This is a genomic window from Psychrobacter alimentarius, assembly GCF_001606025.1.
In the GTDB taxonomy this organism is placed as follows: domain Bacteria; phylum Pseudomonadota; class Gammaproteobacteria; order Pseudomonadales; family Moraxellaceae; genus Psychrobacter; species Psychrobacter alimentarius.
Genome location: NZ_CP014945.1, coordinates 57672 through 115342, shown reverse-complemented (window position 1 = coordinate 115342; position 57671 = coordinate 57672). Strand labels below are relative to the sequence as shown.

General features: G+C 43.2%; 52 protein-coding genes and 2 tRNA genes (2 of these 54 cut by a window edge). 29 read left to right on the top strand and 25 right to left on the bottom strand.

Features of this window, described 5'->3' with window-relative positions; all coding sequences use genetic code 11:
• Together A3K91_RS00505 and A3K91_RS00500 are read left to right on the top strand one after the other, a co-directional pair.
• Positions 1 to 434: the 3' end of an ABC transporter ATP-binding protein gene (locus tag A3K91_RS00505; protein ID WP_062843535.1), read on the top strand. 1471 nt of this gene lie to the left of the window's left edge; 434 of the gene's 1905 nt are visible here — the last part of the coding sequence; its start codon lies beyond the left edge, outside the window; it ends in the stop codon at positions 432 to 434.
• Positions 435 to 659: 225 nt separating this feature from the next.
• Entirely contained in the window at positions 660 to 1277 is a 618-nt protein-coding gene (locus tag A3K91_RS00500) for an alpha-ketoglutarate-dependent dioxygenase AlkB family protein (protein WP_062843534.1), read from the top strand.
• Here the strand turns inward: A3K91_RS00500 and A3K91_RS00495 are convergent.
• From A3K91_RS00495 to A3K91_RS00485, 3 genes are all read right to left on the bottom strand, one after another.
• Positions 1274 to 2269, bottom strand: coding sequence for an NADP-dependent oxidoreductase (locus A3K91_RS00495; RefSeq protein ID WP_062843533.1), 996 nt, complete (start codon positions 2267 to 2269; stop codon positions 1274 to 1276). The genes A3K91_RS00500 and A3K91_RS00495 overlap by 4 nt on opposite strands.
• Positions 2270 to 2343: 74 nt before the next feature.
• Positions 2344 to 3099, bottom strand: a complete 756-nt coding sequence (locus A3K91_RS00490; RefSeq protein ID WP_062845779.1) for an endonuclease/exonuclease/phosphatase family protein — start codon at positions 3097 to 3099, stop codon at positions 2344 to 2346.
• A gap of 619 nt (positions 3100 to 3718) precedes the next feature.
• Positions 3719 to 4831, bottom strand: a complete 1113-nt coding sequence (locus A3K91_RS00485) for an AOC03_06830 family ribosome hibernation factor (protein ID WP_062843532.1) — start codon at positions 4829 to 4831, stop codon at positions 3719 to 3721.
• A gap of 477 nt (positions 4832 to 5308) precedes the next feature.
• Between A3K91_RS00485 and A3K91_RS00480 the strand changes: the two genes are divergently transcribed.
• From A3K91_RS00480 to A3K91_RS00465, 4 genes are all read left to right on the top strand, one after another.
• A complete protein-coding gene (locus tag A3K91_RS00480) occupies positions 5309 to 7519 on the top strand; it encodes a M3 family metallopeptidase (protein WP_062843531.1) in 2211 nt (736 codons plus the stop codon).
• Entirely contained in the window at positions 7520 to 7777 is a 258-nt protein-coding gene (locus A3K91_RS00475; protein ID WP_062843530.1) for a YheV family putative metal-binding protein, read from the top strand.
• A 143-nt stretch (positions 7778 to 7920) separates the two neighbouring features.
• Positions 7921 to 8433 carry a DUF3450 domain-containing protein gene (locus A3K91_RS00470; RefSeq protein WP_062843529.1) on the top strand — a complete coding sequence of 171 codons (513 nt, stop codon included), beginning with the start codon at positions 7921 to 7923 and terminating at the stop codon, positions 8431 to 8433.
• Positions 8434 to 8468: 35 nt separating this feature from the next.
• Positions 8469 to 9032, top strand: a complete 564-nt coding sequence (locus tag A3K91_RS00465; protein ID WP_062843528.1) for a hypothetical protein — start codon at positions 8469 to 8471, stop codon at positions 9030 to 9032.
• Positions 9033 to 9289: 257 nt separating this feature from the next.
• Here the strand turns inward: A3K91_RS00465 and pnp are convergent, their stop codons facing one another.
• The 14 genes from pnp to tpiA form a co-directional block, all read right to left on the bottom strand.
• Complete coding sequence (gene pnp / locus A3K91_RS00460; RefSeq protein ID WP_062843527.1) at positions 9290 to 11392, bottom strand: polyribonucleotide nucleotidyltransferase; 2103 nt, start codon at positions 11390 to 11392, stop codon at positions 9290 to 9292.
• 730 nt (positions 11393 to 12122) lie between these two features.
• Positions 12123 to 12389 (bottom strand): 30S ribosomal protein S15, encoded by a 267-nt coding sequence (rpsO, locus tag A3K91_RS00455; RefSeq protein WP_045443035.1) that lies wholly within the window; start codon positions 12387 to 12389, stop codon positions 12123 to 12125.
• Between the two features lie 362 nt (positions 12390 to 12751).
• Positions 12752 to 12925, bottom strand: coding sequence for a hypothetical protein (locus A3K91_RS14100; protein WP_167541791.1), 174 nt, complete (start codon positions 12923 to 12925; stop codon positions 12752 to 12754).
• 201 nt (positions 12926 to 13126) lie between these two features.
• Positions 13127 to 13288: a hypothetical protein gene (locus A3K91_RS14050; protein WP_157769645.1), complete on the bottom strand. Its 162-nt coding sequence runs from the start codon at positions 13286 to 13288 to the stop codon at positions 13127 to 13129.
• 66 nt (positions 13289 to 13354) lie between these two features.
• Positions 13355 to 13879, bottom strand: a complete 525-nt coding sequence (locus A3K91_RS00450; RefSeq protein WP_062843526.1) for a type 1 glutamine amidotransferase domain-containing protein — start codon at positions 13877 to 13879, stop codon at positions 13355 to 13357.
• Between the two features lie 434 nt (positions 13880 to 14313).
• Positions 14314 to 15336: a tRNA pseudouridine(55) synthase TruB gene (gene truB, locus A3K91_RS00445; protein ID WP_062843525.1), complete on the bottom strand. Its 1023-nt coding sequence runs from the start codon at positions 15334 to 15336 to the stop codon at positions 14314 to 14316.
• A 9-nt stretch (positions 15337 to 15345) separates the two neighbouring features.
• A complete protein-coding gene (locus tag A3K91_RS00440; RefSeq protein WP_062843524.1) occupies positions 15346 to 15735 on the bottom strand; it encodes a ribosome-binding factor A in 390 nt (129 codons plus the stop codon).
• A 202-nt stretch (positions 15736 to 15937) separates the two neighbouring features.
• The gene (gene infB / locus A3K91_RS00435; protein ID WP_062843523.1) at positions 15938 to 18664 is read right to left on the bottom strand and encodes a translation initiation factor IF-2; all 2727 of its coding nucleotides are present in this window, start codon (positions 18662 to 18664) and stop codon (positions 15938 to 15940) included.
• A 146-nt stretch (positions 18665 to 18810) separates the two neighbouring features.
• On the bottom strand, positions 18811 to 20295 hold the full coding sequence (gene nusA, locus A3K91_RS00430) for a transcription termination factor NusA (protein ID WP_062843522.1): 1485 nt from the start codon (positions 20293 to 20295) through the stop codon (positions 18811 to 18813).
• A 187-nt stretch (positions 20296 to 20482) separates the two neighbouring features.
• Complete coding sequence (gene rimP, locus A3K91_RS00425; protein WP_062843521.1) at positions 20483 to 20983, bottom strand: ribosome maturation factor RimP; 501 nt, start codon at positions 20981 to 20983, stop codon at positions 20483 to 20485.
• A gap of 423 nt (positions 20984 to 21406) precedes the next feature.
• A tRNA-Met gene (locus tag A3K91_RS00420) sits at positions 21407 to 21483 on the bottom strand.
• 125 nt (positions 21484 to 21608) lie between these two features.
• Positions 21609 to 21693, bottom strand: a tRNA-Leu gene (locus tag A3K91_RS00415).
• A gap of 146 nt (positions 21694 to 21839) precedes the next feature.
• Positions 21840 to 22148, bottom strand: coding sequence for a preprotein translocase subunit SecG (gene secG, locus A3K91_RS00410; RefSeq protein WP_025652589.1), 309 nt, complete (start codon positions 22146 to 22148; stop codon positions 21840 to 21842).
• Between the two features lie 215 nt (positions 22149 to 22363).
• Entirely contained in the window at positions 22364 to 23170 is an 807-nt protein-coding gene (gene tpiA, locus A3K91_RS00405; RefSeq protein ID WP_062843520.1) for a triose-phosphate isomerase, read from the bottom strand.
• A 457-nt stretch (positions 23171 to 23627) separates the two neighbouring features.
• Between tpiA and pilB the strand changes: the two genes are divergently transcribed.
• The 4 genes from pilB (at position 23628) to coaE (ending at position 28497) form a co-directional block, all read left to right on the top strand.
• Positions 23628 to 25334 (top strand): type IV-A pilus assembly ATPase PilB, encoded by a 1707-nt coding sequence (gene pilB, locus A3K91_RS00400; protein WP_062843519.1) that lies wholly within the window; start codon positions 23628 to 23630, stop codon positions 25332 to 25334.
• Between the two features lie 218 nt (positions 25335 to 25552).
• Positions 25553 to 26776 carry a type II secretion system F family protein gene (locus A3K91_RS00395; protein ID WP_062843518.1) on the top strand — a complete coding sequence of 408 codons (1224 nt, stop codon included), beginning with the start codon at positions 25553 to 25555 and terminating at the stop codon, positions 26774 to 26776.
• 7 nt (positions 26777 to 26783) lie between these two features.
• Positions 26784 to 27683: a prepilin peptidase gene (locus A3K91_RS00390; RefSeq protein WP_062843517.1), complete on the top strand. Its 900-nt coding sequence runs from the start codon at positions 26784 to 26786 to the stop codon at positions 27681 to 27683.
• A 130-nt stretch (positions 27684 to 27813) separates the two neighbouring features.
• The gene (gene coaE, locus A3K91_RS00385) at positions 27814 to 28497 is read left to right on the top strand and encodes a dephospho-CoA kinase (RefSeq protein WP_062843516.1); all 684 of its coding nucleotides are present in this window, start codon (positions 27814 to 27816) and stop codon (positions 28495 to 28497) included.
• Here coaE and rlmB read toward each other — a convergent pair.
• Both rlmB and ppnP read right to left on the bottom strand, forming a co-directional pair.
• Positions 28460 to 29230 carry a 23S rRNA (guanosine(2251)-2'-O)-methyltransferase RlmB gene (rlmB, locus tag A3K91_RS00380; protein ID WP_062843515.1) on the bottom strand — a complete coding sequence of 257 codons (771 nt, stop codon included), beginning with the start codon at positions 29228 to 29230 and terminating at the stop codon, positions 28460 to 28462. The genes coaE and rlmB overlap by 38 nt on opposite strands.
• Before the next feature lie 212 nt (positions 29231 to 29442).
• Entirely contained in the window at positions 29443 to 29778 is a 336-nt protein-coding gene (gene ppnP, locus A3K91_RS00375) for a pyrimidine/purine nucleoside phosphorylase (RefSeq protein WP_062843514.1), read from the bottom strand.
• 718 nt (positions 29779 to 30496) lie between these two features.
• Here ppnP and recN point away from each other — a divergent pair.
• From recN to A3K91_RS00340, 7 genes are all read left to right on the top strand, one after another.
• A complete protein-coding gene (recN, locus tag A3K91_RS00370) occupies positions 30497 to 32176 on the top strand; it encodes a DNA repair protein RecN (RefSeq protein ID WP_062843513.1) in 1680 nt (559 codons plus the stop codon).
• 116 nt (positions 32177 to 32292) lie between these two features.
• Positions 32293 to 32856, top strand: coding sequence for a YqgE/AlgH family protein (locus tag A3K91_RS00365; protein ID WP_062843512.1), 564 nt, complete (start codon positions 32293 to 32295; stop codon positions 32854 to 32856).
• A 47-nt stretch (positions 32857 to 32903) separates the two neighbouring features.
• Positions 32904 to 33434, top strand: coding sequence for a Holliday junction resolvase RuvX (gene ruvX, locus A3K91_RS00360; RefSeq protein WP_062843511.1), 531 nt, complete (start codon positions 32904 to 32906; stop codon positions 33432 to 33434).
• Between the two features lie 101 nt (positions 33435 to 33535).
• Positions 33536 to 34015, top strand: a complete 480-nt coding sequence (locus tag A3K91_RS00355) for a hypothetical protein (RefSeq protein WP_062845778.1) — start codon at positions 33536 to 33538, stop codon at positions 34013 to 34015.
• 186 nt (positions 34016 to 34201) lie between these two features.
• Positions 34202 to 34528: a sulfurtransferase TusA gene (gene tusA, locus A3K91_RS00350; RefSeq protein WP_062843510.1), complete on the top strand. Its 327-nt coding sequence runs from the start codon at positions 34202 to 34204 to the stop codon at positions 34526 to 34528.
• Positions 34529 to 34576: 48 nt separating this feature from the next.
• Positions 34577 to 35515 (top strand): site-specific tyrosine recombinase XerD, encoded by a 939-nt coding sequence (gene xerD, locus A3K91_RS00345; RefSeq protein ID WP_062843509.1) that lies wholly within the window; start codon positions 34577 to 34579, stop codon positions 35513 to 35515.
• Between the two features lie 20 nt (positions 35516 to 35535).
• Complete coding sequence (locus A3K91_RS00340; protein WP_062843508.1) at positions 35536 to 35997, top strand: tetratricopeptide repeat protein; 462 nt, start codon at positions 35536 to 35538, stop codon at positions 35995 to 35997.
• A 55-nt stretch (positions 35998 to 36052) separates the two neighbouring features.
• On the opposite strand, the gene A3K91_RS00335 is transcribed toward A3K91_RS00340, so the two are convergent.
• Positions 36053 to 36754, bottom strand: a complete 702-nt coding sequence (locus tag A3K91_RS00335) for a hypothetical protein (protein WP_228139876.1) — start codon at positions 36752 to 36754, stop codon at positions 36053 to 36055.
• Positions 36755 to 36986: 232 nt separating this feature from the next.
• Between A3K91_RS00335 and A3K91_RS00330 the strand changes: the two genes are divergently transcribed.
• Positions 36987 to 37595, top strand: coding sequence for a class I SAM-dependent methyltransferase (locus A3K91_RS00330; RefSeq protein WP_062843507.1), 609 nt, complete (start codon positions 36987 to 36989; stop codon positions 37593 to 37595).
• A gap of 294 nt (positions 37596 to 37889) precedes the next feature.
• Here A3K91_RS00330 and lptG read toward each other — a convergent pair whose 3' ends face one another.
• Both lptG and A3K91_RS00320 read right to left on the bottom strand, forming a co-directional pair.
• Positions 37890 to 39098, bottom strand: coding sequence for an LPS export ABC transporter permease LptG (gene lptG, locus A3K91_RS00325; protein ID WP_062843506.1), 1209 nt, complete (start codon positions 39096 to 39098; stop codon positions 37890 to 37892).
• Positions 39098 to 40402, bottom strand: a complete 1305-nt coding sequence (locus A3K91_RS00320) for an LPS export ABC transporter permease LptF (protein WP_416231967.1) — start codon at positions 40400 to 40402, stop codon at positions 39098 to 39100. The genes lptG and A3K91_RS00320 overlap by 1 nt, the downstream gene beginning before the upstream one ends.
• 574 nt (positions 40403 to 40976) lie before the next feature.
• Here A3K91_RS00320 and A3K91_RS00315 point away from each other — a divergent pair.
• From A3K91_RS00315 to A3K91_RS00295, 5 genes are all read left to right on the top strand, one after another.
• On the top strand, positions 40977 to 41582 hold the full coding sequence (locus A3K91_RS00315) for a cysteine hydrolase family protein (RefSeq protein ID WP_062843504.1): 606 nt from the start codon (positions 40977 to 40979) through the stop codon (positions 41580 to 41582).
• 269 nt (positions 41583 to 41851) lie between these two features.
• A complete protein-coding gene (locus tag A3K91_RS00310) occupies positions 41852 to 43516 on the top strand; it encodes a leucyl aminopeptidase (RefSeq protein ID WP_062843503.1) in 1665 nt (554 codons plus the stop codon).
• A 21-nt stretch (positions 43517 to 43537) separates the two neighbouring features.
• On the top strand, positions 43538 to 44020 hold the full coding sequence (locus A3K91_RS00305; protein ID WP_062843502.1) for a DNA polymerase III subunit chi: 483 nt from the start codon (positions 43538 to 43540) through the stop codon (positions 44018 to 44020).
• A gap of 203 nt (positions 44021 to 44223) precedes the next feature.
• The gene (sstT, locus tag A3K91_RS00300) at positions 44224 to 45426 is read left to right on the top strand and encodes a serine/threonine transporter SstT (RefSeq protein WP_062843501.1); all 1203 of its coding nucleotides are present in this window, start codon (positions 44224 to 44226) and stop codon (positions 45424 to 45426) included.
• Positions 45427 to 45980: 554 nt separating this feature from the next.
• The gene (locus A3K91_RS00295) at positions 45981 to 47168 is read left to right on the top strand and encodes an MFS transporter (protein WP_062843500.1); all 1188 of its coding nucleotides are present in this window, start codon (positions 45981 to 45983) and stop codon (positions 47166 to 47168) included.
• A 135-nt stretch (positions 47169 to 47303) separates the two neighbouring features.
• Here A3K91_RS00295 and A3K91_RS00290 read toward each other — a convergent pair whose 3' ends face one another.
• Together A3K91_RS00290 and A3K91_RS00285 are read right to left on the bottom strand one after the other, a co-directional pair.
• The gene (locus A3K91_RS00290; RefSeq protein WP_062843499.1) at positions 47304 to 47627 is read right to left on the bottom strand and encodes a chaperone modulator CbpM; all 324 of its coding nucleotides are present in this window, start codon (positions 47625 to 47627) and stop codon (positions 47304 to 47306) included.
• 90 nt (positions 47628 to 47717) lie between these two features.
• Positions 47718 to 48731: a DnaJ C-terminal domain-containing protein gene (locus A3K91_RS00285; RefSeq protein WP_062843498.1), complete on the bottom strand. Its 1014-nt coding sequence runs from the start codon at positions 48729 to 48731 to the stop codon at positions 47718 to 47720.
• Between the two features lie 620 nt (positions 48732 to 49351).
• On the opposite strand from A3K91_RS00285, the gene A3K91_RS00280 reads away from it, so the two are divergent.
• Positions 49352 to 49714 (top strand): septal ring lytic transglycosylase RlpA family protein, encoded by a 363-nt coding sequence (locus A3K91_RS00280; protein ID WP_062843497.1) that lies wholly within the window; start codon positions 49352 to 49354, stop codon positions 49712 to 49714.
• 107 nt (positions 49715 to 49821) lie between these two features.
• Here the strand turns inward: A3K91_RS00280 and A3K91_RS00275 are convergent, their stop codons facing one another.
• Positions 49822 to 51882 carry an ATP-binding cassette domain-containing protein gene (locus A3K91_RS00275; RefSeq protein ID WP_062843496.1) on the bottom strand — a complete coding sequence of 687 codons (2061 nt, stop codon included), beginning with the start codon at positions 51880 to 51882 and terminating at the stop codon, positions 49822 to 49824.
• A 460-nt stretch (positions 51883 to 52342) separates the two neighbouring features.
• Between A3K91_RS00275 and erpA the strand changes: the two genes are divergently transcribed.
• The 5 genes from erpA to mpl all read left to right on the top strand — a co-directional run.
• Complete coding sequence (gene erpA / locus A3K91_RS00270) at positions 52343 to 52723, top strand: iron-sulfur cluster insertion protein ErpA (RefSeq protein ID WP_062843495.1); 381 nt, start codon at positions 52343 to 52345, stop codon at positions 52721 to 52723.
• A gap of 332 nt (positions 52724 to 53055) precedes the next feature.
• Entirely contained in the window at positions 53056 to 54630 is a 1575-nt protein-coding gene (gshA, locus tag A3K91_RS00260; protein WP_062843493.1) for a glutamate--cysteine ligase, read from the top strand.
• Positions 54631 to 54686: 56 nt separating this feature from the next.
• Positions 54687 to 55214: a disulfide bond formation protein B gene (locus tag A3K91_RS00255; RefSeq protein WP_062843492.1), complete on the top strand. Its 528-nt coding sequence runs from the start codon at positions 54687 to 54689 to the stop codon at positions 55212 to 55214.
• A gap of 481 nt (positions 55215 to 55695) precedes the next feature.
• Positions 55696 to 56337 (top strand): copper resistance protein NlpE N-terminal domain-containing protein, encoded by a 642-nt coding sequence (locus tag A3K91_RS00250; RefSeq protein WP_062843491.1) that lies wholly within the window; start codon positions 55696 to 55698, stop codon positions 56335 to 56337.
• Between the two features lie 397 nt (positions 56338 to 56734).
• On the top strand, positions 56735 to 57671 hold the 5' portion of the coding sequence (gene mpl, locus A3K91_RS00245; RefSeq protein WP_062843490.1) for a UDP-N-acetylmuramate:L-alanyl-gamma-D-glutamyl-meso-diaminopimelate ligase. 542 nt of this gene lie beyond the right edge of the window; only the first 937 of its 1479 coding nucleotides appear in the window; the start codon lies at positions 56735 to 56737; its stop codon lies off the right edge, out of view.

Below are 57671 nucleotides of genomic sequence, written 5' to 3'. Positions count from 1 at the left end.
TCATAACAGCTGCCAAGCAAGCGCAAGCATGGGACTTTATCAAAGACTTATATGACGATAAAGGCAACACGGGGCTGAATACGCAAGTGGGCGAGCGCGGTGTCAAACTCTCTGGCGGTCAGCGTCAGCGTATCGCTATCTCACGGGTCATGCTCAAAAATGCGCCCATTTTATTGTTGGATGAGGCGACAAGTGCGCTTGATTCTGAGATTGAGTTTGCCATTACTGAGAGTCTAAACGACATCATGACTGGCAAGACAGTGATTGCGATCGCGCATCGTCTCTCAACCATTGCAGCACTAGATCGACTGGTGGTGATGGACAAAGGTCAGATTATCGAGCAAGGTAGTCACGATGAGCTATTGGCGTTGCAAGGTGTGTATGCGCGCTTGTGGCATCGTCAAAGCGGCGGTTTCTTAGGCGAAGACAGCTAATCGCTATAATTTAAAAACTGTCACTAAAAATCTGACACAAGGACGTGTCGACTCTTATTTTAGACTCGCTATTTAATATGCACTCAACTTAGTAGTCACTTAGTTTAGTCATTGCTCAAAAACGTAGCATTTATTTAAAAACCAAGCACCTCTTACTGCCTGTCATTACTTTCCAGCTTCTCAATTTCTCATTAATCATTATCCCTACGATGAATAGGCATAACCATGACCGACCTCTTCGCGCCAGCGCCCACAGACAATCTATTGCCCTATGACGGCCAAGTCAATGACTTGGGTATTGTCATTGACGATTCTCGTACGCTGTATGACACCTTATTAGCAGGGCTGCCTTGGCAGTCTGATATCGTGACGCTGTTTGGCAAAACCCATGTGACGACTCGTCAGATTGTTTGGATGGGTGCAGAAGATGTGATGTATCATTATTCAGGACACGAACGACAAGCCATTCCATGGTCAGATTCAGTGTTCCACGTGAAACAACGTATTGAACAACTATTAAGTAACATAGGAATTACGGCAGATTTTAACTCATGCCTACTCAATTATTATCCGTCAGGTACTGACGGTATGGGCTATCATGCTGACGACGAAAAAGAATTGGGTGATCAGCCAATCATTGCCTCACTGTCGTTAGGAGCCACGCGCAAATTTGTCTTTAAGCATAAAAAAACTCAAGACAAAGTAACGCTTGGTCTTGAGTCCGGTCAGCTCATCGTCATGCATGGTGATACCCAAACATTTTGGAAGCACACCATTACTAAAACGAAAACCGTCGCAACGGGGCGTATTAGTTTAACGTTTCGACGAATGCATAATGTCTAATCAACTTTTAAAACTATTTTACCAAATGCATCACCTTTTTGAAGCGCATGATGGGCCGTAACGACTTCTGACAATGGATACACTTGCTGAATGATTAAGGTCAACTTGTCATCCGCGACCAGCTGTAAAACGCGCGCCATGTCTTCTCCACTACGCTGTGCTTTATAACCCGCCACATCTAAGTTTTTCTGCTGACCCGCTTCTTTGAGCTTATCAACCCAAATGGTGGGTAATACGTTCACTCGTGCGCCAGATCTGAGCACACTCAGTGCGCGAACCCCTGCTTCACCGCCAACCAAGTCCAATAGCATATCGGCTTGTAGATCAGGAAGCTCTTCATCCTTGGTATAATCGATCCAGCCTGTCAGCTTGCTGGTATCTATTAATTGCTCAAGTTTGGCATATTTTTCTGGTGAGCAAATGACAGTGACTTTGATATTCTCTTTGGTAATTTTTTCTGCTAATAGTTGAATCAACAAGTGACCAACGCCGCCTGCGGGTGCATTAATGACCACATGCTCGCCTGCTTTTATATCGGCAAACTCTACAAATTGTAGTGCCGTTTGCCCGATACAAGGCAACGCGCCTGCTTGCTCTAGCGTGACAGAGGTTGGTACTTTGGCCAACAGCTTGGCATCGATGGCCACATACTCAGCATAACATCCGCCATTGAATGACAGTGCAGCGACTTGCTCACCTTCACTAAACTGATCGCTATTGCTTTTGACCACTTCCCCTGCCATGTCAAAGCCTAAAATAGCGGGCTGATCATTATCAAATTTTTCTTTACGAATATTATCGGCGCCCCAGCCTTTTCCTTGACGGGTTTTGTAATCAACTGGATTGATACCAGCATAAGCAATTTTGACCAGTACTTGATTGTCTTGTAGCTCAGGAATGGCAACGCTGTCCTGATATTTCATGACTTCTGGTTCGCCAAATTCACGTATGAGTACGGCGTGTTGGGTGGTTGGTAATTGATTGTTAGACATCGTTTTATATCCTTATAAGTTGCTATTATTTTATTTTTGCACTACATCTCAGTTTTGCCTGCTTTAGCACCCTATCACAATAATACCAGCTCTGCACTGATTGGCAGATGGTCTGACAATGTCGACCACGGTTTGCCAGTATGTACCCACGCATCTTTGACGCCCAGATTACGGGTGTAGATTCGATCCAAGCTGAGCACGGGCAGTTTGGCTGGGAAGGTCGCTGACAGTTTGCCATGGCAATGCTTAAAAGCCTCAGTCATTCCTAAGCTGGTAGCAAGCTTATCACAAGACATTTTTTTCCAGTCATTGAAGTCGCCTGCCAAGATCAGCGGTTGGTCATGAGCGATCTCATTGCGCACATAATCGCTAATTGCCTGATACTGTTTGATACGATCACGCTCAAGCAGATTTAAATGAGCACACAGTACCACTACAGGCGTCTCCCACCCAACTGGTTGTACTTCGCAATGAAGTACACCGCGTTGTTCAAGCTTGTTGACCGTGATATTGACGTTGTGTTTTGGGTCTAAAGGGAAGCGGCTAAGCACCGCGTTACCATGATGACCATTGTCATATTCAGAATTTTTACCATAACTATTTTGCAGCTGCAAATACTCACCAAACCATTCGTGCTGCGATTGGTCGGGGTATTCGTTATATTGCATATTACGCTTTAGGTTTTGGCCTTGCACTTCTTGTAGGCACAGCACGTCAGAGCCGATGATCTCAAGCGCTTTGGCAATGCCTTGTAATTTTACTTGGCGATTTAGCGGTGACATGCCTTTGTGAATATTGTAGCTGGTCAAAACAAAAGAGGGAGTAGTCATAAATTCAGTCGTCATAAAAGGTCGATAAGCAGATGAATACGCTATTGAGTATAACAGCAGTCTGATTCATCAACAGTAGTTAATCAGAGATAACGCGTTGTAGTATTGCTAAGCGAGCCTGACCTATAACGCATATTTATTATGACTCACTTTTTATAAACCATCGCGGCGATACACAACCGTTGCCTTGTGTGATTTATAACAATGGTGCAATCCCTATGCCAGCCAAAAACTCCTATCGTCATGCCATTTGACCACAGTACAGATAATTTTTTAGGGCAATACTAATGAAATTGCCGAGCGCACTATCGTAGTATATCGTGCACCACAGTGATAAATAGCGCCATATTCTGCACCACCTCGTCAACGCATAAAACCCAAATATATGTGGCAAAATAAGCATTAACCACAAAAAAGCACTGACATTGTAAGCATCAGTGCTGCTGACACATATAATAAATGACGCCGCTTTTGGGATAGAACAGATATGAGACCGTCCATAAAAAAAGCATTGGCTTAATATAAGCCAATGCTTTTGAAAGATAGCAAAGTTGTATTACTGACTTATGCATTTGCCAGTAACATCAATCGACAGTTTTATAAAATCAGTTTTGCCAAACTAGTAACGGGTCACTAAAGCAATCGGTTGATCTTCGCCCATGATATCTTGTGGCATAAACACGGCTTTACCACCATTATGAATCACATGCTCAATCACTTCACCAATGGCATCATCGGTGACGCCTTCAGCAGCAGGATCATTTGTCACACTCAACGTCTGTGCTTTCTCGTCAATTTTAGCTGATTGTATATAACCACGACGCACATAAAGGGTCTCGCCTGCGCCTTGGAAAGCACTGCGATACACTTCTTGCAAGTCTGTTTGCAGCATATTGGCGCCACGTGCTTTATCAATTTCACCTAAGGCCGCTTGATGCAGCGAAGCACGATATTCTTCTACCGCTTCTTGTACACTATCGACAATATGCTGAGCACTACCGTCATCTAGGTGAGTCGCGTTCGAGACTGTGGCGATAATATTGTCCGGACGATCACAGACCTCTTTATAGTAAGCAATATTTTTTGCATCACCAACAACGACCAATGGCATCTTATGCTCGCCCCACAGCTCTTGTACACTTTTATCCACTTGGTTAAAGAACTCTTTTAAATAACTGCTTTCATTGTTTGCTGAGCGATCCGAACCAGCATCGCCTGTAGTATATAGGCCATTATTTTCAACAGGGAACGGGATGTTTTCCATATTGTTTTGCGCATTATCATCTTTATCGAATTCTTTAACGACGCGATCATTAGACGCTTCGATCAGACGTGCATGGTCACGCGTTAGTACGACCGTATAATAATGAACCGCACTTGCCATATCGCGTACCAAGTCACGAGTGGCAAAGCGATTGGAGATAACCACGCGCTCTTGGGTATCAATTGGCATACGGATGATTTGTACATCGTCTGTACTGGCAAATATCGCTAGGGTATCGAGATTATAGTTGTGGTTCAGCTCATCTGTCTTAGCATGGATATTTTCTAAAATAGTGGTAGCTGTGCGCTTGTCATACTCGTTGGTCAAGCGCTCTTCAACTACTTTTAATTGATTTTTTAAGGCAATCGGGTCTTGATCGTTGGCAGGATGCGCGCGATGCGTTTTTACAAAGATACTGACCGCAGGATTGGCTTTGGTCTGACGTAAGCTTTTAAGGGTAGCTTTCATGTATGACTCCTTGTTTTATTATCATTTATGTTCGACGGTTATTTTCATTTATTAAGCATTTTTTACTTATTATCTAACCCTAATACGATCACTTTTCTTAATATTAGGATTTAGACTGTTGAACGCTTCTGGTTTGTTTTAATAGTTATTTTTTATTCCATTACACTGATGCTAACAGTTGGATATCAACCACTATAGGATGAATTTGCAAGCAAATGATGATGCTTTGTAAGTAGAACAATCAGTATTGTTAAAAACACCTTCTATCTATTTTGAATGATTTTCTTTTGCCCGTTTCCAAAGTCAATCAACTATATAGGTGGCTAGGTTGCATTTTTGGTAAATGAACCCATCTTTTGTATAACCTATATAAAAAATTAAAAAGATTCTATACCGTCCATGATGACGGCAGCATACGACTATTAATAACATCCATTTGATCCTTTTATACTTCACTCATTGATATCGGATACCTTTATGAACGCTACTTTTACCGACTTGCATCTCATTGATTTTGCCAATGTCGCACCAAATACATTACACGACGAAGTCATTAGCGCTATTGATAAGGCCAATACCTTTTTGGACGATATGACAGCGGCGTCAGAGACTAACCATGATGCCGATATCAGCGCCGAACAAGCATTAATGGATGTCATGGCATTTGACCATCTTAATTTGGCACTGGATCGCAGTTGGGGTGTTTTGTCGCACCTAAATAGCGTGACAAGTACTGATGACATTCGTCATGTCCATCATGAGCTACTGCCCACCCTCTCCGCCTACGGTACGCGCGTGGGACAGCATCAGCCTTTATTCAGTCGCTATCAAACGATCGTGAACGATACGGCGTTTTTTGCGACACTTGAACCTGCCCGTGCGCGTGCTATTGAGCTTGCGCTACAGAGCTTCGAGCTATCGGGGGTCGCTTTGCCAACAGACAAACAAGAGCAGTTCGCCGCTATTCAAAGCAAACTCTCAACGCTATCAGCGACTTTTTCTGATCATGTTTTGGATGCAACTCAAGCGTATGCTTTGGTGCTCAATGATGAGCAATTAGCAGGATTGACAGAAAGCGGTCTGGCTCTACTGGCTGATGCAGGCGAGCAGCACAAAGCAAAGCTACTTGCCAGCGGTACACTGACTCAAGAAGAAGTGTCGGCTTTACCAACACCTTATTATGTTGCCAGCCTAAACATCCCTGTTTATCTGGCAGTGATGACTCATGCAGATGACCGTTGTCTACGTGAGACACTATACCGAGCCTATGTCACCCGCGCCTCTGAGTTTGACGAGCATACCAATGTAAAAGGTGACTCTCTAAATAATGCAGCTATCATGAGTGAAATTTTGCAATTGCGGGAACAAAAAGCCAAATTGCTGGGTTTTGAGCATTATGCAGACGTGTCGCTATCGACTAAAATGGCCGATAGTGTGGCAGAAGTTGAGACGTTTTTGAGAGATTTGGCAGCACAAGCAACGCCAGCCGCCAAGCAAGATTTGGCTCAGTTGCAACAGTATGCCCATGACTATGGTATTGACGAGCTGCAACCTTGGGACAGCGCGTACATTGCCGAAAAAGTAAAACAAACTGAGTTTAGCTTGTCACAAGAAGAAATCCGTCCTTACTTCCCATTACCAAAAGTTATTAGTGGCCTGTTTGCCATTGTGGAGCGTTTATACGGCATCACAGTCAAAGAACAGCCTATTGAAAGTATAGAAAATACGACTGACCAATCAGTCTCTCGCTGGCATGGTGACGTACGTTTTTATCAATTATTCGATGCAGATAATCAGCTGATCGGTGGCTTTTACTTTGATCTGTTTGCTCGTAGTGGCAAACGTGGCGGCGCATGGATGAATGGTTTCCAAGCGCGTTATAGTTACGAAGAACAAGGGCATCAACAGCTGCCTGTTTGCTTTATGGTTGGTAACTTTACGCCTGCACTGGATGGCAAACCAAGCTTATTGACGCATGATGAAGTACTGACCTTATTCCATGAATTCGGTCATGGTTTGCATCATTTACTGACGCAAGTGACTGTAGGCGATGTCGCTGGGGTCAATGGCGTGGAATGGGACGCAGTCGAGCTACCCAGCCAGTTTATGGAAAACTGGGCATGGGATGCTGAAGGCATTGCGCTGATTAGTAGCCATGTCGAGACAGGCGACGCCTTACCTAAAGATAAGTTAGACGCGTTACTGGCGGTCAAGAATTTTCAAAGTGGACTACAAACATTGCGTCAAATCGAATTTGCGCTGTTTGATTTATTGATTCATGCACATACGCCAGCACTCGACTATGAGGGTATTCTCGCCACTTTGAACGCTGTTCGAAGCGATATCGCTATCATGCAAACACCTGACTATAATCGTTTTGCCAATGGTTTTAGTCATATTTTTGCTGGAGGCTACGCCGCAGGTTATTATTCTTATAAATGGGCTGAGCTGCTCTCAGCAGATGCGTTCAGTAAGTTTGAAGAAGACGGTATTTTTAATCCAAACACTGGCAAAGCGTTCCGCGATACGATTTTGTCAGTTGGTGGCAGTTTCCCAGCCAAGACCAATTTTGAGAACTTCCGTGGTCGTAGTGCCAGTATCGACGCCTTGTTGCGTCATAGTGGGTTTGCCAACGCCAACGCTGCCGCTAATGCTGATAATACTCAAACGACGCGCGAGGTGATTTAAATGCGCTATCAGTCATCACGTCCAAAGCGTCAATTTTTGGCAGGGGTGCGCTGTCCCAAGTGCCAGACGATGGATGCTGTCGTACAAGTGAATATCGTCACGCCGACGCCCGATGAGTACATCGAATGCACCCAGTGTGGCCATACTGAGCATCGCCCTGACCCTGATGCCATTAGTGCCAAAAACAATCTTGAGGATCAGCTTGCTCGCGATGCAATGGTTACGGGAACCAGTGGTACAGTCAAGTTCAAACCCTAGTTATCCAGTATTGTTTCTAGACTACCGCCTAAACAACTCACTATTTAATACTGACTTAAGCCTATCTAGCAATAGATAGGCTTTTTATTTTGAGTTTGTTATATTATACCTACCTATATTTTTAACTTAAATTTGAACATCGTATGAACCGCAAAAAAACCTCTACTAAGTTCCCTCAAAAATGGTGGCTACTCATTGTATTAGTAGCACTATTGATTGGTTATTTGGTTTGGAGAAGTGTTTTATCTGATACTGCGCCTGTTGACGCGACTGCACCCTCAACAGTAGAACAAACTGATGCCAAACCAATCGCTTCTAGCTCAGTAACTGGGCAAATAAATGACGCAGAACTAAATGTAGATGCGCCATTTAGTGACGAAGTGGTAAATGCAGGCTCAGACTTTGATAATAACTCAACCAATCAACCCATTGATCCCAAACTTATATTAAATGCACCCCTACCAAAAACAAACAGTCTCGCCAAAGAAGAGATTGATCGCTTAGAAGATGAGCGTCAACGCATGGCTGAGCAGGAAAAGCTGGCAGCTGAGCAATTGGCCATGAACAAAAAACTGACTGAAATGAAAGCAGAACAAATCGCGTTACTAGAACAACAAATTGCTGAGCTTGAAGCGAATGAGACAGCTGTAGAATAGAATCACTGTATTTATCAAGGGGCTAAAGGCAAAAAATGGCGAACATACAATTAACGCATGCCCCTATTTTAAATAGCAGCGCACAGCTACTTATCTTGCCAGTGAACACAGCAGGCATTCTTTTAGATCCTGTGCTGGCACGAACCAAAACCTTATTTTCTGATAATTATCAGTCTTACTACCAAGCGTGTCGTGATGGTAATCTAAATGTTGGTAGCTGCTTGTTGATTAAGCGCGTACTTGAGCAAACAGGTCTAGGTGCCAGCAGTAGTGGTAATCAGCCCAGTTATATTGCCAACCTCGTCGTATCTGATCACCCTTATCATCCAGCACGCACAAGTTGGCTTGATGCGGCTCTACTAGATTTACAACAGCAGCTTTTACCGCTGATTCGTTACCAAGGCATCCGTAAAGTAGCTCTACTTGCCCGCCCACTGGTGTATGATAACCCGCGAGACCATAAGACTGATTCGTCCGGCTCAGTTAATATACTGCCTTTAGATTGGCACCACGATACGTTGCCGTTATTGACTCAGCAGCTACAACCCTTACCCAAACTTCGTATTGATATTCATCTTCCTAAAAGCATTATTATATAAATCCATCACAGCCTTTGACTATAGTCGACCCGTCTTAAAAAGAGTACGGTTCTACTGGGGTCAATTTTACGAAGTATCTGTCACGCTTGCGAACAGCCAGTGAGTCGAATTTATACCAGTAGAACATGATGACCGTATTTACCACTTTTACTTTGGATTGACCATACCTCTAACACATAAAAAAAACCGCCTTGAGGACTCATAAAAAGTCTCTCAAAGCGGTTTTTAAATATCTAGACCAAACTAATGGTTAAAAATTAGTTTTGCTCGATACCTTTCATCGTTAACTTGATACGACCACGATTATCAACGTCTTGTACAAAGACTTTAACAACCTGACCTTCTTTTAGGTAGTCTGATACATTCTCTACGCGCTCTTCTGCGATTTGTGAGATATGAACCAAACCATCTGTATTTGGTAGAACATTCACAAAAGCACCAAAGTCGACGATACGAGCAACCGTACCTTCATACGTTTTGCCAACTTCAACTTCAGCCGTCAATGCTTCGATTCTACCGATAGCCGCTTTGGTTGCTGCTTTGTTTTCACCAAAGATACGAATCGTGCCACCGTCATCGATGTCGATAACCGCACCGGTCTCTTCAGTTAGCTGACGAATCATTGCGCCGCCTTTACCGATGACGTCACGAATCTTATCTGGGTTGATTTCGATAACAGCATAGTTAGGCGCATGAGCATTGATTTCAGTACGGCTTTCTGGCAATACTTTGTTCATGGCGTCCAAGATATGAATACGACCAGCATGGGCTTGTTTAAGCGCCTGTTCCATGATATCAGGCGTGATGCCTTCAATCTTGATATCCATCTGTAGCGCAGTGATACCATTTTTAGACCCTGCCACTTTAAAATCCATATCGCCAAGATGATCTTCATCACCTAAGATATCTGATAAGACAGCAAAACGTTCGCCTTCTTTAACCAGACCCATTGCGATACCAGCAACAGGGGCTTTTAATGGTACACCCGCATCCATCAATGCCAAACTTGCGCCACAAACAGAAGCCATAGAAGATGAACCGTTTGATTCAGTAATCTCTGACACCACACGAATAACATATGGGAAGCGTTCGCTATCTGGTAGCATCGCTTCTACACCGCGGCGCGCTAGACGACCATGACCGATTTCACGACGTTTTGGAATACCTTCACGACCTGTCTCACCAACAGAGAAATGTGGGAAGTTATAATGCAACATGAAATGATCACGAATCGTACCACCTAGTGAATCAATCATGTTAACGTCACGGCTGTTACCAAGCGTGGTCGTAACCAATGCTTGCGTCTCACCGCGAGTAAATAGTGCTGAACCATGCGTATAAGGGAGTACACCAACTTGTACATCAAGCGCACGAACGGTTTCAAGATCACGGCCATCGATACGTGGCTTACCTGACAAGATATTGTCACGAACCGTACGATATTTAAGGTCGTTATAGATTTCTTTTAACTCAGATACGGTCTCAGCATAGTTTTCTGATTCAGCATCACCAGCAAGCGCATCAATAACTGACTGCTTAATGTCGTCAAGTTTGGTATAGCGCTCTTGCTTATCCGTGATGGTATAAGCGTCAGCTACTTGCTCGCCAAACTGCTCTTTCATGCTGGTTTCTAAGGCTTTATCACGCTCAGGCGCAGAATACTGCTGCTTAGCCGTACCCACTTCTTCTGCCATTGAGGCAATATTGTCAATGACGATTTGCTGCTGCTCATGACCGTACAATACAGCGCCTAACATCTGATCTTCAGACAGCTCTGCCGCTTCAGATTCAACCATCAATACCGCAGATTTGGTACCAGCGACAACCAAGTCAAGATCACTTTCTTTAAGCTCTTCAAGTGTTGGGTTAAGAACGTATTCACCATTGATGAAACCAACACGCGCAGCAGCAACAGGGCCGTTGAATGGCGCATCAGAGATAGCCAACGCCGCTGAAGCACCAATCAATGCAGCGATATCTGCAGACTGAGTTTTATCTGATGATACAACGGTAGCTGTAATCTGGATTTCGTTTACATAACCTTCTGGAAATAGTGGACGAATCGGACGATCAATCAAGCGTGAGGTTAGCGTTTCAAATTCGCTAGCACGGCCTTCACGTTTGCCATAAGCACCTGGGATTTTACCTGCCGCATACATTTTTTCTTGATAGTTTACGGTAAGTGGAAAGAAGTTTTGTCCTTCTTTGGCTTCTGATTTTACAACCGCTGCGACTAGTACCGTAACACCGCCCATGTGTACCAAAATAGAATTGGCCTGACGTGCAACTCGACCAGTTTCGATAACAACCTGCTGGTTGCCATACTGGAATTCACGCTTAATGGTATTAAACATTGTCATATAATATTCCTAATGTTGACTGACAAAAATAATATCAGCATATTAACAAGCTGATATCTGTCATTAAAATGCGTTGTATATAACCGCTAATCGATATGCTTTTCATAAAAAGCCATATAAACTAGGATTCATACTGTGATTTAATTATCTGTATATCTACGATAGTCATTGCACTATCATATGTCTCTCATCATTTGATATCGATATTATTATAAATACTGTCAAATGGTAAAAATGAAACCCACAAGATATTCTTTAGTTTCGATAATCCCTTGCAAGTATCATTTTCACTTTATCGTTTATTACTTTCTTTAATTGACCATCAACTATCACTACTTGCTGTATAAACAATGGTCATGGGTAAAACTCACAATACATTATTTTACAGTGATTTATGGGCATTGACCAATGAATTGCAAAACTGAGCATCTACTCATTTTTGATAGCTCTGATTACTGTAATCTTAGTCTGCTCATGCTACGGTGAATCTGGGGTTTTACTATCTTCGCAAACTGATATCAGACCGTTATAGTAGCGTAAATAGTCTATACATCAAAACCTATTCCAATACGCATAAAAAAACGGCGTGAAACTATTCCACACCGTTTTTAGAAAAATCTATTGTATCAATATTAGCAAGTAAGTTCTAAGCGGTTTAGCAAAAGTCTTAAAAAGATACCATCTAATGGTGCTTTTTATTTCAGCAACCACTTGCACTTTTGTCGCTAAATTAACGACGTAGACCTAACTGGCTAATAAGGGTGGTATAGCGACCAAGATCTTTACCTTTTAGGTAATCAAGCAGTTTACGACGGGTGTTAACCATACGGATAAGACCGCGACGGCTGTGATGGTCAGCTTTGTGTGCTTTGAAATGGTTCTGCAAATCGTTGATACGAGCACTCAATAGAGCTACTTGAACTTCTGGTGAACCAGTGTCGTTTTCGCCGCGCTGGTATTGTGCAATGATTTGTTCACGATCGGTATTAGTTAGCATAAATATCTCCGGCAATGCTAAAAGTTCTCAGACAGACTCAAATTGAGTCTTCATAAAAACAGTAAAATAATAAATAAAGTAACTCATACGCCATTCAGGACAACCCTGCATTACTAGAGTTGACCTAGTGTACGATAAGCTCAATTATTGTAACCATCATTTAAAATAGAAGTAAATCAACGCGAAATAGTACAGAACTCAGCTCACTATCTAAAGCAGCGAGATTAAGAACAACGCGCTATCTAAAACTCAATTCAAATGTGCGGGCAATTATAACAAAAAACTGCTGAACTAGCAGCAGTTTTTCATAATAGTTTTATTAACACGATAAGCATGAAATCACTTGTCTTAAGTCAATATACTTATTTTTTAGCCTTATCATTGGTCGCGTTATCGCCCAGCTCATTGTCTGCAAGAGGCGCAGTAGTCGCTTCTGCTAGACTATCAGGCGTGGTTTCTTCACTAGGGTTGATATCTGCTGCAAGTTCTTGAATCTCTTGCTCTTGTTCATCTAATTCGTTGGATGCGTTATTCATTTTGGCTCCTAAATTATTATTAGTAAAGTATCCCTTTTACATGTTTAGCTACGATTTGTATAAACGTAATTTATTCAGTTATTGTTTTTCAAATATTAGGCATTAAAAAAGGAAAAGCTTTCTTTCCCTTATGACTATTTGCCATTATCAACTCAGTAATCATTGCCCCATAACTGTTGGAGTTATAGGACAATTGATCAATTACTTATCTTCTTTTGCACTGTTTAAATTATCAGCAATACGATCTGCTGCACCTTCAGAGTCTTCTGTGTGATTGTTTTCAGTTTGGCTCTTAAGAGCAGCAGTTGCAGATTCAGAACGTTCTTGTTCAAGAGCGGTATCATTTGGATTAGGGTTTGACATGAGGATATCCTTAGTTTTAGTTATGATTGGTTTTTTACGTTATGTCGTGCATTATAAAATATCGAATTAAGAAAGCGCTTTGTCAATTGCTTCGACAAAATTGTCGATATCATCTGGATTACGTGAGGTAATGAGGTTACCATCTACCTGTACTGTTTTGTCTACAAAATTGGCACCCGCATTTTCTAAATCTGTTTGAAGCGATTGGTAAGCGGTAAGCGTCTTACCTTTAGCAATGCCTGTATTAATAAGTGCCCAAGGTGCATGGCAAATAGCAGCTAGTGTCTTACCTGCATCATTAATCGCATTGATAATTTTGTGAGCTTCTTCGTTACCACGGATGGTGTCAGCGTTTACTGTACCACCTGGTAGAACCAAGGCATCATAATCATCTACATTTGCTTCACTTGCAAAGATATCGGCAGTAAAAGTATCGCCTTTATCGACATCTTGGTTCATTGCTTGAACTTCTTTTTCTTTATTAGTAGTAATGAGAACTGTCTTATAACCTTTGTCTTTCAACTGGTTATTGACGTCTTCATACTCTGCTTGTTCAAAGTTACTATGGAGTAAAAAGGCAATCGTTTTCATAATATCTCTTCTTTTTCTATTAGTGAATGGTTAATCAATAAGTTGTCTGTCTGGCTATTTTATTATTTCTAGTTATTATACATAGGAAGCTTTGCTTCTTCTTTTTATAAAAAAACGTCCTGTCTGTAGGTATCCATACTTTTTATTTTATATTTTCGTTTTTTTCTACTTTGGTCATCTTCATAGTCGACAATCGTTTTAGTTATTTTTCATTTCTTAGTGACGTCTGATGTTTCTTATTATTCTATTTATCGTCGTTATAATTTTTCATTATTATTTTTTTGTCTTTATCCGCTCTCCCTAGCTGGTGTAACTAATGTACAAAAAAAACAGGTTTCGCTATAGGCGAAACCTGCAATGAAATGTGACGATATGTGATTAGTGTAAACTGTTAGTAAATCGGTTTAATCTCAAGGCGCTGTCAAAAGCTACCATCAACGTTGAATCAGCTTTTTGGGTTGTAACCGACCATTTAGACTGATTGCTCCCAATCCAAGAAACTCGCCTTCCTCATTGATCAACCGGACATCGATGGGTATTTCGTGCTCAATCTGCTGCTCTTTATGAGCCTCATCTTTATCTCTCAAAAGCTGCTTATTGACTGTCTCTGATATGTATCCTTTAAGATCATCTGTAAGCTGTTCAAACACGTTTAATCGTTGACCCATATGTATACGCGTACATTGCTCAGATGTTAGTAGCAAAGTGGCGTCGATATCAATGCAAGCATCAACTGGCATCAATCGCTTTTCTCGATTAGCCAGTGTCATGGCCTCTAACGCTGATAACGTAATCGCACCATCAATGGTAAACTTTCCAACCTGCGTACGTCGAAGCGTCGTCAGATGACCTAACGTCCCCATTGCTTTGGCAATATCTTCGCCCAATACACGTACATAAGTACCTTTGGTACAGGTTACCATCAGTTGAACCTGCTCATTATCAATCTTTTTTATCTCAATGGCCTTGATAACGATGTCTCTTGGCGGTCGCTTTACCTCAATGCCCGCGCGAGCATACTCGTATAGCTTTTTGCCATCTTTTTTCAAAGCAGAATACATCGGTGGTATCTGCTGCTGAACGCCCAAAAACTGCTGAGCAACTTTATTCAATGACACATCATCAAATGTTGGTACAGGTGATTGTTCAATGATTTTACCATCGGCGTCACCAGTGTCGGTCTGACGACCAAGTAATATGGTGGCTTGATAAGACTTGTCAGCATCCAATTGATAATGACTAAACTTAGTAGCCTCGCCCATACAAATAGGCAATAGACCGGTTGCCATTGGATCAAGCGTGCCCGTATGTCCCGCTTTTTTACTGTCATGACTTGGCGACTTAAACAGATACTTCACCTTTGACACGACTTGCTGAGAAGTCATCCCTTGAGGTTTATCTACTAAGACAACTCCAGAGACTCTTATTTTATCGGCTTGCTTGATCGGTATGGACATAAGGGTTATTTACTCGTCATTCTCATTTTGTTCTGTCTTAGTGACGGCTTTATTGATTAGATCCATCATGTAATTGCCACGGGCAGTGACTTCATCATAATGAAAACGCAGGCGCGGTGTGGTGCGTGTTTTTAGGCTATGGCTTAGCTCAGTACGCAAAAATCCTGCTGCTTTATTTAATACTTTGATACTCTCTTCATGATTGGTCTTCGTCATGGCATCGTTAAGCTCAGGCTCCATGATGGTGACGTAGATATCAGCGTAGCCTAAATCTGGGCTAACTTTAACGCTAGAAATAGTGACAAAACCCGTTAGACGAGGGTCATTGACTTCGTCACGGATAAGTACAGCAAGCTCACGCTGAATTTGATCGGCTAAGCGTTGTAAACGTTGGTTCATGTTTTTACCTTGTCTCTAATATGGCTCATTTTATTTGTGAATACATTTGCTGATTAATCGCTTGATAATAACTATTTGCTAAAAAAGGCCTAGCAGGGTGTACCTGTTAGGCCTAAGTACAGCTAGAGGTTAAGAGGATATCTACATACTTAGCCGATATGGCGTATCGTATGGCTAGATATCCTACTATCAAGTCGTCGCTTTAAATCGTACGAGCGAACTCTTGGATTTCAAATACTTCGATCTTATCACCCGCTTCGACGTCATAGCCACGAACAGCCAGACCACATTCCATACCTGTACGTACTTCATTAACGTCTTCTTTATAGCGACGTAATGATTGCAATTGACCCGTAAAGATAACTTGGTCATCACGCAATACACGGATTGGTTTGTTGCGATAGATTGTACCTTCAACCACCATACAACCAGCAGCCGCACCAAACTTACTAGAACGGAAGACTTCACGAACGTCTGCAACGCCAAGAATCTTCTCACGATGTTCAGGAGCAAGCATACCACTCATTGCGGCTTTGACATCATCAATCAAGCCATAGATAACACTATAGTAGCGAATATCCATGTTAGCCGAATCTGCTTTACGGCGTGCAGTTGCATCTGCACGAACGTTGAAGCCCAATAGCACAGCTTCACTAGACTCTGCCAATGTAACATCAGACTCAGAAATAGGACCGACCCCTGAACTGATGACTCTGACCTTGACCTCATCAGTTGACAGCTCGTTCAATGCTGACAGTAATGCTTCGAGTGAGCCACGTACATCTGTTTTCAATACGATATTTAAGAAAGACACATCGCCTTGACCCATCTGGTCAAACATACTTTCTAAACGCATCGCATTCTGACGTTCAAGTTGACGCTCACGCTCACGATTGGTTCTAAAGTCAGCCACTTCACGTGCTTTTTTCTCATCTGTCACTACTAGGAATTCGCTACCAGCAGCTGGCGTTTCAGGCAAACCTAAGATCTCAACAGGAATAGAAGGACCCGCAGATTTGATACGTTGACCATTCTCATCCGTCATTGCACGGACTTTACCATAATGCTCACCCGCTAACACCAAATCGCCTTGCTTCAGTGTGCCTTTCTTAACAAGGACACTAACCACTGGACCACGACCTTTCTCAAGTCTTGACTCAATAACAACACCTTGAGCAGCACCATCTAGTGGGGCTTCTAGCTCCATAAGCTCAGCTTGCAAGCTAATGAATTCTAACAACTCATCAATACCTTCACCAGTTTTGGCAGAGATACGAGCCATTGGTGTGTCACCGCCCCATTCCTCTGAAACCACTTCTTTTGTGGTCAACTCATTAAGAACACGGTCAGGATCGGCACTTGGCTTATCCATTTTGTTAATAGCGACAATAATTGGTGTACCAGCAGCACGTGCATGATCAATGGCTTCTGCGGTTTGCGGCATCATGCCATCGTCAGCTGCAACAACCAATACAACGATATCAGTCGCTTGAGCACCACGTGAACGCATCGCACTAAAAGCTGCGTGACCTGGCGTATCAAGGAAAGTAATAACGCCACGATCAGTTTTTACATGGTAAGCACCAATATGCTGGGTAATACCACCTGCTTCGCCCGTTGCCACTTTCGTTTCGCGAATTTTGTCTAGTAATGATGTTTTACCATGATCAACGTGACCCATAATAGTCACGACTGGCGGACGTGTTTGTACGTTACTGCTACGCTCATCAACTGCGTCTTGCAGATCGTCTTCCACCTTCGTATCACTAACAGGTACTGGATTGTGACCCATTTCTTCAACAAGCAAACTTGCTGTGGCTTGGTCAATCATATCTGATTCACGAGCCATTTCACCCATTTTCATAAGCAATTTGGTGACTTCACGAGCTTTCACTGCCATACGTTGAGCAAGATCGGCAACGGTAATGTGCTCGCTAATTTCAACATCATAGACAATTTTTTCGACTGGTTTTTCAAACTTATGCTGTGATGCTTGTGTTGAACGCAAACCATTTTTGCGGTTTTTGATCTCGCGCTCGTCTTGATTCTTACGACGACCACGACCACGTGCACTAGTACTACTGGTGCCACGCTTGATTTCGCGGCGTTCTTTTTCAAACGATTCTTCTAAAGCATCGCCTACCAAACCTTCTGCTAATGGTTCGTCTTTACGAACTTCAGAAGCTGGTTGATCTGTATATTTGCCAGCCATTTTACGCATCTGCTCAAGCGTACGTTTTTGTGCTTCTTCGGCTTGAACGCGGCGTGTTTCAGTCTCGATTTCACGCAGACGAGCTTCCTCTTTCTCACGTGCTTCGCGCGCTTTACGCTCAGTGGCTGTTTCAACTTTAGGTTTTGTGGCAGCAACTTTTTTCTTCGGTTGCTCTTTTGGCTTAACTTCTACCGTAGCCTTACCGCCTTTTTTCACGACCACTGACGTCGAGATATCGTCATTCTTATCGTCTGACTTTTTGCTAGAGCCCAAACTTGCACGCATTGCTGCTAAGGTTGCTGCTTGACGTTCTTCAGCTTTTTTCTTAGTAGCCGCACGTTCTTCAGCTTCTTTAGCGGCACGTTCTTGCGACTCAATCATCGCTTGCTCACGCGCAGCCAATTCTTCAGCCATCTTTTCTGGATCAGGCTTTTCGAAAACTTTCTTTTTACGCACTTCAACATTGACGCTCTTAGATTTTCCTGAAGAGCCGGTCACACGCGCAGTGCTAGTCGTCTTAGATTTCAGACTGATACGACGCTTTTCTTGCTGACCATGACTTTGCTTTAAATACGTCACCAACTTCTCTTGCTCAAGCTCAGTGACTAGGTCACTTTCTGCACGAGCAGGCAGTCCAGCATCTACCAATTGCTGTTTTACAGCGCTTGGCGTTTTGCCTACCATATCTGCCAGTTCTTTGACGGTCTTATCTGCCATTTATTATCACCTACTGTCTATTATTTGCTATATGTTCAATTCAGTTGTTGGCTACAAATGATTGGGGTAAGGCCAGTATTTATATTACATACCAGCGCTTTATTTCGATAGCATATCACTAAAAGACAGCGATATGCAGTTACCGCTTATTCATTGAACCAAGATTCCCGAGCCTTCATAATGAGTTTTCCTGCGGTTTCAGAATCTAAACCTTCGATATCTTCTAGATCGAAGACGGCTTGTTCTGCCAAGTCATCAACGGTAAGAATGTCTTTTTGTGCCATTTTATAGGCCAAGCTGACAGTCATACCTTCAAGATCTTGAAGTTCTTGACTTGGCTCTTTCATGTTTTGTTGTTTGACCAGCTCGTCAGCGATGACCACTTCTTTCGCACGCTCTTGAATCATCTCAATCGCTTCATCGTCTAGGCCTTCTATATCATAGAAAGTCTCAACAGGTACGTAAGCCACTTCTTCGATACTGGTAAAACCAATATCCACAAGCGCTTGTGCCAAGTCTTTATCGACTTCTAAACGCTCATAGAACAATTCGATAAAGGCTTTTGATTCATTTTCTTGACGCTGCTGATACTCTTCTTCTAGCATCATATTTAGCTTATAGCCTGTCAACTCAGAAGCCAAACGTACGTTCTGGCCTTGTGAGCCAATCGCACGCGCCAACTGATCATTGGTGCTAAAGATAATGTCAGCTGTTTGAGTGTCTTCATCCAGGATGATACTGCTAACGTCAGCTGGCTCTAAAGCGCTGATGATAAATTGGGCAGGATCATCTGACCAAACGACCACATCAATGCGCTCACCATCAAGCTCTTGCTGTACTGCTTGGATACGCGTACCACGCATACCAATACAAGCGCCAACTGGATCAATACGATGATCGTTTGTTTTTACTGCGATTTTGGCACGTGTACCTGGCAAGCGAGCAACATGACGAATTTCGATAATTTGTTCTGCAATCTCAGGTACTTCTTTTTGCATCAATGCTGAAAGCATTTCTGGATGTGTACGAGAAAGCAATAGCTGTGCACCGCGATTTTCACGGTTTACATGGTACAAAATCGCATTGATACGAGATTTTGCACGTAGCTGTTCGCGTGGCAACATCTGATCACGTGACAAATAGCCTTCTGCATTGTCACCCAAATCAATGATGTAACCATCGCGTGTCTGTTTTTTGACCTCGCCATACATCATTTCACCCACACGTGGTTCAAAAGCATCGGCTACTAACGCACGCTCAGCTTCACGAATTTTTTGGATGATGACCTGTTTGGCTTGAGTCGCAGCAATACGACCAAATTCAATGGATTCAATCTGCTCTTCTTTAACATCACCGATTGACCATTCATTTTCATCAAGGTCACTGATAGCTAACTGGCAGGCAGGCATTTCATGGTCTTCATCTGCAACCACTGTCCAGTAACGATACGTATCATAGTCACCTGTTGCACGGTCAATAGCAACGCGTACAGCCACTTCTGGCTGTTCGGTGTAGACTTTTTTCTTAGTCGATACCACCAAAGCGTCTTCTATGGCTTCGAAGATATCTTCAGGATTTAAGCCCTTTTCATTACTGACAGTTTCTACTACCGTTAAGATTTCACGACTCATGCTATACCTGTCCTATCATTTTTTAATTGACTTAAATTTTATAATTTGTGTATCAATAGTATGGTTTTACCGCAAGCTATTATTTAATTAAAGAGATGTGTTTGGAGAATAATCTTCTTATTTCTCGTAACCTATATAGCCTATTGTATTCATTTAAGAATGTCCTTAAATGCAACCTCTCAATAGATTATGCATCTTCATAGATCAAATTGGCTTTATCTATGTTACTTAGGGCAATTTCGAACTGCTCACCATCATTTGATGTGAGTGTCAAAACGTTTGCATCGATACTATCTAAAGTACCTGTTGCTTTACGGCGTTTTTGATCGCCTTCACCAATAGCCTGAATCAGACGTAGGCTCACTTTTTGACCAACATACGCATGCATTTGTTCGTCTGAGAAAAACGCACGGTCGAACCCTGGCGATGATACTTCTAAAATATATTCACCAGCAATAGGATCATGAACCTCAAGAATACCGCTCACTTGATGGTTTACCGCAGCGCAATCTTCAATCGTGACATGCTTATCTTGAGCTTGCTCTTCTGGCAATGCCTCAATATAAATACGCAACAAAGAACGACGGCCTTGTGGCGCGAATTCTATACCCCATAGTGCCACATCACAAGCGGCCACTGCTGGAGCAATAATATTGGTCAGTTCTGCAACTTTGGTCGAAAGCTTCATAATCTCTTTGTATTTTCCTATTCACTCATCTATCGTACTTGATAAACCGTCTCAAAATTTTAATGTATTTCTTACTCGTCAGCATCATAGATGATACTGTATTTTAAACCATAATCTTCGTATGCTATGCATTTATATAGGGACGAGCACAGAAAACATCAAGCTCAGTCAGACAATGCTTTTATGATTCATAAAGCAATACTATCGATAAAAGAGTAAGGAATAGCAGATAGTGTCGCTTAAGAAAAATCGCGTTAGTAGCGGTAAGTGACGAAGAGTATTTTACTCTATAGACCTAGAGCTTAGCACAAGTAGGATAGATACCGCGATAACACTGACCATCAGATACAAAAAAACCCACAAACATAATGGTGGGCTAATCGTTACTGACAAGTTTAGTGTACAAAACATCAGTATAAAAAGTGGTAGCGGGGGCTGGATTTGAACCAACGACCTTCGGGTTATGAGCCCGACGAGCTACCAGACTGCTCCACCCCGCATCAATCTAGAACGCACATTATAGGGAGGTTTTATAGAAGTGTCAATGTTTATTTTAAAATAAATTTAAATGAACCAAATGACTATTTATAAAAACAACCTTACGCTGTGCTGCGTAATAAAAACTTGGTGCGATTGGGGGGACTTGAACCCCCACAGCTTGCGCCACCACCCCCTCAAGATGGCGTGTCTACCAATTCCACCACAATCGCATCTTTCTTATTACTCTGTCTTTTAGTCTCAAACCTATCATCAATAACGCTTAAGGTAGGCGTTGATAGAAAAGGACCTGTAAAAACAGAAAAGCATTGTAAATCTAACGTAGCAAAATAGCAAGGGCTGCTTGTTTAAAATCCTTTTATTGCGGATTTTGTGTCAACGGGCGCGGTGTTTGTGGCGCTGAAACTGGTGCATCTAAACGAAACTGATCTTCCGCCTGTTTACGAGCATGGACAGCTAAGGTCATACTGGTGATGAAAAAGATGACGGTAAGCACGGCGGTTGCACGAGTCAAAAAGTTGGCCGTTCCCGCTGCACCAAATACGGTACCCGATGAGCCAGCACCAAAAGAAGCTCCAGCATCTGCCCCTTTACCATGCTGTATCAAAATCAAGCCGATCATGGCAATGGCCACGATGATGTGCAGGGCTAATATAAACGTAAACATGGTGTCCTCTTTTGCCGTGTGATGACGACTAATAACGGAAAATAAATCTTAACTTTAATAGGGGTAGCGATCAATATATGTTGATGCCAAATCATTTTTATAAATAAGGCGCATTGTACACGATTGCAAGGGCACTGTTAAACCTACTTTTTTCAACTAAAAAAGATACTTTTTGGGCAAGTTAGCAATGCCTGCGCCAAGCTTTGTTCAGAGTATTATGTGTGGGTATGGCTAAAAGCATTAGCAATGGCTAAAAAACTCTCAGCTTTTAAAGAAGCACCACCAACCAATGCGCCATCAATCATAGCATCAGCAGCGAAGCTATCAGCGTTGCTGGCATTTACGCTACCGCCATACAACACGGTCATGTTGTCTACTGTTTTGGCAAAACTGGCAATCGTTTGTTTTATATACTGATGCGTTTTGCTGACTTCTTCTACCGTTGGCACTTTTCCAGTACCAATTGCCCATACTGGCTCATAAGCGACAATTAAGCGCTCAGACAACGATAAGAGGAGTTCTGGCTGCTGGGTAAGTAAATCTTTGAGCACTGACAACTGATCATTGATGACGTTTAAGGTTTGCTGATCATCATACTGAGTTTGAGTCTCACCAATACAGAAAACCACGCCTAGGTTTTTTGCAAAGGCATGAGTCAGCTTTTTGATTAAGGTATCGTGAGATTCTTTATGGTATTGACGGCGCTCAGAGTGACCCAGTATTGTCCAAGTTGCCCCAGCATCTGCCACTTGTTGCGCTGAACAATCGCCTGTGTATGCGCCTGTACTCGCACTATGTTGGCTAATATCTTGCGCAGCACATTGTATGGTACTGCCTTTCAAACGCGCACTAACGGCCGCCAAATGAATACAGCTTGGTGCCACCATCAATTGGAAACGACTTGTCACTGGCGTCGTATCAGCTTGTGCATCGGTCACAGCCAGTAAGTCGTTCAACAGTGCATTCACGTCGTGGTTCGTTGCTGGATTTTGTTTCCAGTTGCCAATTACCCAAGCTTGCATACTCATCTACCTTGTCTCATGTATTCATGCCAATTCGGCTAATATGCGCGCCAGTATAACAAATAATTAACAAGTGCTATAGTATGCCATCGCCAGAAATGGAAAGACACTTGAAGTACCGATTCAACCAACCTGATACCCGTAAGGATTCTTTGCGTGCGACAGGTTATATAGTGTATATAAAGCCTTTAAACTGAAGCAAATCTTTAATAGTATAACATTCATAAATAACGCAATATTATCAAAAACTTAATTCATTGAAATGCTTATAGCGTGCACGACCAAAAATATAGACTATTAATAAAAGGTAAGGATAGCGAGATCTTTTGCGAAAGTAACGTTTTGCTGACTCAGAAAATACACCTTCAGAAAAGATATCTATAAGCAACTATCACTATAAATAGTCTGTGAATTTTGGATAAGTATGCTGAGTACTTGGTATCAAGGAGAAGTCGTAATGTCTGTCACAACGAGTAAATATGGCGGGTTGGCGCAGCAGCTAATCAGTGAAGGTGTCGTTAGCGAAGCGAATATGAAAACGGCGCAAACCGAATCTCAGCAGCAGCAAATAGGATTAGTGCCGTATCTGGTAGACAACAAACTGGCCGACGCGTCCCACCTTGCTCAGATGCTGTCACAGGCCTTTGGCGATCCTTTATTCGATTTAGATGCGCTCAATCTTGATGTCATTCCAAGAGATTTGGTGGACGAAAAAATCGTCCGTAAATTTAATGCCTTGCCACTCTTTAAGCGAGGACAGCGTTTATTTATTGCGTTAAGTGACCCAACCCGTGTCGATGCGATTGATGCCATCGCCTTTAACTCTCGACTTTCTATTGAAACCATTGTCGTCGAAGAAGACAAGCTTAAAAGGCATATCGAAAAAATTTATGCTGATACTATGCAAAGTTTCGATAGCTTCTCTGACAGTGATCTAAACGTTGGTTTTGAAGAAAACGAAGAAGAAGGTGAAGTCAAACTTACAGACAGCGTGGATGAGGCCCCTGTGGTAAAGTTTGTCAATAAAATGCTGGTGGATGCCATTCGTATGGGCGCCTCTGATTTGCATTTTGAGCCCTATGAAAAAACGTATCGTGTTCGCTTTCGTGTCGATGGCGTGATGCAGAAAATGTCTAATCCGCCCGTACAGCTGGCAGGAAAAATCGCAGCGCGCTTAAAGGTCATGTCACAGATGGACATCTCAGAGCGCCGTGTGCCACAAGATGGACGTATTAAACTTAAAATATCTAAAAGTAAAGCCATTGATTTTCGTGTGAACTCTTTACCAACACTGTTCGGTGAAAAAATCGTTCTGCGTATTTTGGATCCTTCTTCAGCCATGCTAGGTATTGAAGCCTTGGGTTATGAGCCAGATCAAAAAGAGATGTTCTTAGAAGCGCTGCATAAGCCGCAAGGCATGCTATTGATTACTGGTCCTACGGGTTCCGGTAAAACTGTTTCATTATATACAGGTATCAATATATTAAATACAGGCGCGACCAATATCTCAACTGCTGAAGACCCTGTCGAGATCAATTTAGAGGGTATCAATCAGGTTAACGTCAATCCCAAAGTGGGGTTGACCTTTGCTAACGCCCTTAAGTCCTTTTTGCGCCAAGATCCTGATATTGTGATGGTTGGGGAGATTCGTGACCTTGAAACGGCAGAGATTGCCATTAAAGCCGCTCAGACGGGTCACATGGTACTCTCAACCTTGCACACCAATTCCGCTCCTGAAACATTGACCCGTCTGCGTAACATGGGTGTGGCTTCTTTCAATATCGCTACTTCCGTCAACTTGGTTATCGCTCAGCGCTTGGCACGACGTCTATGCAAAAACTGTAAAAAGCCTATCAATATCCCTCGCCAAAGCCTACTTGAGCTTGGATTTAAGGATGTGGATTTAGACAATCCAGATAATATCATTTATGAACCAGTAGGTTGTAATGAGTGCCGTGAAGGCTATAAAGGACGTGTCGGTATTTATGAAGTCATGAAAGTCACACCTGATATTTCACGCATTATTATGGAAGATGGAAATGCGATAGATATCAAAGATGCGGCACTCAAAAATGGTTTCCGAGATCTGCGCCGCTCAGGTGTTTTAAAGGTTTTACAAGGGGTCACCAGTATCCAAGAAATGATGCGAGTAACCTCGGAATAAGGGTAAAGTTTCACATATTTATGAGTAGCCTCTTTTATATTTTGGGTTTGTTACTTATATAACAGCTATTAGCAAGTAACAATGACTTTAACCGCTTAAAAATAAAACAGATAAGGTCTGGTTTTTTGCGCTAAAATGCAGTAGGTAAAATTAAAAGTGTGAGCTAAGCACTGTTTTACTTCTTGATACTTCATCAGACAATTTTTAAGGATAATAATATGGCAAAAGCTAAGACCGATATGCTGTTAGACTTTGTCTATGATGGAGTGAACCGGCGCGGACAAAAAGTAAAAGGCGAGACCACCAGTCGTAGTTTAGAGCTAGCAAAAGCCACATTGCGTAAACAAGGCATTACCGTCAAAGGGATTAAGAAAAAACCCAAACCCCTATATACCTTTAAAAAGTCTATCAAAGCCATTGATATTGCTATTTTTGCACGGCAGCTAGCAACCATGATGAAAGCGGGTGTACCACTGACCCAGTCTTTTGAAATTGTGGCTGACTCACTAGACAATCCGAGCATGAAAGAGTTGGTATTACAGATAAAGGCGGATATCGAGGCAGGGGGCACCTTTGCTTCTGCCTTACGTAAACATCCGCGCTATTTTGACGACCTTTTTTGTTCGCTCGTTGAGTCTGGTGAACAATCAGGGGCGCTTGAGACCATGCTGGAGCGGGTTGCTACTTATAAAGAAAAGAGTGAATTACTGAAGGCCAAGATTAAGAAGGCCATGAAGTATCCGATTGCGGTTATTATCGTAGCCATTATTGTTACCATGATTTTGCTCATCAAAGTAGTGCCTGTCTTTTCTGGCTTGTTTGAATCTTTTGGTGCCGAGCTCCCAGCATTTACACAAATGGTGGTTGGTATGTCTGAGTGGATGCAGTCTTGGTGGTTTATTTTAATTATTATTATTGGTGGTGCTATTATTGGTTTTTCAGAGGCTAAAAAACGCTCCAAAAAATTCCGTGATTTTTTAGATCGCGCCGCCTTAAAAGCGCCCATATTCGGCAACATTGCTTATCAAGCGGTTATTGCCCGTTTCGCTCGTACGCTATCGACGACTTTTGCGGCTGGTGTACCACTTATTGATGCATTAGATTCTACGGCAGGCGCAGCAAACAATGTCGTTTTTTATAATGCCATTCAGCAGATTAAAAATGATGTATCAACCGGGCAACAGCTACAATTTTCGATACGCTCGACCAATCTGTTTCCAAGTTTGGTCATCCAAATGGTCGGTATTGGAGAAGAATCAGGTAGTTTAGAAGAGATGCTTGATAAAGTGGCTGTCTACTACGAGAACGAAGTCGACAATGCCGTAGATGGCTTAACCAGTCTGATGGAGCCACTCATTATGGCAGTGTTAGGGGTTTTAGTAGGAGGGTTGGTCATTGCAATGTACTTGCCAATCTTCCAAATGGGTTCAGTGGTAGGATAACGATTTGATGCAATTTATACAGTTACTACAAGACAATATGACCCTAGCTTTACTCGTATTTGGTTTATTGGGTCTTTGTGTTGGCAGTTTTTTGAATGTGGTTATTCACCGTATTCCACTAATAATGATCTATGACTGGCGACAAGAATGTAGTCAGTTCATCTCTGATCAGGTCGATATGCCACGTGAACATACGCAACCTTTGACAAATATTGTCGCAAATGACCAACCCATTACCTTGAGTCGACCAGCCTCACGCTGCCCTCATTGTGCTCATAAAATTAAATGGTATGAAAACATCCCTTTAATCAGTTGGTTGGTGTTGCGCGGTCGTTGTTCAGACTGCAAAGCTTCGATTAATCTGCGCTATCCTTTGGTTGAGTTGGTTACTGCCCTACTATCGGTATTAGTAATTTACAAATTTGGGGTCAATGCTACTGGGTTGTCCGCATTAATCTTGGTATGGACGCTCGTCGCTTTAACAGGCATTGATTTTGATACCCAGCTATTGCCCGACCGTCTAACCTTTCCATTGGCAGGTTTGGGATTGGCCGTCAACTCACAAGGTTGGTTTGTCTCCCCTACTCAGTCCATCTGGGGCTTATTGCTTGGATTTTTGTCATTGTGGATAGTGGTTAAGATTTTTTATCTTATTACCAAAAAGCACGGCATGGGCCAAGGAGACTTTAAATTACTGGCCGTACTGGGTGCTTGGCTTGGGCCACTAATGTTACCGCTCATTATATTGTTGTCTTCCTTATTGGGATCTATCGTTGGATTGATCTTGATGAAAAAACAGGGTGAGAGCCGGCCGTTCGCTTTTGGGCCTTATATCGCTATTGCGGGAATCGTTGCGTTATTATATGGTTCAGATATCGTCAGCTGGTATCTTGGCATGTATACTTAACAAACTCTTTTAGCCAATTGTCGGCAGTCATTTTTAATTATTATCAACCTTTAAAGGCCATTTGGCCTTGAGGTGTGATTATTAATAAGTCACTGCCATCCTCATTATATCAGTCAGATAAGTCACCATTATGTCAAAACAGACGACCCTTTATTCGCATCAATCACAAAACCTGCCAACCAAAAACAAGACGCTAGTAGTCGGTTTGACGGGTGGCATCGGTAGTGGCAAGTCTGCTGCCAGTGCTTGGTTTGCTGAGCAAGGTATCGATATCATTGATGCAGATGTCATTGCTCATGAAGTAGCCGCTAAAGGCAGCCCAACCTTACGCAAGATTCAGAAAAAATTTGGTGATTGGGTATTGAACAGTGACGGCACAATGGACAGAGCGGCGGTCAGAACACACGTATTTACGTACCCTGAAGCACTTATTGAGCTAGAGGCGATCACGCATCCAGCGATACGTGAGGCCGCAAAGCTGCAACTGGCCGCCAGTACATCGCCTTATGTGGTGTTGTCAGCGCCCCTGCTTATTGAAGGCGCAGAGGCTGGACTGGCCAATTTATGTCAGCGCATCTTAGTGATGGATGCCACTGAGGAGACTCAGCTGGCACGCGCCAGCCGACGTGATGAGCAAAGTGTACAAAAGATCAAAGCCATTATGACCAATCAGCTTAGCCGAGAAGAGCGCAATCGCCATGCAGATCATGTCATTCTCAATGAAAGTGATTTGGCTTCTCTTTACGTCAAGCTTGAGCCCTTACATCAACAATATCTTACGCTTGCCCAGCAGCTAAAGTACGCTGCCGATTGACCTCATACAGTGCCATACCAGTGGCAACACTGACATTCAAGCTTTGCAAGTTGCCATGCTCATTGCCTGACATCGGGATGTAAACCAGCTCATCACAGCTTTCTGTGGTTAAACGACGCATCCCTTCCCCTTCTGAGCCCATAATAATCGCTGTCTTACCTGTCAAATCAGCAGCATGTAATGGTTTGGCATCTGCATTAAGGGCAGTCCCAAAAACAAATACCCCTGCATTTTTAATCTGTGACAACGCACGCGCCAAATTGGTCACACTGATGATCGGCATCATTTCGGCCGCGCCAACTGAGACTTTGGCAACGGTTGGTGTTAGGCTTGCGGCATGATGTTTAGGACAAACAACGGCGTCCACGCCCATCGCCACAGCGGTACGCAAACAAGCACCAAAATTATGGGCATCCGTGATTTGATCGAGCACCAATAACAAGCACTGATCACGTCCAGCAATCGTGTCCAGTAAGCCTTCATCAGCGAAGCCCAATGGACGGGCATGCAATACAACGCCTTGATGTTGCGGGCTATCACACAATTGCGTTAGCTTGTCTTTTTGTGCGGTTTGGATACTAATACCATTGTCGCGCGCTTGCGCCATGATCGCTTGCACATGGCTGTCACTCTCACGCCCCTGCTGTACAAACAGGCTAAGTCCATCAAGCGGACGGTGTTCAAGTAAGGCATCAATCGCGTGAATGCCATAAAAATAAATGGGTTTTGCCATAATAGGCCTACTATAAATATTAGTGGGTATCGCATATTGCGACAAGATAAAAAAGGATATATGGCCCAATTGTACCAGTCAATCAATGGTTGGCTATTATTAATACTGGCCAAAAAAGAAATAAACAATACCAATCCGATATTGTTTATTTTTTGAATCCTCTCTGCACAGCGTGATAGGTCACCTTATCGTGACATTCATCTGGCTGTCGATTAGCCTTCTAAGTGGCAAACATACTGAACAATCTCTTCGGTACGCAGATTAAAACCGCTGTTGCCTTCAACCACGAATGATTGACCTGCACGGTAGTAGCTGAATTCTTCATCACCGTTTATTTTGACTTCACACTCACCGCTAGTGATTTCGATACGCTCAGAGGTATTGGTACTAAAGTGATAGTGGTCAACCAAGTTGTCACAAGGCAAGATCACGCCTAGCGTTTTATGGCGCCCATCTTCAAACATAATGGTATGGCTTGAACAGCGTCCATCGTAAGAGACGGTTGCGTGGGCATTGACGGTTACATTAGTAAATTGCGCCGCTGTCATAGTGGCTTCCTTATCAAATAATTATTATAAAACTAAAAAATAAGTAACTGAGTTGAGTCAGCTAGTGTGGGCGTTTTTGAAGAAGCGCTCAATCTTAAATGCTGGATTGTATTACGGTAAAGACCTGCCCGCTAACTATAGGAGCAGGTTCTATAAAAATATTTTGACATCATCACTGAGTTCTCTGTTCTTTTACTATAAGCCTCTAATTTTACGAAACCATGACTTGCAACATGATAAAGAGTGGATGGAACCCATAGTCAGAGTTTATCATTATGTGAGATTATGCTACCACATTATCTCTATAAAGTTTGTTACAGCGGCAGGTAAATTCTCTTGGCTAGGCGGATCATGATGCTGTCACACTTCTTTATTCCTCGCTACTTTCGTGATTACAGTTAGCCACTTTCATTGATTTGAGACGTTTACTTTGACAGGCTCTATTTGGCCAAAGGGCACACCTTTATCATCAGTATTATAAGAAAAAGAAAGACCACACATAGTCAACCTCCACCGATTTTGTGGTAGTCTTGCCAGACCCATTTATTAGATTTACTGGCTTTAATATTTGTATTTAAAGACATTTAACACCATAATATTTGCCAATCACACTTATCTATTCGCGCTGTTAGCTGAACCTATTTATTCTTTTTTTATCCTATTTTAGACATGATTTTTGAGCCTATATAAAGCTTTCAATCTGTCATGAGAGGCGTTGATGCTAGTATCATTAACTTTACATCAGTTTGCGTTGATCGCTCAACATGAGCTAAACGTGGCTTGTGGCTTTAATGTCATCACCGGTGAGACGGGCGCTGGCAAGTCGCTATTACTTGATGCTTTGTCCTTATGTATCGGTGAGCGCGCAGACAGTGCCATGGTCAGACATGGCGCAGCGCATGCAGATATCTATGCGCAGTTTGATGTAGAAAGCAATCCTGTCGTTGCCGAGTGGTTTGTAAAAAACGAGCGGCTACTAGAAGAGCCTGAAGTATTGATTCGTCGTCAACTAAGCAATACAGGGCGCTCAAAAGCCTGGTTAAACGGTACACCAGTGAGTCTCGCTGAATTAAAAAGCTTGGGTGCATTACTGGTCAATATTCATAGCCAACATGCTCAGCAGGCCTTATTAAAGCCGCAATTTGTGGTGCAATGGTTAGATGAGATGGCGCAAACCACGCCTCTTGCCATACAAACAGCAAATAGCTATCAGCAGTATCAGCAGCTCAAACGCCGCGCCGATGATATCGCTAGCCGCGAATCCCAGCGTCAAGATCGTATTCAGCTTTTGCAAAACCAGCTGGCAGACATAGCGCCCTTGCTGGCGGTCGACTATGCAGATGTCGAGGCGGAGCACGAAGAGCTATCTAATATCGAAGCGCTAATGACCGAGGCCAGTCATGGTTTGCATTTATTGGACAATGATACCGATGAGCCAGATGTCATGACCTTGCTGGGTCAAGCGATCAAAATCTGTGACCACCAAGTGGGTGTCAGCCAAACGTTTGAGCAAGCCTCTGAGCAATTGCATTTGGCACAGCAGCAAATTACAGAAGTGACTGCGTTACTGTCGGATTATGCAGAACAACAATTGCCTGACCCTGAGCGCCTGCAAACGCTAGACAGTTTAATAAGCTTAGGTCACCGCTTATCACGCAAGCACAATTTGCCCGCTGGTGAATTGGTTCATGAAGCAAAAGGCTGGCAAGAACAATTAGATCAATTGGAAAATGAGCCAAGCAGTGATGCCATGGCGTCGCAAATCGAACAAGCATGGCAAGCGTATTTGGCATTTGCCACACAATTGAATAAAGCGCGAACGAAAGCTGCACCCATGGTGAGTAAACAGCTGATTGAGCAACTACAGCCTCTTGCCTTGCCCAATGCTCGCTGCGAGTTTGTGTTTACCAAAAAAGTAGAAACCAGCCAATATAATGCACAAGGCTGCTTTGATATTGACTTGTTGTTTAGTGCCAATGTGGGTATGCCCATGCAGCCACTACATAAAATCGCCTCAGGCGGTGAGCTGTCGCGTATGGCGCTTGTGATGCAAGTATTGCAAGCAACCAGTGCTGATAACAATGCCGCCAAGCCGATGTTGGTATTCGATGAGGTCGATGTCGGTATCAGTGGCGGCACCGCACAAGTGGTCGGTGAGCTATTACGCGCACTTGGACAGACGCAGCAATTGCTCGCCATCACTCACCAAGCCCAAGTCGCCGCACAAGCCCATCAGCATATCTTGGTACAAAAACATCATCAAGAACAGACAGAAAGCGAGCTGCTCATCGTGACAGGTCATGCGCAAGTGGATGAGTTGGCACGTATGTCGGGCGGCGTGACCATCACTGATGTGACGCGCGAACATGCGCGTAGTTTGTTGACCGATGTTAAGTAAAAACAAGCGACTCTCAATTCTTGACTAGGCGTTGATAAACAACAACTTTGGTTGATTTTTACCTCATTATCGCCATATAGTGGTCTCTCACCTTTATTTAGGTTACGTGTTTTTTTATGTCTAAAGCCAATTTGACCCATCATTTCTTAATTGCGGCGCCAGAGCTATCAGATCCAAGGTTTGCACAGGCTTTAATCTATATTTGTCGTCATGATAAATATGGCGCACTTGGTCTTATGGTCAATCGTCCATTAGAGCAAGCGCGCGTCGGTAAACTCTTGGAAGACTTGGATATTGAAGTGACTAACCGCCAAGTGATGGAAGACTTGGCATTAGAAGGTGGCCCCATGTATCCAGAGGTGGGGTTTGTATTGCATACAGGACAACCGGAGTGGGCGTCTTCTTTTGCCATTTCAGAAAACGTCTGTATTACCACCAGCCAAGACATTCTCAAACGTATTGCAGCCGGTCAAGGCGTGGGTCATTATCAGTTGTGCTTGGGACATGCCAGTTGGGGCAAAAAACAGCTGGAAAAAGAGCTGGGCAATGGCGATTGGTTGGTCTGTCCCGCTGATTTGAACTTATTGTTTGATACGCCCTTTGAAGAGCGTTGGCAAATCGCCGCTGACAAAATTGGTGTGAATTTTGATTATTTGAGCAGTGATATTGGTCATGCTTAATCTTCCAAGCTTAATAACACACTCAACGATAGGAAACTTCCCTTATTATGGTAGATAGCACGCTTATAAAAGATGCCGTAGAAGCGATTGATGACAGCATTTCTGAATCAACCGTCAAACCGCATCTTATTTTAGCTCTGGATTACGGCGTTAAAAAGATGGGTATGGCTTTAGGCAATACCGTTACCGAGACCGCGCGTGCCTTTGATATTTTGGCCATGGATAATGGTCAGCCAGACTGGGATAATTTACTGGGTATTATCAAAGTGTGGGGCGTGGCAAGAGTGGTGGTTGGTTTGCCACTGAACATGGATGGCAGCAGTTCCATGCTGTCTAAGCGTGCGCACAAGTTTGCCCGTCGCTTGGCACATAGAATCATGGAGCAGCATTTGCCTGTGACGGTGTCTCTATGTGATGAGCGCTTGACGTCTGTCGCCGCCAGAGAAATAGCATGGGAGAATGGCTGGATCAAACATGAGCGCGACCCCATTGATGATATCTCTGCCTGTATTTTGATGTCGACTTATTTTGCTGACCCTAATAGCAGTATCGCTATTGATGCTATCAAACCAGAATGAAGATACAGCAGCGGCAAAAGTGACAGACATAAATGGCAGGCATTGTAGCCTTGTTGTTTTTTACCCTATTGCCCCTCCAAACGAATGCGTGATTGATGACTATGACCGATGCCCCAGACCAAGCCTTGCAAAATAAGTCGCAACATGGTTTTGCTCCGCTTGCGATCGCACGTATCAAAGGCGCTCAGCGCGTAAACCAGATAGCAGTTTATCTTATTTATGCCGCGATTTTGGCATTTGTGATTTTTGGTACCATTGCCAGTATCAAGGCGTTCCATGACAATCAGCTGCTGTATCAATTGTTTTACAATTTGCCTTATGCGTTGGTGGCACTGACCATTCCTATTACTATTTATGATGCTTTTGTGATTTACCGCTATCGGCTCAACCAGCCCTCAATGATTGCCATGAGTATCGGTGTGTCTACCCTTATTCTGATCGGTGAGTTACTGTTTTCTAATACGGCGTGGTTAGGATTGTCCTGCTGGCTGGGCGTGGCGTTTTTATTTAAAGTGACTTTTAAACGCTTTTTTAACTTTTTAGAAATGCAAGAAGACGTTGATATCATTGAAGAGACATAAGATGCTCGAATGAAATCTCTTTGATAAATGTATCGTTTATTTAAAAAGCATACCGTACTGCTGGGATAGATTTTTTGAAGCCTCTGTCTGCAACGGCACAGCAAGTAAAAAAATTATCTAAGTAGCGCACTTTTTATGCGTCACTTTTATACTATAAACTCACCTAATTGATTCAAATAATACATTATGACGACCTCAACGATGCAAACGACTATTCACCATCATTTAGACACGCAAGGCCTGATCTGTCCTGAGCCTGTGATGATGCTACACCGAGTGATCCGTAAAGCAGATAGCGGTGAGGTGATTGAGATACTCGCCACTGATCCTGCCACCACACGCGACATTCCTAATTTTTGTCGTCATCTGGGTCATGAGTTGCTCGGTCAAGAAACGTTGGCTGACAATGTGAGTTTGGATATTGATCCTGATGAAATCACTGTTGCTGGCGATAATGAGACGCCCGTAAATAGTACGCTATATCGTTATTTGGTGAAGAAAAAAAGCGCATAATCGCTCTGACCTATTCTTTATCTTTCGTCATTCACTGAGAATCGTCTTATGAGCCGTGATCGTGCCGTACAACAAAGGCAGCCCAAGTCCTTGGCCGTCGATGATGAGCCGTCTTATATGACGGAGTTTCGTCAAGCCATGCTGGCTCGTGGTTTAGCGACGCGTACCCGTAACGCTTATGTGCGCGACTTGCGTTCTTGTGAGTTGACCAACCCTATCGCGCTGACACGCTGGCAGCCTGATGATGTGCTGCATTGTCTTTCTCTCCTCACTCAAGACGGCAAAACGCCCCGTACTCAAGCGCGTATGCTGTCCAGCCTGCGTCAGTTCTACTTGTGGATGATTGCGAGCAATTTGCGTGAAGACAATCCGTGTGAGCGCGTCAAAAGCCCCAAACTTGGTCGCCCGTTGCCGAAAGATTTGAGCGAAGCAGATGTCGATAATCTGCTGGCCGCGCCCGATACCAGTACGGCGCTGGGACTGCGTGACAAAGCCATGTTAGAGGTGCTCTACGCTTGCGGTTTGCGTGTCAGTGAGCTGATTAATCTGTCATTAGAACAAGTCAATCTCAATTCAGGCTGGCTACAAATCACCGGTAAAGGCAATAAAACGCGATTGGTGCCACTCGGTGAATATGCAGCGGACGCGCTAGAAGACTATCTGTCGCATGGACGTGGGGATTTGATTGCGCATTTAAAATCGGGCAACTGCCAAGCGGTGTTTTTGACGGCGCAAGGCGGTTATATGACGCGGCAGAATTTTTGGTATTTGCTCAAAAAATACGCGAAAGTCGCCAGTATCGATAAAGAGTTGTCACCGCACACCTTACGTCACGCTTTTGCCACGCATCTGCTCAATCATGGCGCAGACTTACGTAGCGTGCAGTTGTTGCTTGGGCATAGTGACTTGTCTACCACGCAAATCTATACTCATGTGGCGACAGCGAGATTGCAGCAGTTGCATGCAGAGCATCATCCGAGAGGTTAGCCTTTTGAAGGAAAGAACATATGATAGGACATAACGATCATAATATTATTAAAAAAATTACTGAGCATTTTAAAAATATGGACTTTGATGCAGGCTACAAGATGCTCAAAAGTTCAAATTTGTCACATGCAGCTACTCTAGAATGTGAGGGCAATGCTGAGTTTTATAAAAAAAATTATCAGAATGCTTTTGAAATTTATGGTCAAGTGACTGATATAGATAATGAGTACAGAATATCAAGATACTATTATCTATGGGCTTCTGATTTCTTTGCTAAAGGTGATTTAGTTCAGGCATTTGAATACTATCAGGAATCTATCGATTTAGACCCAGAGTTTGTTGATGCCTATATTGATTTAGGAGCTTTGATGGCAAGTATAGGAGAGTTTGCCTCTGCAAGGAAGTGCTATGAGGATGCTATGGCTATAGATCCAGAAGACATTAATATAAGGAAAAGCTTAAATTCTCTAAGAAAAATGTAAGCATGGAAACATTGGATGATAAGTTACTCTCGAACCAACCAAGCTACATAGCTGGTTAGTTACGATAATTTCTAGGAAAATAAGTATTAATCTTATCATTATCAAGCATTCTATCTTTGGTAAAATCTAGAGTATCTGAAACGGCTATACCGTGCCATAACTCTTGCGGAAAACCCTCAATTGACGCGTAGACTGTAGGTACAAGATAACGGTAATAATCACCTATTTTGGTCGCGCCCTTATAGCCTACTGGATAATCATCACCTTCGTTATACCCGTCTACTGCAAAGTATAAAAAGTAACCTTTGTTTACTGAAAAATTCGCGTCACTATAATTTTTTATTCGTTTAAGCTCAGCAGTTAATTTTTTAGTAATCTTACGACGAATCATTGTTTTATTTTCGAAAAAGCAGTAGAAGTCGATAATGTATCCATGCCATTTCCCAATTCTACCCACTGTTCTTATCGAAACTTTTTTGCGGTACCTATCCTTATTACTCCAATAAGAATATAGATCCACTATTAGCTCTCCTGCTTTATCTTGAGGGTAGTCCGTGTACTTATTCGACTCTTCCCATATATAATCATTTAAATCATCCAATAACGGTTCAGCATTAGGAATATTTAAAACTGATTGCGGTAGGTCACCCCAGCAGTTATTTACCATAACCGCAATTCGCCCTTCTTTATCCATGGCAAACCATGTATAAACGGTACCAAATGTTGGTGTCCAGTCTTTATTAAGATCACTTGTCACATTGTTTTCCTTTAAGTCACCGCTGTAGAATTATGCACTTGCCTATCTTGATAAAAGTATAATTTTTCTTTCAGTCATAGCAACATTTTTCTATTTAAAAGAGTAATCTGAGAAACGACTATAATCCATAGCTGCAAACCTGCCCTTTTCTCGTTACAATACTCGTCATACTGCGTGAGCTGTCTAGTTGCACCACGCACCCCCTCTTCCTTATCTATTATTTGAGAATATCATGAGCCATAGACCGCCTGCTGACCTGCTAAAGAACGCCCAACACTGGCGCGAAGACATCAATTTTCGCCAAGACGTGCTGGGTAAGCCGTTTGATTTTGCGACCACGTGGGGTATTTTTTCACCGCAAAAGCTCGATGATGGTAGCCTAATGCTGCTGGATTACGTGGATTTTCAGGCAGATGACGATTCGATCGATTTGGGCTGTGGTTATGGTGTGCTTGGCATGACGGCCGCGCGCGAATGTCCAAATGGTCAGCACACACTGATTGATAAAGATTTTATGGCAGTAGAGTATGCACGCTTGAATTGTGAAAAAAACGGTTTAAAAAATGTCGATGTGCATTTATCCAATGGCTTTAATCACGTAGCAAAAGACAAAGACTTTAGCCTTGTGATGTCAAACTTGCCCGCCAAAGTCGGCAAAGAGCAACACTATCTGTACTTCCTTGATGCCTATGCACGCATGCGTCAAGGTGGCCGTTTTTATGTAGTGACCATCAATGGCTTACGTCAATTTATGAAGCGCTCATTTACCGAAGTGTTTGGCAATAGCGAAAAGGTCAAACAAGGCAAAACGTACACGATTACCATGGCAACCAAAGACTAATTTTAGGAAAGAATAAGTTTTTAAACACTTAGCTGGTTAAAAAGCTCAAAGTTTTGAGAATTGAGATTTTAAAAGTTGAGCAAACAAAAAGCCCGTCAAAACAATAAGTTTCGACGGGCTTTTTTATGGCGAACTGTCTAGTTGAGTTACTTTGATAATGTACAGTGCGACTGAGATGAATTTTTTGCAGCCTTTATATTATAGTAAGCAAGGAAGTTTTATACCAGTCGCTTATTACTATAAATACTTGTCACTATGTACAGGGCGATTTGGTTTTGCATTGTCCGTTGTGACCTACATTTGCCGTTTGAGTAAATAGCCACCCAAGATCGCACTGCCAATAATTGGCAGTATCACCATCAGCATGGGCGAAAACCCAGTAGCCAGCGAGACAAAACCGACCAAATCCTGCACATAACTGAACAGCAAACCGAACAGCAATGCCACCACGATACGCAAGCCCAAACTGTGCGTGCGTAATGAGCCAAAAACGAATGAGCAGGCAACAATGACCAAAGATAAAATAGACAACGGCGACAGCAGTTTTTGCCAAAATGCCAGCTCATGACTCAAGGAGCGTTGATCTTGTTGGCGCATAAACTGCCGATGCTCATACAATTGAGTCAATGACAAATCCTCTGCTTTACGGGTCAGCAAATACACGGACTCAGGCGCAAATGGCAAGCTTAACGTATCAGATGTCGAGATGGCCTGACTGCTCTCAAACCCTTGGTTGATACTCAGCTCAGTCATGTTATTGAGCTGCCAATCATAACGATACTGCTCGCTCAGTTTGTCAGTGGTGGTATCTAAAGATTCACGACCAATATACTTCCCGCCCTCAGCGTGAACCGCGGTTTGTAAGTCACCACTATTGTCCAAATGCCAACGCTTGACCTCACCGATATTGCCGTTAACATCGGCGTAATCGATATAAAGAATGTCGCTACCATCCGGTTTGGCACCGCCATCTTCTGATTTTTCAAACCGTGGCTGCACGGTCCAATAGCCTCGTACCGACGTCACTAGCGATTTGCTGTCAGCATCGTTGATCTCTTTTGCCAGTTGATTGGAGGTCGGCAAGACAAACTGATTGATTGCCAAGGCCAAAATTACAAAAATCAAGGCAGGTTGTAGCACCCAGCTGACGATACGATACACACTTACCCCAGCCGCGCGCATCACGACCAGCTCGCTTTTGTTTGCCAGCAATCCCAAACCAACCACCGCACCAAGCAAGGCGCCCGTCGGAATAAACTGCTCTAAAAAGTAAGGTGAGCGATAGAATATGTATTTGATGGCTTCACCCATCGTGTAGCTGTCATCCAGCGAATCTAGCTCAGATAAATAAGAAAATACCAATTGCAGCGCCCACAGACCAAGTACCGCTCCGATAATGGCGAGTAAGGCGTTGAGCTTGACATAACGGCTAAGCACCTTGAGGTTACTCGGCAGTCTTGCCAGCTGATCGGTCGCTGAGGATTTTGAAAATAAGGAGCGCATTATGGTTGCCCTCCTTGTGAGCCACTATGTTGGCTATCAGCTGTCATCAACGGCTCATTCTCTTGTTTGCGAAAGCGTAATCGATGCTGCACACGGCTACCCCAATTCATATAAAGCGCCAATGCCATAAATCCTAAAATAAACCATGCGTATGCCCACACGCTGACACTACCTTTACTCACGGCATTTTTAAGCGAAATAATACCGAGTGCACAGCTGACAAATAATAAGATAGAAGGAAACAGACGCAACCAGCGCCCTTGACGTGGGCGTACTTGGGCAAGTGGTACGGCCAGCATGGGGGCGATAATCATCAGCCACGGCAGCGCCAAGCGATAACCAAGCTCCCCTTGTGCGGCTCGCAACGCATTATCACTGCCCACTTGCGTACCGCCCGTGGCGGCTTGCCACAACGGCCCAATCGCTTGGGTTTCGATATTGTCTTCGGTAACGACTTCTTTTGAGGATTCCGTCAACGTGATGCGATAGCGATCAAAGCCGACTTGGTTATACTTTAGATTGCCTGCGCCAACCTCATAGCGACGTCCTTGGAATAAGTCCAATTGCGTCACACCACTCGCCTCTGTATCTACTTGCTCAGCCCGTTTGGCTAACGTGATGGTGTCTTTGCTAATATCGTTCTTGCTCATCAGTGCGTTCGGCAGCTCTGGAATGTCCAACTGCTCAGCAGTTTCTGCATCGATGCGGTTATCCATATCAACAGACGTACTGTCATCCATATCAACAGATTTACTGCCTTTTGCTTTGGGCTTCGACTGGATGAGTATCACGTCTTGTAATTGCTTCTTATCGTCGCTCAAACTGCCCACGTACAAATGATAATTACCACTACTAATAAACTGGTTTGGGCGAATCAAATCAAACGCACTGGTCAATGCTTGCTGTTGCCAGACGCTCTCAGATGAACGCACACCCCACGGTTTTCCAACCACCGAAAGCGCCGCCTCACCCACAAATAGAGCTAGTATCAATGGCGTCATCAAACGTGCAAGCTTACCACGCGAGATGCCGCTGGCGTTGATGACTGCCATTTCTTGGTCGACGTACAAGCGTCCGAAAACCAGCATCAATGCAATAAAAAATGCCAGCGGCAAGATCAACTCTAAGAAGTACGGCAGGTTATAACCGATAATAGTGAATAACAAACTGATATCCAGATTGCCTTCTGCTGCGATACCAAAGTAACGGATCAAACGACCGCCCAGCATCATTACCACTAAAAACCCCAACACCAAAGCGGTCGTTGAGGCAACTTGCTGAGTCATATAGCGGCGTAATATCACAATAGGTACTCTTCATGGGTTGGTAATGGATTGGCAGTCGCGCGAGTCATCACATGCTTATCGATAAATTATAGGGAGTTTCAAGCACAGTTATTGGTACTTATCAGCACTATGTTAGCGCTGTATCGGCTCTATCCTGATCAATCAACTATATACATAATGACCATAATATCGTGACCGTAATAACGGCATCATTTTTGCGCCATACTCTACAAATATCAGCGATAAAGATAGCCGCTAATCCTAGCATATTTTGGTTAAAAATGGCTGTGAAATGTGTTTGAAAGAGATTGCGCTCACCTTGCTGGTGGCTTGTTATATCTGCCTAATATAAAGGCAATAATCAAAAATTAAAGGGCGCACAAAACATACAACTGTTTGAAATTGAGTATATTTCTACTTAGACGTTTTTGGTTTATGTACTTTAGAAAGGTTTGTTTGTCATTCGTATCATGACGCTCGTATATTTGACAATAATTGCTAGACTAATCTCTCTATATTTTTAAAGCGTTCGCTTCTGTGATTTTATACGACTCTTCAAATATCACAAATCATATTGATTAAGGACTTTACCATGTCTACGCCCTCTACCTTACTTGAACTTGCTGGCGGTGCCTTTGCGCCCCCTGATTGGTCTAACTGCGCTCTCGTATTGATTGACTTTCAAAACGAATACGTCAATGGTGCCATGCCGCTAGGGCAAGCCGGTGCAAAAGCGACTGAAAATGCACGCCTATTGCTGAATAAAGCGCGCGAGCTGAATGTACCTATTTTTCATATTACCCATCATGGTGCAGAAAACGGTCAAGTGTTCGACCCTTTATCAGCCAACATCGATATTGTCAGTGCCTTACAGCCCCAGGACAACGAGACCGTTATCGTCAAAAAACACCCCAATGCCTTTTATGAGACGCAGCTTGACGCCCTGCTTAAAAAAGCGCAAAAGCAGCAAATCATCTTTGCTGGGTTTATGAGTCACATGTGTGTCAGCTCAAGTGTCAGAGCCGCGTTTGACTTAGGGTTTGATAATGTCGTTTGTCACGACGCCTGCGCCACTCGTGATTTGCCAAGCGCTCAAAGAGAAACCATCAGTGCTGAGATGATGCACGATACCGCGATGGCAGCGCTACAAGACAGGTTTGCCGCTTTGGTGACGACAAATGATTTAATCAATGGCTAGCATCAATCCATCCATTATTTTTTGACACAATGCACTACATCATCAACTTTATAATAAAAATTTACCTTTAATAATACTGATAAACGTAAACTAGATTAGCAAACTTGTTCTAACATATTACCTAAGCCTTGCTCACTGCGCACTGGTCTTGCAATATGCTACACTAGGGCGGTGGCTCAATAGGCCAAAGGATCTAATAAGTAAAACCAATTAAATAAACGTGATCATTTTTATGAATCTGATTTTATAACTCTAATAAGGATAATTATATGAATATCAAATTAACCCAAAGTTTACCAAAGACGCACACGCAAAAAATTCTCAAAAAAGAAGCCAAGAGCAAAGATGCGGCTTGTCTTGTGGTCTTGGTCGATGATAAGAAAAACATCATTGCTGAGTCAGCCTTGAGCGACTATCAAACACGCATTGAACAATTGATTGAAGTCTCACACTTCAGTGGTAGTGCTTGTGAAACAGTAGAAGATTATGCGCTGGCAGGCGATAAAAAGACCACCAAGCAAAACCTTGTACAATTATTATTGGTAGGTGTTGGTAAGCTTGAAAAGCTTAACCAGAGCGCCTTGCAAAAAATTGCCAATACCATTTATCAAAGCACGCAAAAACGTGTGGATTCTATTACTGTTGCCCTAGGCGATGCGTTGGAAGAAAATCAATTTGGTCAGTTTGCGCTGAATTTATTGGCCGCAAGCTATCGTTTTGATAAATATAAGTCTGAACAAAAAACGCCTGTATTGACCGATATTTATTTGTTGGCTGATAAGTCATTGCAAGATTCACTCGTATTTGCTGAAGCTGTCTTTAAAGGTCAAAGCCTGACTCGTGACGTTGCTAATGAACCGGGTAACATCTGCTTCCCAGCTTATATGGCAGAACAAGCACAAGCCTTGGCCAAAACCTATCCCGATCTATTAAAAGTCACCGTATTGGGTGAAGATGAGATGTCAGCATTGGGTATGAATTGCTTCTTAGCAGTGGCGCAGGGCTCTACCAAAGAAGGCAAGCTGGTATTGATGGAATATCAAGGTAAGTCAGCATTTAGTGCCAACACGGGCAAAGCGTCTGTTAGTAGTGCAAAAGTAACAGGCGGCCTAAAAGCCCTAACTGATAAATTGCCAACCAAGCTGCCAAGTAAGAAAGCGTCTAAAAAGACAGACAAAAATAACGAAACCTCTACTCCAGTGACTAACGATGATGCTCCTATCGTCTTAGTAGGTAAAGGCGTAACCTTTGACTCAGGTGGTATTTCAATCAAACCTGGTGCGGCAATGGATGAGATGAAGTTTGACATGGGCGGCTCGGCCTCAGTACTTGGCACAATTAAGGCCTTGTGTGAAGCGCGCCTACCGATCAATGTCGTTGGCGCTCTTGCTTGTGCTGAAAACATGCCTTCAGGAGATGCCACTCGCCCAGGTGACATCGTCAAAGCCATGAACGGCAAATCTGTTGAAATCTTAAATACAGACGCCGAAGGTCGTTTGGTGTTGGCAGACACACTATGCTATGTACAACGCTATAACCCAAAAGCCATTATCGATGTGGCAACTTTGACTGGTGCTTGTGTGGTGGCGTTAGGTCATGTCCGTTCAGCGGTCTTTAGTAATGATGAAGACGTTTTGTTTGATCTTGAAAACGCCAGTAACCTATCAGGCGATCTTATCTGGCATATGCCACTCGATGATGAGTATCAAGCGCAGCTCGACTCGCCTATCGCTGACATGCAAAACATTGGTGGTAAAGGTGCAGGCGCTGTGACTGCAGCTTGCTTCTTATCGCGTTTTGTTGAAGAAGGTCAAGCATGGGCGCATTTAGACATCGCTGGCACGGCATGGAACTCAGGTGCCAATAAAGCCGCCACTGGTCGTCCTGTACCGCTGTTTATGCAATACTTAAAAAACAGCGCCACTATGGTTTAATCCATTGATGAACACCACCTTATGAATATTAGCTTTTATGTTTTAAGCGAAAATAAAGCCCAAGATTTCTTGGGCTTTATTTGTCAGCTCACTCAAACAGCCCTTAACAAGAGCACCCAATCGGTACTGATACTGATTGAGGACGAAGCATTGCTGTCGTCACTTGATGCGTCTTTATGGGCACAAGAGGCAACCAGCTTTATACCGCATCAGCGTATCGATGACTCTGATACAGTGACTCGTCCTGACGCTACTTCTTCCTCTATGAATGATAAAACATCTGCTCCTGTTTTGCTGGGTAACCACATGCCAGCTGATTTTAAAGGGATTGTGCTGAATACCACTGCACATCCTGTGAATCAATTTATGGCGGCGACTCATAACGCGCATCCTACGCGGGTTCTTGAGCTAATCAAACCAGATTCTAGCAGCGTGGAAGCAGGTCGTCATAAGTACAAAAGTTATCAGCAATTGGGCTATGAGTTGACCCACTTTAAAGTCTAATGCATAAAGGTACTGTATTATTCAGTGTTGTAACCCTAAAAACGCCCTATCCTTTGTGATACGGGCGTTTTTTTTGCGATATATCGGTCTGTATAGAGAAGGGTTAAAGGTAGGCGCTCATGTTGAAAAATGTTACTATCTTGCGCCTACTTTTACTTTTTATCATTATTTGTTTGTTTACTGACTAATTCGAGGGTGTATAGATGCGTTCATTGATTGCGATGTATCAGCGTATAGGACTGGTACCGCTGATTATTATCGGTTTAGTATTGGGAGTATTGATTGGTTGGTTAGCGCCAAGCGTTGGTGTCGCATTGGGATTGTTAGGGACACTATTTGTTGGTGCCTTAAAAGCAGTTGCTCCCGTGTTGGTCTTTGTTCTGGTCATGGCCGCCATTAGCCAACACCGCAGTGGCAATGAAGTGTATGTTAAGCCAGTGCTGATTATGTATATGTTCGGCACTTTTTTGGCAGCCCTCACCGCAGTCATGGCAAGCTTTTTATTCCCAACTGAGTTGGTGTTAGTAAATGCCACGATTGAGCAAGTACCACCAGCAGGTCTAAAAGAAGTGTTGACCAACTTACTTATGAATCTGGTCGCAAACCCTGTCAATGCAATTGCTGAAGCCAATTATATTGGTATTTTGGCTTGGGCAATTATCATCGGTTTTGCCTTACGTCAGGCCAGCGACACTGCGCGTGCGGTGGTCAGCGACTTTTCTGATGCGATCTCACAAGTAGTAAAATGGGTCATTGCCTTAGCACCTTTCGGTATATTGGGTTTGGTCGCCAATACGGTAGCTGAGACAGGCTTTGAGGCTTTAGCTGGTTATGCACGTATTTTGATGGTACTGATCGGTTGTATGCTATTTATCGCTCTCGTCGCCAACCCTATTATTGTCCTTGTCAAAACGGGCAAAAACCCTTACCCATTGGTATTTAGATGTTTGCGTGAGTCAGGGATTACAGCATTCTTTACCCGTAGTTCAGCGGCCAACATTCCTGTCAACATGAATTTGGCGCGCAAACTGGGTCTACATGAAGACACTTATTCGGTGACGATTCCCTTAGGCGCCACTATCAACATGGCAGGCGCGGCAATCACTATTAACGTGTTGACGCTTGCCGCAGCACATACGCTTGGTATCGAAGTGACTTTCGCGTCAGCGCTATTATTAAGCTTGGTTGCAACGATTAGTGCATGTGGCGCCTCTGGGGTTGCTGGTGGTTCATTGCTACTAATCCCTCTCGCTGCTAGTCTGTTTAATATTCCAAACGACATCGCCATGCAAGTGGTTGCCATTGGCTTTATCATCGGTGTGATTCAAGACTCAGCAGAAACGGCCCTGAACTCATCAACCGATGTGTTGTTCACAGCGGCGGCTGATCCTACCTATTCACGTTAATAGTTAGAAACACGCTCACAAATAAAAAAGGGCCATTTGGCTCTTTTTTATTGCTAAAAAATTTGGTCCTATGAACTAGGATGTTTTCTCAATCTGAAAACGATACATAGCACCATACGTCTGTTTTAAAAACCCAGTTATACTTCACATCTACTTTAGACTCTAGGACGTGTCCTTATTTTAAAAAGGGTCGTAAAATGAAATAGATGGCAGTCAAACGAGGAAAGTAGTGCAAATAATATCAAGCTATCAATCAACTATTTGATAGTATTTTGCAAAATCTAGCCTATTTAGATACAACCGTTTGAATTGAGGACACGCCTTAGTTGTACAATTCAATCTATTCCACAGTCACCCTTGTAGCCTTGTCTACATCAGTTTTGGTGCTTAATCGCATCGATCGATAGATACTCAAAATACACGAATACCCTAGCCATTTATGGACAGGGGTTTTACCTATTATTAAAAGAAATTAACATGAACATTAACAGCATCATTTTCCCTATATCCTATATTAATTTTGTTTTCTGTACGGTAACGGAGGCAAAAGCGATATGAATATCGACGAACCTAAAACCTCTGAGCTTAACGCCCCAAGTTTACCTATCTGGAAGCTACTGGCATTCACATTAGCAGGCTTTCTCACTATCATGACCGAAACCATGCCAGCTGGTTTGTTACCACAAATTAGTGAGTCATTAGGGGTCTCTAAAGCGCTAGCAGGCCAGTTGATAACGTTTTATGCACTAGGTTCTGTGCTAGCCGCCATCCCAGTGATTGCCGCCACTCGTAGTTGGAATCGCCGCCGGTTATTCTTATTGGCAATTGGTAGCCTATTGGTATTCAATATTGTTACTGCCTTGTCAAGCAGCTATGCAATCATTATAGCGGCACGCTTTGCTGCGGGTATGGCAGCTGGAGTCATATGGGGATTACTACCTGGCTATGTATTGCGTATGGTGGCAGACAATATGCGGGGACGTGCGTTAGCAATAACAGGAGTGGGTCAGCCAATTGCGCTGGCCTTTGGCGTACCTTTAGGAACATGGCTCGGTCTACTATTAGACTGGCGCGGCGTGTTTTGGATCATGTCAGCGTTAACATTGCTATCGTTGATCTGGGTACGTCTGGCATTACCTGACTTCGCCGGTCAGTCAGCCAAACAGCGCCTATCAATCCGGCACGTTTTTTCGATGCCAGGTATTCGCCCTGTATTGCTAACGTTGTTTGTATGGATCGCGGCTCACAACATTCTCTATACTTACATCGAGCCATTTTTAGCATCGGTTGGGCTGGCACAGCGAGTGGATGCTATATTGCTGTTATTCGGTATTGCTGCCATAGTAGGAATTTGGCTTACTGGACTGCTAGTAGATAACTGGCTACGGTTGATGGCTTTGATAAGTCTGAGTGTGTTTGCGATAGGAGCATTAGTATTGGGTTTCTCTGGTGGTTCTACAGCTATTGTTCTGGTGGGTATAGCCATATGGGGACTGACCTTTGGCGGCGCACCAATATTACTACAGACTGCGCTTGCAGGAGCCGCAGGCGATAACGCTGATGTTGCACAGTCCATGCTTGTGACCGTATTTAACCTAGCGATAGCCTGCGGCGGGGTAGCGGGGGCGATACTATTACAACGCATTGGGGCGGTATCGTTTCCGTGGGCAGTCCTTGCGCTTGCCTTATTAGGACTATCAGTAGTATGGTCTGCTAGAAGAAATGGGTTTGTTTCGAGCTAAAACTCAAAATACTACGACCCAAAAGAGAATACGCTTGATGAAATATCAACGTATATCTGCTATTTTCGGTTATTTATAAACATAAAAAAGAGCCACTTGGCTCTTTTTTATCGTCTATTCTGTATGATTATCTCACTACTTCAAATGGTCGATATCCACTTCAATTACTGGCGTTTGTGTGTCTAGCTGACGTTTTAGTTGGCGTAACTGCTCAAGCTCGTCCAACAGCTCAAGTATCAGACCAATCGCTGGCACACTGGCGTCAAAATCGCGACTCAAACGTGACGCGCGGCGCACAGTCGTTAGCTGGTAACCCGTGAACTGCTCACGCTCTGGCACATCATATTCAATAATATTTTCTTCAATCAATTCGATGACCCATTGGCGCTCTTGACCACAGGTAGATACCAGCTCATCTAGGCTCATGATAATATCGGTAAATTCAGGCGAGTGTTTCATAGTTATTATCCTCGTTTACGCTTTATGTCGTCGTTCTCGTATGGTTTTATCTCTCTTACAATGGTTTTTAGCGATGATGAATCACTGTCATTAACGGTCAATATTGGTATCGGCAAAGGCTTGTTTTAACTGCTCATAAGCTTGGGTGGCTGCGTCAGTCGTGATATCAGGATTGACGATATTTAAGGTCAAGTACAAATCACCTGCTTGCTTGGCCGGAATGCCTTTGCCTTTTAGACGTAAATTGCTACCCGACTTGCTATTTTTGGGAATACTGACTGCCAGCGTACCTGCTGGTGTTGTGACGTTTATTTTTTCACCCAATGCTGCTTCCCATGGTGCGATGTTCACGGTTTGATAGACATCCGCACCTTCGATACGAATATTGTCTGCATGGCGAATTTTTACTTTTAAGAATAAGTCACCGTTTTTACCACCACCACTACCAGCAGCACCTTGTCCTGCTAAGCGGATTTGTTTACCATCAGTGATGCCTTTAGGAATTTTAATTTTGAGCGTTTTGTTGTCATAATCGACGCTACCATTAGGCTGGCGAACGGGTACATTTAACTTAATACTATAGTCGTCCCCATTATAAACAGAGGCTAGGTCAACCATAATCTCGGCATGCTGATCTTGACCTTTGCTGTCTTGCGGACCAAATCCGCCACCGAATTGATCAAAACCTCCGCGTTGAGACTGCCCGCTTGCTTGATCATTGGTTGAGCCACGTGCGCCGCGGCCAAACGCTGAAAATATATCGTCGAAACGGAAGCCACCATCGCCATACGCTTCGCCGTCACCAAATTGTCCCTTAATATCTTCCCAGCGAAACCCACCTTGCCCACCAGCGGATTGACCATTAAAGCCCCTCCCTTGACCAGCAAAAGGATTGTCTAGCATGGCATCATATTCGGCGCGCTTGTCTTTATCTCTAATGGTTTCATAGGCGTTATTAATCTCTGCAATCTTATTATCAGCATCTGGATCATCGCTAACATCTGGATGGTATTGACGCACAAGCTTACGGTATTTTTTTTTGATATCAGCGTCTGAAGCGTCTTTTTTGACCCCTAAAATGTCATAGTAATTTTTCTCTGCCATGTTGTTTTCCTCAAAATAAAAGCAGGTAAATGATACTGATATGCCAATTTAAAACGTTATGGTGTGGAAATTTGTTTGACTGCGACATAACAGATGATGACTATCGTCTATAGACGATGATATCAATAAAACGAACAAATACCGTTATATAAATATTACCAGTAGTGATACCAAGCTGCCGTTCTTTCTCAGTAAAACAGCGATATAGATAAGAAAGTATAGGATCCATAAATGGTTAACCATAACTACGTCACAAATATATTCTCCTACAAATGTTACTGGCAACTTCAAATGTTACTCGTAGCTTTTTGGATACACACGCTGTCATGAGAATAAAAAATATCTTTTTCTAACTGGTTTTGGTGAGAGTTTTTTTACTCTCGCTCATAAAAATCAATGCTTCGTAAGGTATTATACGAATTTATAACTTGCACATTTATGCTTAAAAACACTTTTTTCTCTTAAAAAACAGACATTTGCCTTTGAAAGTTCTCCTACATCACGGTAAGAATATAACAAGTTCTTGCTTGTAGAATACCCCCATTATTTATACTCATAGGGGGTATGGATAACATAGGCAGATATTTCTGTCTATTTCGTTCATAGAAAAAAGGTATTAAATGTCTTATTTAATTAAGTCTCTGGTTGTGACGTTGTCAATATTGCTGAGTACCACGGTGTTTGCTGGTAACACGAGTTATTACGGTAGTAAGTTTCATGGTAAACGTACCGCAAGTGGTAGTATCTTCAATATGAACTCTCTCACAGCGGCGCACAAAACCCTGCCGTTTGGTACAAAAGTACAAGTAACCAACCAAAAGACAAAAGAAAGTGTTGTGGTAAAAATCACAGATCGAGGCCCCTATATTAGAGGCCGTATTCTTGATTTATCAAAAGCTGCTGCCAGTCAAATAGATTGTCAGCTATGTACCACTACGATGAAAATCCTCTCGTATGGAGATGGTAAATACCGTAAAGAATAAAGAATGCTGTAATAAAAAAGGGAAGGCCTATGCCTTCCCTTTTTTACAACTGTTTTTCAGACAGAATACTGCCTAATAAATAATTAAAAACCTCTACATTTAACTATTTACTCAAAATTTGCTTCCATCTCTTCTAACGTCGTCATTGACTGCAATAGCTGCTCTTCATTGTCACTGTGCTGCTGCTGTAATGCCGTCTGCTCATTCAATAAAACCATCAAATCAGCTTTGCGACTTTCTTCATAGAGACTGGTATCAGCCAGCTTGTCTTCAAGCGCATTCAGTTTTTCATTAATTTTAGCCAATGTTTTTTCTGTATTCTCAATATCACGGCGTACAGGCGCAGTTAGTTTGCGTTGTTCTGCGGCCAATTTACGCTGTTCTTCTTTGCTTAGCGTCGGTTGAGTAGAAACTTTCTTGTGCGCTGCTGTGCTACTCGAAGCTGAACCTGATTTGGTCTCTGAGCCAGACGCCGCTTGATGAACAGATTTTGCATTTGTTGTTTCACGTGAAACAAATTTTTTGCTGTCTTTTTTGTTCTTTTTCTTGCTGGCAGTTTTGTCTTGCGCGTTTTCTTGCTTACGCTTTTCAGCAAGCCATTTACCATAGTCACTGATATCGCCCTCGAACTCATCAATTTGACCATCATGGACTAAAAACAACTCGTCACAGACATTGGCGATCAGCTCACGGTCATGCGACACCAGTACCACTGCTCCTTGGAAGCCTTGCAATGCAATGGTCAAGGCCTGACGCATTTGTAAATCTAAATGGTTGGTTGGCTCATCGAGAACAAGGACGTTTGGACGTTGCCAGACAATCAAAGCCAAAGTCAGGCGCGCGCGTTCGCCACCAGAAAATAACTCACTTGGGGTATCAATGCGATCACCGCGAAAATCAAAACTGCCCAAGAAAGAACGCAGTTCGGCATCCGAGGTCTTGCCTGCCAAGCGGCGCATCATTTGTAGCGGCGTTGCGGCAGCATCAAGCACGTCCATTTGATGCTGGTTAAAGTAACCAAGTTTGAGAGTGTCAGATGCACGGTATGTGCCTGATAACACCCCAAGCTCACCCACCAAGGCTTTGATTAAGGTGGATTTACCCGCGCCATTCATCCCAAGCAAACCAAGACGCGTATCGGGCGTGACTTGCACATTGGCGTTGTGCAATAGCGGTGTGTCGCTATAACCGATGTCTGCCTGTGTCAGCTCAATCAGTGGCGAGCTCATATTTGCAGGCTCATAAAATCGGAAAGAAAAAGGATTGTCTGCCATCATGGGTGACAACTCTGCCATACGCTCAAGCTGTTTGATACGACTTTGGGCTTGTTTGGCTTTACTGGCCTTAGCACGGAAGCGACGAATAAAGTCATCCAAATGTGCTTTGGTCGCTTGCTGCTTTTCAAACGCTTGCTGCTGCTGCGCCATACGCTCATGACGCGTACGAATAAACTGCTGATAATTACCCGTATAAAGGGTGATTTTTTGTTGTTCGACATGCAAGATATGACCAACGGTCGCATCCAAGAATGCTTGGTCATGCGAGATAACAATGACCAACCCTGTGTACGCGTTAATCCACGTCTCAAGCCACAAGATCGCATCCAAATCCAAATGGTTGGTTGGCTCATCGAGCAACATCAAATCGGCTCGGCTCATCAGGGTTTTGGCAAGGTTTAAGCGCATGCGCCAGCCTCCCGAAAACCCTTCTACGGGTAGCTCATGCTGGCTGGTATTAAAACCAAGACCTGCCATGATTTGCGCCGCCTTGGTTGGTGTGCGATAGCCATCAATCTCATCAAATTGCTGATGCAATACGCCAATCTGCTCATCACTCACGCTACTCAAATCATTCAAAGCGGCATTAATCTCATACCACTGCTCATCACCACTGAGTACATAGTCAATCGCGGTCTGAGCGCTGGCACCCACTTCTTGCGCCATGTGTGCTACATGCCAGCTATCAGGAATGCTGACTTCGCCCCTATCCAGTGTGACTTCGGTATCGCCCTTGCCCATCTGTGTCAACAATAAAGCAAACAACGTAGATTTGCCTGTGCCGTTATTGCCCGTTAAGCCAACTTTGTGGCCCGGATGTAGCTGGAAGCTTGCACCTGCAAACAATTCACGACCATCACGGCGAACACCAACGTCTTTAAATTCGATCATATAATCTCTTCATCTCAACAGTAATATAAAATATGGGGCAAGCAGAAAAACACACATCTGGCATGTTAATGGCGGCTATTATTTCAAACGCTTGCCGCATAGGCAAATGATTAAATAACTATTTCAAAACTAAGTATTTATTTGATGAATAATTGATGTGATTTATTATAAATAATAGCGCGATAAGTGATTTGTACTAGAGCGTTAAATTTGGTTGGCAGTAACACGCTTGACAAACGAATCCTTATCCCCATTATGATATACTGCTACCAGATGAGTGTCAGTACGCCACAAAATGGTGGCGATGGCATTCGATAGAATAGAAAAAATGCGCCCATAGCACCGCCCTAATGACAGCACCCAATCGAATCAAACGCCGTACGTATCTTTATTTGCAACCTATATAGAGCAAACCCAAACAGGATGACGAAAGCATTTGATCCTAGCAACTGAGGTAGATATGAACGAATCAGCCAACCAATTTAATCCAAGCGCAAGCCAGCCTGTAGACCCAACGGTATTAAGACTGACCGATAGTGCCGCACAAAAAGTACGTCGCCTACGTGAAGAAGAAGGTGACAGTGACCTTATGCTGCGTGTCTATGTGACAGGCGGTGGGTGTTCAGGTTTTTCTTATGGCTTTAATTTCGCTAATGACTTAAACGAAGACGATGCCAATTTTGATAATGGTGATGTGACGCTGGTCGTAGACTCGCTCAGTTATCAGTACTTACAAGGTTCTACCGTTGATTATACGGAAGGATTAGAAGGGGCGCGCTTTATAGTGACCAACCCCAATGCCACCACCACTTGTGGCTGTGGCTCGTCATTCTCGATTTAAGGTATCGGTGTATTATTATCAGGATGCCTTATATGGTGAGCTGACGCTATGGTACATCGCCTAGTGCAGCACATTCATAGCATCTATCTATTTGGTAGATGCTTTTTTTATCGATTTTTATATCGTCTAGCAGAAATGTTATGGAAGCCAAACAGCTGCCAAAAGATAGGCGGGTGTGCCTTTGCAAAGCTTATTGTATTTGTAATCGCTCGTGGTTTTCAAAGCAGCTTTGAGCTAAACTGACGGAATTCTAAATCCAATATTTACTTCTTTTATGGTCAAACGTCAGTCGTGTTTTGATTCGCCATAATAAATAACAATAGATGACTATTATGAGTAATTCAGCGAGTAGCTTTGTCAGCTTTGACATTCCCAACTGGTTTGACAGCAAACATTTAACAGGTATGCTGCGTGGTATCGAAAAAGAAGGCCTGCGCGTTAAGCCTGATGGTTTTTTGTCTCAAACGCCGCATCCTACCAAACTTGGGTCAAAACTCACCCATCCTTTTATCACCACAGATTATTCAGAAAGCCTACTTGAGCTCATCACGGATCCCAAAACCTCCCCAAAAGAGACACTAAACATGCTCCGTCAACTGCATGTATTGGTCTATCAGGGCATACCTGAAGGTGAGCTCATGTGGCCGCTCTCAATGCCCTGTATGCTGTCATCTGACGATGAAGACATTCCTTTGGCGGATTATGGTAGCTCTAACACAGGCAAGCTTAAAACCTTGTATCGTAGTGGTCTTGGTATCCGTTATGGTCGCCGCATGCAGACGATTGCAGGTTTGCATTACAACTTGTCTTTTGGTGACGAGTTGTTTGAAGCTTGGCAAGCACAAACATCTGCTACGCAAAGCCAAACGCTGACAGAATTTAAAAATGAGAAATACCTAGGTCTTATCCGTAATTTTAAACGTCTGACCAGCCTTGTTCTTTACTTATTGGGTGCCAGCCCAAGCGTCTGTCCTTGTTTTATAGCGGGCCGCGAGCATGACTTAGAGCTGCTCAATGAATCAACGTATTACAAGCCTACGGCAACCAGCCTGCGCATGGGCAAGCTTGGCTATACCAACAGCGTGCAAGAGCATCTTGATATTCGCTATAACTATTTGCCAGAATATGTCGAAGGACTACGCCGTGCCATTCAAACACCGCATGAAAGCTTTGAGAAGCTGGGTTTAGAAGATGCGGATGGTAACCCCATTCAGATCAATAATCATATTCTACAGATAGAAAATGAATACTATAGCCCTATTCGTCCAAAACAAGTCACATTGACTGGCGAGACGCCAACCGAAGCGCTTGAGCGTCGCGGTATTGCCTATGTTGAGTTTCGTGCCATCGACCTCGACCCCTATAGCGATGTTGGTATTCGTCTCTCAAGCGCTTGTTTCTTAGAAGTCATGGCACTGTACTGCTTACTTAGTGACTCACCGGATCTGTTACCAGAAGAAGAAGAGACGCTAGCTATCAACCTTGAGCGCGTGGTCAATGAAGGTCGCCGCGAAGGTCTGCATATCTTAGACAATGGTGAAGAGCAATTGCTTGAGAGCTGGATGTTGACCCATCTAGAGCGTATGCAACCACTGGCAGCTTTGTTAGATGCTCATTATGGTGGCAATGATTACCGCGCGGCTGTGGCTTTAATGCAAGGCAAAGCAGGACATCCTGAGTCAACCATCTCAGCACAAGTCAACTCTGATAGTAAGCGCTTAGGTAGCTTATGGCAGCTTGGTTTTACATTGGCTGAACAGCATCGTGAGTCTTTATTACAGCAAACACTTAGCCCAAATACTCAGGCAAAGTATGAAGTACTGGCCGAAAAATCCATACTACAGCAAGCTGAGATTGAAGAAGCCGAAAGACAAGATTTTATGGAATTTTTGCAGCAATATCGCTAAGTCTTAATGGCTATTTGCCCTTTATAGATGACTAACTTTACAAGAGTAACCACCTGATGCTACAGCTGACCACCTACCGCAATTTACAAGTATTTCTCGTGATAATGGCCGTGATCGGTATGAGTTTTGCGCTGTTCTTTTTACAGCGTCATTTAGGTCTCACACCTTGCCCGCTTTGTATTTTCCAACGTATTGGTCTGATTATAATGGGTGGATTCGCTTTAATATCGGCACTATTCAACCCAAAATCGATGGTGGTAAGATTGATATTATGGATTGGCAGCTTGGCAGGTATTGGCTGGGCAACCCTAGTTGCAGCTCGTCATGTTTGGCTCCAGCATTTACCTGCCGACCAAGTACCTTCATGCGGACCTGGTTTGGACTATTGGATGGATACCTTACCTATTTTACAGGTGTTCAAAGAAGTATTTGCAGGCTCTGGTGAATGTGCCACGGTTGACTGGACATTTATGGGGTTGAGTATTCCTGAGCAATCTTTGATTTTATTTGCTGTGCTATTGATCGTGCATGTGCTGATACTATGGCGTATCGTACGACCTGCTAGCCACAACCGTCTTGCCTAAAAGAGGGTTAGAATTCAACTTATTTTTCCGATATAATCCTTCATCTAAACAGGCATAAGTATATGATTATTTGTCCCTGTTTGGATGAGGCGACTGTTAAGTCTCTTTGACAACCTTTATAAGTTACCTTGGTGACTCCTTAAACGGCTACTTTTATCTCCTTAATTTTTGTTTATAACAAAAAGTCCACAGAGATATACTTAACCTTTGATATCTTGATTCATTCTATTGCATTTTTTAATTGCCTGATATCATTAGATATTTATCGTTTTTTCGTAAATTGTTAGTGATAAATCCTTGATTGTAGCTTTAAAACATCAAATAATTTGCTGACACTTTTTATTCGTTATTTTTAACATACTTATATTTTTTATAATCATATCGCGTTGTTAGTAATGCTGGTGATCTATAGAAGCATTGCTTGATAAGAAACCTTGTGTGACAAGAAATACTGTTTGATAAACCGTTCTTTGGGGTGACCATGATATATTCTGCGCCTACCTGCGCGACCATGCTTACTGTAGCCAAATGCTTTGGCCGCTCTCTACTTGTGCTGCCACTTTGTGTCGCATTGATTGGTTGCGATAGCGCCTCTTCTAATGATGACAAAAATTTAGCAAATACGCTTTCCCCTTCTGACAACGTAGCACATGACTCGGAAAACCTGACCCAAAATTTGCAAGATGACAGCCTTCAACTGTCAAATGAGTCGCTGGACCAAGCAGCGCAAGGACAGTCCTTAATCGCAGCTGCACAATCAAGTAACGATGCCAATCCCAGCCAGTCCCTTATGGGAGTAGAGTCAAGTAATCGTAATAACACATTACAGGCCACGCTAATGGGAGATTACGGTGGCATGGTGCCCTGTGATATTTGTAGTAGTATCGATGTTACCTTAAATCTGTTTGCTGACGGCTCAGTATCAAAGACCAGTATCTATAACAATCCTGACAGCCCGCGTGCCCCATTACTTGAATCGGGTGTGTATCGCCAAGACAACAATACCATTACGATTGTTTATGAAGATAAGAAAATCGAAAGTTATGATATCCAAGACAATCATCTTATCTTGATGCATGCGGACAAAACCCCGAATAATGACTATATTTTATCGCGTCAATAATCCCATCATATAACGTTTTAAAGAGGTACTTATCTACAGGATATAATTTTAGAGAACCAGTTTTTAGATAAGCATATCTTTATATAGATACCGTTAGAGACATAAAAACAACCTTTTCAGTTTTTAAATGCCATACGTAATATGATGAAATGAGTCGAATGTATGGACCAAACAACGCCTACTTGTTAGGCGTTTTTTATTGGTCATCTCATGGTGTTTACTTTACAATGAATGGCTATTTAGCGCGCTGATATCTTGATCGTGACTTGCTCTTTTATAACAAGATATCATCACTACTTATAATCGTTAGGCCGAGTATATCCGATAATAAGTCCCTGTTGAAATTACGGATCACTCTATTCTTTTATTCTCTCAATTAAGCTTGTACGGAACGTCTATGCATATTCATATTCTTGGTATTTGTGGTACTTTTATGGGTTCGCTGGCGCTGCTCGCGCGTGCACTTGGGCATACAGTCACAGGATCAGATGCCAATGTTTACCCGCCCATGTCGACCCAACTTGAGAATGCAGGCGTCACGATTGAGTCAGGCTATCTGATTGAGCATTTGCAACCTGCGCCAGATTTGGTTGTCGTCGGCAATGCCATGAAGCGTGGTATGGATGTCATCGAGTATATGCTGGACACAGGGCTTCGCTATACATCAGGACCACAGTTTTTATCTGAGCAAGTACTACAATCGCGTCATGTGATCGCCGTTGCTGGTACTCATGGCAAAACCACAACCACTACGATGTTGGCTTGGATACTACATTATGCTGGTATTGATACGGGGTTTTTGATTGGGGGAGTCCCCTTGGTCGATACACCTGATGTCCATCTACAGCAGATCTTTGCGCACAGCAGTTATCTGGGCGCAGAAAAAGACAGCAATGGCACGTCACAGACTGGGTATTTTGTTATTGAAGCGGATGAGTACGACTCGGCGTTTTTTGATAAGCGCTCAAAATTCGTTCATTACCGACCGCGTACGGCCATTTTAAATAACCTTGAATTTGATCATGCTGATATCTTTGCGGATCTCAATGCCATTCAAACGCAATTCCATCATATGGTACGCATGATTCCAAGCACAGGCAAAATCATCATGCCAGCTGCGACCATCAGCTTAGAAGACACCTTAACAAAAGGCGTATGGACGCCAATTTGGCGTACTTCAGTGCTCAATACCACGGATGAACAAGCAAAAGATACTGATCTAAAAAATAGTAGCGATTGGCAAGCTGAGCTGATCAGTACAGACGGCGGTCAATTTAAAGTTATTTTTACGGACAATGATGAAGCAGCCATTGTCGATTGGTCAATGAGCGGTA

Excerpts from the sequence above, each read along its gene's own strand:
- A3K91_RS00500 (WP_062843534.1), top strand. The coding sequence starts at position 660 with ATGACCGACCTCTTCGCGCCAGCGCCCACAGACAATCTATTGCCCTAT.
- A3K91_RS00495 (WP_062843533.1), bottom strand. The coding sequence starts at position 2,269 with ATGTCTAACAATCAATTACCAACCACCCAACACGCCGTACTCATACGT.
- A3K91_RS00490 (WP_062845779.1), bottom strand. The coding sequence starts at position 3,099 with ATGACTACTCCCTCTTTTGTTTTGACCAGCTACAATATTCACAAAGGC.
- A3K91_RS00485 (WP_062843532.1), bottom strand. The coding sequence starts at position 4,831 with ATGAAAGCTACCCTTAAAAGCTTACGTCAGACCAAAGCCAATCCTGCG.
- A3K91_RS00480 (WP_062843531.1), top strand. The coding sequence starts at position 5,309 with ATGAACGCTACTTTTACCGACTTGCATCTCATTGATTTTGCCAATGTC.
- A3K91_RS00475 (WP_062843530.1), top strand. The coding sequence starts at position 7,520 with ATGCGCTATCAGTCATCACGTCCAAAGCGTCAATTTTTGGCAGGGGTG.
- A3K91_RS00470 (WP_062843529.1), top strand. The coding sequence starts at position 7,921 with ATGAACCGCAAAAAAACCTCTACTAAGTTCCCTCAAAAATGGTGGCTA.
- A3K91_RS00465 (WP_062843528.1), top strand. The coding sequence starts at position 8,469 with ATGGCGAACATACAATTAACGCATGCCCCTATTTTAAATAGCAGCGCA.
- pnp (WP_062843527.1), bottom strand. The coding sequence starts at position 11,392 with ATGACAATGTTTAATACCATTAAGCGTGAATTCCAGTATGGCAACCAG.
- rpsO (WP_045443035.1), bottom strand. The coding sequence starts at position 12,389 with ATGCTAACTAATACCGATCGTGAACAAATCATTGCACAATACCAGCGC.
- A3K91_RS14100 (WP_167541791.1), bottom strand. The coding sequence starts at position 12,925 with ATGAATAACGCATCCAACGAATTAGATGAACAAGAGCAAGAGATTCAA.
- A3K91_RS14050 (WP_157769645.1), bottom strand. The coding sequence starts at position 13,288 with ATGTCAAACCCTAATCCAAATGATACCGCTCTTGAACAAGAACGTTCT.
- A3K91_RS00450 (WP_062843526.1), bottom strand. The coding sequence starts at position 13,879 with ATGAAAACGATTGCCTTTTTACTCCATAGTAACTTTGAACAAGCAGAG.
- truB (WP_062843525.1), bottom strand. The coding sequence starts at position 15,336 with ATGTCCATACCGATCAAGCAAGCCGATAAAATAAGAGTCTCTGGAGTT.
- A3K91_RS00440 (WP_062843524.1), bottom strand. The coding sequence starts at position 15,735 with ATGAACCAACGTTTACAACGCTTAGCCGATCAAATTCAGCGTGAGCTT.
- infB (WP_062843523.1), bottom strand. The coding sequence starts at position 18,664 with ATGGCAGATAAGACCGTCAAAGAACTGGCAGATATGGTAGGCAAAACG.
- nusA (WP_062843522.1), bottom strand. The coding sequence starts at position 20,295 with ATGAGTCGTGAAATCTTAACGGTAGTAGAAACTGTCAGTAATGAAAAG.
- rimP (WP_062843521.1), bottom strand. The coding sequence starts at position 20,983 with ATGAAGCTTTCGACCAAAGTTGCAGAACTGACCAATATTATTGCTCCA.
- secG (WP_025652589.1), bottom strand. The coding sequence starts at position 22,148 with ATGTTTACGTTTATATTAGCCCTGCACATCATCGTGGCCATTGCCATG.
- tpiA (WP_062843520.1), bottom strand. The coding sequence starts at position 23,170 with ATGCAAGCTTGGGTAATTGGCAACTGGAAACAAAATCCAGCAACGAAC.
- pilB (WP_062843519.1), top strand. The coding sequence starts at position 23,628 with ATGTCTGTCACAACGAGTAAATATGGCGGGTTGGCGCAGCAGCTAATC.
- A3K91_RS00395 (WP_062843518.1), top strand. The coding sequence starts at position 25,553 with ATGGCAAAAGCTAAGACCGATATGCTGTTAGACTTTGTCTATGATGGA.
- A3K91_RS00390 (WP_062843517.1), top strand. The coding sequence starts at position 26,784 with ATGCAATTTATACAGTTACTACAAGACAATATGACCCTAGCTTTACTC.
- coaE (WP_062843516.1), top strand. The coding sequence starts at position 27,814 with ATGTCAAAACAGACGACCCTTTATTCGCATCAATCACAAAACCTGCCA.
- rlmB (WP_062843515.1), bottom strand. The coding sequence starts at position 29,230 with ATGGCAAAACCCATTTATTTTTATGGCATTCACGCGATTGATGCCTTA.
- ppnP (WP_062843514.1), bottom strand. The coding sequence starts at position 29,778 with ATGACAGCGGCGCAATTTACTAATGTAACCGTCAATGCCCACGCAACC.
- recN (WP_062843513.1), top strand. The coding sequence starts at position 30,497 with ATGCTAGTATCATTAACTTTACATCAGTTTGCGTTGATCGCTCAACAT.
- A3K91_RS00365 (WP_062843512.1), top strand. The coding sequence starts at position 32,293 with ATGTCTAAAGCCAATTTGACCCATCATTTCTTAATTGCGGCGCCAGAG.
- ruvX (WP_062843511.1), top strand. The coding sequence starts at position 32,904 with ATGGTAGATAGCACGCTTATAAAAGATGCCGTAGAAGCGATTGATGAC.
- A3K91_RS00355 (WP_062845778.1), top strand. The coding sequence starts at position 33,536 with ATGACCGATGCCCCAGACCAAGCCTTGCAAAATAAGTCGCAACATGGT.
- tusA (WP_062843510.1), top strand. The coding sequence starts at position 34,202 with ATGACGACCTCAACGATGCAAACGACTATTCACCATCATTTAGACACG.
- xerD (WP_062843509.1), top strand. The coding sequence starts at position 34,577 with ATGAGCCGTGATCGTGCCGTACAACAAAGGCAGCCCAAGTCCTTGGCC.
- A3K91_RS00340 (WP_062843508.1), top strand. The coding sequence starts at position 35,536 with ATGATAGGACATAACGATCATAATATTATTAAAAAAATTACTGAGCAT.
- A3K91_RS00330 (WP_062843507.1), top strand. The coding sequence starts at position 36,987 with ATGAGCCATAGACCGCCTGCTGACCTGCTAAAGAACGCCCAACACTGG.
- lptG (WP_062843506.1), bottom strand. The coding sequence starts at position 39,098 with ATGCGCTCCTTATTTTCAAAATCCTCAGCGACCGATCAGCTGGCAAGA.
- A3K91_RS00315 (WP_062843504.1), top strand. The coding sequence starts at position 40,977 with ATGTCTACGCCCTCTACCTTACTTGAACTTGCTGGCGGTGCCTTTGCG.
- A3K91_RS00310 (WP_062843503.1), top strand. The coding sequence starts at position 41,852 with ATGAATATCAAATTAACCCAAAGTTTACCAAAGACGCACACGCAAAAA.
- A3K91_RS00305 (WP_062843502.1), top strand. The coding sequence starts at position 43,538 with ATGAATATTAGCTTTTATGTTTTAAGCGAAAATAAAGCCCAAGATTTC.
- sstT (WP_062843501.1), top strand. The coding sequence starts at position 44,224 with ATGCGTTCATTGATTGCGATGTATCAGCGTATAGGACTGGTACCGCTG.
- A3K91_RS00295 (WP_062843500.1), top strand. The coding sequence starts at position 45,981 with ATGAATATCGACGAACCTAAAACCTCTGAGCTTAACGCCCCAAGTTTA.
- A3K91_RS00290 (WP_062843499.1), bottom strand. The coding sequence starts at position 47,627 with ATGAAACACTCGCCTGAATTTACCGATATTATCATGAGCCTAGATGAG.
- A3K91_RS00285 (WP_062843498.1), bottom strand. The coding sequence starts at position 48,731 with ATGGCAGAGAAAAATTACTATGACATTTTAGGGGTCAAAAAAGACGCT.
- A3K91_RS00280 (WP_062843497.1), top strand. The coding sequence starts at position 49,352 with ATGTCTTATTTAATTAAGTCTCTGGTTGTGACGTTGTCAATATTGCTG.
- A3K91_RS00275 (WP_062843496.1), bottom strand. The coding sequence starts at position 51,882 with ATGATCGAATTTAAAGACGTTGGTGTTCGCCGTGATGGTCGTGAATTG.
- erpA (WP_062843495.1), top strand. The coding sequence starts at position 52,343 with ATGAACGAATCAGCCAACCAATTTAATCCAAGCGCAAGCCAGCCTGTA.
- gshA (WP_062843493.1), top strand. The coding sequence starts at position 53,056 with ATGAGTAATTCAGCGAGTAGCTTTGTCAGCTTTGACATTCCCAACTGG.
- A3K91_RS00255 (WP_062843492.1), top strand. The coding sequence starts at position 54,687 with ATGCTACAGCTGACCACCTACCGCAATTTACAAGTATTTCTCGTGATA.
- A3K91_RS00250 (WP_062843491.1), top strand. The coding sequence starts at position 55,696 with ATGATATATTCTGCGCCTACCTGCGCGACCATGCTTACTGTAGCCAAA.